The organism is Thermostichus sp. OS-CIW-31, assembly GCF_054060305.1.
This window is the reverse complement of the sequence record NZ_JBSSDA010000019.1, coordinates 1-55278: the sequence shown is the minus strand read 5'-3', so window position 1 is coordinate 55278 and position 55278 is coordinate 1. Positions and strand designations below refer to the sequence as shown.

Genomic DNA, 55278 nt, shown 5'->3' with positions numbered 1-55278 from the left:
GCCGACAGGTGAGGTTGACAGCATGGGTAGCCCCCAGGGAAAACCCGGCCACTACCAAAAACTCATTTTGCGCTTCCGCTTTGGCATAGGGGATCAGCTCTTCTACCCAGTGCTGCTCCAGCAACAGCCAACGATCCCGCCGTTGGGGCAAGTCCAGCTGGCGGTTGAAAAAGGTCTCCCAATCCAGGGTTTCCACGCAAAAAGCCTGCAAATAGCCCTGCTCCAGATGAGGGCTGAGGCTGGCGATAATGCCGCGATCTTCCACGTCAAAAAAACGCCCGTTGCTGGTGGGCAGACAGATCAGCGGGTAGCCGTGATGCCCAAAGTGGAGCATCTCCATTTCCCGGCCCAAGATCTGAGAGGGAAAGCGCAAGTAGCGGCGAGCGTAGGCCATGAAAAACGGGGAAGGGATCCTCAAGAAATACCCAACCTTTCCGGGGGAAGCATTCTGCTCTGCCTGGTCGAGAAAGGCAAAGGGCACTCTCTGGAAAGGTCCACAAGAGTCACCAGAACAGATGGGAGCAGACCTGACCAACTGACAGGAACCTCAGGAAATTTCCGTGAACAGATCCTTGAGGGCCGTGCGGGCGGCCAAGTGCTTGCGGGTGGACTCGAGAATTTCGGCTTCCCGGCGCAGCCGCCTTTCGGTACTGACCATTTCCAGCAGAGCTTGCTGCTCTTGGGGGGCCCCATGGAAGTGGCTAGCCACCCAGTAGGACAGTTCTATGGGGGTGGTGGGGAGCTGCTCCGGCAACTGTGCATCCCGCTCCATTAGCTTGCCCGAGAGACGCACCACATCTTGAAGGAGAGTGGTAACCTGGCGCACCCAGCTCTGCAGGTCATCGGAAGGGGTGGTCGGCTCATCCTCAATCCATTCCACCAGCCCCACCCGGAAGGGTTTTTCCCGCACGTAATCCAAGACGCGGAAGCGCTGCTGCCCCAAGGTCAAAATGTCCATGCGGTCATCCGGCAATCGCTGCACCTGCAACACCTCAGCACAACAGCCCACCCGCACCGGGGATCCCGTCTGGGGATTGAACATCAGCACCCCAAAGCGGCGATCCGTCTCCAGAATGGTGTTGATCATCATGCGGTAGCGGTACTCGAAAATGTGCAGCGGCAGAGGTCGGCCCGGAAACAGCACCACCTCCGGCAAGGGAAACAGCGGTAGCTCGCGAACATCCACGGAAGAAGAAGGCATAGGGCTTGTGCTTCTCGCTGTACTGAGTCTAGCCCATCTTTATTGGCCAATCTTTATCTCTGCTAAAGGTAGGGGATTGACAGGGAGGGGATCCCTCAAGAGAAGCGGTGGTGCCAGACTGTGATGGCAATCGCCAAGGCATCGGCGGCATCATCCGGGCGGGGCAAGCTGGGCAGGCTGAGTTCCCGGGCCACGGCAGCTTGTACAGCCTGCTTGTCGGCGCGTCCGTAGCCTGTCAAACTTTGCTTGACTTGGGCGGGCGTAAACTCCACCGGCAACAGATGATGCTGGGCCAAGGTGAGCAGGATCACGCCACGGGCTTGGGCGATGGCAATGGTATTGCCCATTTTGTAGAAAAAAAGTTTTTCCAGCCCCACCTGATGCGGGCGCAGTTGGCGCAGCAACTGGCTCAAATCCTCGTGCAGCGTTTGCAGCCGCTCCGGCATCGAGTGTTGGCTGGGGGTGCTGATCACCCCATAATCCACAGGTTTCAACCCCGCAGATCCCGCCAGAATGCAACCAAAACCCATGGTTCCCAGACCTGGATCTAGGCCGAGGATGCGCTGCTCAGGTGGGGTGTCTGATACATTTACGCTGAACACTGCTGAACATCACTGTTCAACTATGCAGCGATAGCATTCTGTTTGTTTCCAAACAGAATGGCGGTATCCCGCAAAGCTTTGAGTAGAATACCCAAAGCGCAGTTTCCGTGTCGTCTTACTACCAATTTTCTGCTTTGCTTTGGCTACCATGTTGGCAGACTCGAAAGTAAACAGAAAGATCAACTGGTAGTAATCCGTACTGAACATATTATACATTATTTTCAGTATAGTTGAGCTTATTATTGACTAGAGTCATGCTCCTCTGTCGGCGAGGGGCGGGGGGATCTGACAAGGGCTATGGCCTGCCGGGTGACTGCGCATGATGGGGATGATCGGTGTGCAGGTAGGTCAGGCCCGAGATCAGGGTGAGAACCACCGCCACCCAAAAACAAGGGATCCCTCCCGGCCACCCCAAAATCAGCAAAGCAATGGCCAGGATTTGGGTTACCGTCTTGGCTTTGCCCCAGAAATTGGCACCGCGGATTTGGCTTTGGTTGACCCGCCAGCCGGCGATGGCCAGCTCCCGCCCCATCAGCAAAAACACGCCCCAAGCGGGGATCCGCCCCAGTTCCAGCAGGCCCAGCAGCGGCGCCAACACCAGCAGCTTATCCACCAGAGGATCCAAAAACTTGCCCATATCGGTTACCAAGCCATAACGGCGGGCCAAATGGCCATCCAGCCAATCGGTTGCCGCCGCCAACAGGAACGCCCAGAGGGCCAACCTCTCCCCCAGTGGGGATCGCAGGCTCAGGCCCAGCAAAACAAAAGGGATCCCTCCCAACCGCAGCAGGGTGATGGCGGTGGGCAGGTTCACCCACTCCAGCTTGGCACGTTGGACGGCGCTGGGATTCTCCACCTCAGATCTGGCCTCAAGGATTAAGGATCAGAACTATCAAGGACTATCGGAATTATTGGTAACGGCCCAGGCGCTCGGTGAGCAGGTGGTAAAACCCCTGGGCATCCACCCCAAAAGCCACCTGGACATTGGCAGGGCGACCACTGGATCCCCAGCGATCCACCACCGTCCGGCCCAGGTTCAAGGGGCTAGCCGTTTCCACCTCGACGTAGCAGGGCTTGAGCTCGAACAACTGCGGCTGTAACAGATAGGCAATCACACAAGGGTCGTGCAATGGCCCTCCCGGTAGCCCGTAGCGTTCTACGTCGACCTTACCGTAAAAGGTGAGCATATTGGCCACCGTCTGCCCAACGCGGGTGCCCAGGGCGCGGATGCGCTCAATCCGCTCCGGCGTGCTGAGGACCTGTTGGGTGACGTGCAAGCCCAGCATCACCACCTCCGGGATCCCGGCGCTGAGCACGATCTGGGCGGCGTGGGGATCGGTGAGGATGTTGAACTCGGCTGCCGGGGTAACATTCCCCTCAAAGGCGGATCCCCCCATAAACACCAGCCGCTGGATGCGCTCCACAATCCGAGGCTGCTGCACCAGGGCCACTGCCAAGTTGGTCATCGGGCCCAGCAAAGCCAAGGTAACCGGCTCAGGGGCAGCCATCAGGGTTTCAATCAGATACTCCACCGCATGCTGGGATCCCAAAGGCATCTGGGGCTCCGGCAGATCCGCTCCATCGATCCCGGTTTTGCCATGCACCTGCTCGGCGGTTTCCAGAGGGCGCAAGAGAGGTCGGGGGCAGCCGGCATACACCCCCATCTGCGGCTGACCGGCCAATTCACAGATCTGTCGAGCATTGCGGCTGGTTTTGTCCAAGGAGACATTGCCAGCCACCGTGGTAATGCCCAGCAATTGCAGCTCTTCTGGCGACGCCATAGCCAGCAGCAGAGCCACCGCATCGTCTTGGCCAGGGTCACAGTCGATGATCAGGGGCACCATAGGGATCTCGGCAGCAGCTCACTCACCCCTAGTTTAGGTTTTTCTCCCGCTCTTTTCCTCTGGCCGGTGAGCGCGGATCCCGGTCAGATTTAGGATAGGAAATATATCTTCATCCTTTGTCTTGTTGCCTGACACCCATCCACTGCGCATCAACCTGTTGCTGGATTGGGAGCCGCCAGCAGGAGAGCCCCTAGCTTGCGAGGACTGGCTACCCCCTGAACGCTTTGTTGTCGAGTGTTTTCAGGATCAAGCTACCTTCCTAGAGGCTCTCAGGAGACAAGACGGCCATGTCGATTGCTTGGTGCTCCTGGTGGATCCCACTCGGCTGCAAGAGCTGCACGATCTGGGCAATCAGCTCTGCGCGTGGGGACTGCTGCTGCCGACGGTGTTGGCGATTGTGCTGGAAGAATCCCACCTGCAAAAGGAAACACCGGAGACGGAAGGAGAGATCCCTGCCACCTCATCTTTGGTGAAAGCATTGCTCAAGCGAGAGCAGTTTTTCTACCACAACGCCACCCTCGTCCGTCCCATTTCGCCACAGGAGCTGAAGGGGCAGGTGCGGGCCGACTGTACCGCTTCGGGATCCCCTTCCGTCTTGGAGCTGCTGGTGGATCGGGCCATCGCCTTGTTTCTGCAGATGTCTCCCACCTGCGGCCTCCCGCAGGGCCCAGTGCACCCCAGCGATCAGCCCTACCTGGCTTACAGCAACCAACAACAACGGCGGCTGGCGGAGAAATTGCGGGAACGGCTGGGCTACGCCGGAGTGTACTATCATCGTGACCCAGAGCTGTTTTACCGTCGCCTCCCGCCCCACGAGCAGCAAGCCCTCATGCGACGGCTGCGTAACCTTTACCAGGCAATCGTCTTGGACTATTTTCAATCTCCCGAGACCGTCAATGCCCGCATCGACGAGCTGGTGGCCTTGGCCTTTTTTGCCGATATCGGCGCTGCTCAACTGCTGGAGCTGCACATGAACTTGATGGAAGACTTTGCCAAACAATTGAAGCTGGAAGGCCGCAGCGAAGAGATCCTGCTGGATTACCGCCTTACCCTGATCGATGTGATGGCCCACCTGAGCGAAATGTACCGCCGCTCCATTCCCAAAACCGCTCCAAGGGATCCTTAGATATGTCCACTCGCAAAGCCTATGTTCTCAAGCTCTACGTGGCGGGCAACACCCCCAATTCTCTGCGTGCCCTCAGCACCTTGCAAGACATCTTGGAAAAGGAGTTCCGCGGCGTGTACAGCCTGAAGGTGATCGATGTCTTGAAAAATCCGCAACTGGCAGAGGAAGATAAGATCTTGGCAACGCCGACCTTGGCCAAAATCCTGCCGCCACCGGTGCGGAAGATTATTGGCGATCTGTCCAACCGCGAGAAAGTGCTCATCGGCCTGGATCTGCTCTACGAAGAATTGGACGAAGAGGCTTGAGACAGGCTGCAGGAGCAAGGAGAGTGGGATGAACCAGTCATTGGGGCCTTCTGAGCCAGAAAAGCCACAAGATAACACCGCAGAGGACTCCACCGAACCAACCCCAGACAACCACCGAGCGGATCTCTCAGAGCTGCGAGGGATCCCCAAAAAACAGACGGGCATCGAGGGCTTTGAAGACATCAGTCACGGTGGGCTACCCCTGGGACGCACCACCTTGGTCAGCGGCACCTCCGGCACCGGCAAAACCCTGTTTGCCATGCAGTTCCTTTACAACGGCATCGTGAAGTATCAAGAGCCGGGGATCTTCGTCACCTTCGAGGAAACCCCCGCCGATATCATTCGCAATGCCTCCAGCTTTGGCTGGGATCTGCAGGCCCTCATCGACAGGGGCCAACTGTTTATCCTGGATGCCTCCCCCGATCCCGAAGGCTATGAGGTGAGCGGCAACTTTGATTTGTCGGCCCTCATCGAGCGCATCCAGTACGCCATTCGCAAATACAAAGCCAAGCGGGTCTCCATCGACTCGGTGACGGCCATCTTTCAGCAATACGACCCTGCCGGTGTGGTGCGGCGGGAGCTGTTCCGCCTGACGGCCCGCCTCAAGCAGGCCAACGTCACCACCGTCATGACCACGGAGCGCACCGACGAGTACGGCCCCATCGCCCGCTACGGCGTAGAGGAATTCGTCTCCGATAACGTGGTGATCCTACGCAACATCCTGGAGGGAGAGAAACGGCGGCGCACCATTGAGATCTTGAAGCTGCGGGGCACCACCCACATGAAGGGGGAATATCCCTTCACCATCACCAACGACGGGATCAACATCTTCCCCTTGGGAGCCATGCAGCTGACGCAGCGCTCCTCCAACGTGCGGGTCTCCTCCGGCATCGAGAAGCTGGACGAAATGTGCGGCGGCGGTTTCTTCAAGGACTCGATTATTTTGGCCACCGGCGCCACCGGCACGGGCAAAACCTCGCTGGTGAGCAAATTCCTGGAGCGGGGCTGCCTGGATGGGGAACGCTGCATTCTCTTTGCCTACGAAGAATCGCGGGCGCAGCTGTCCCGCAACGCCTCCTCCTGGGGCATTGACCTGGAAGAGTTCGAGCGGCAGGGCCTCCTCAAGATCATCTGCGCCTACCCAGAATCTGCCGGCCTGGAAGACCATCTGCAGAAGATCAAAACCGAGATGATGGCCTTCAAGCCCTCCCGCATGGCCATCGACTCCCTGTCGGCGCTGGCGCGGGGGGTGAGCCAAAATGCCTTCCGCCAGTTTGTAATCGGGGTAACTGGCCTGGCCAAGCAGGAGGAGATCACCGGCTTTTTCACCAACACCACCGACCAATTCATGGGATCCCATTCCATCACCGAATCCCATATTTCCACCATCACCGACACGATCATCCTGCTGCAATACGTGGAGATCCGCGGAGAAATGGCCCGCGCCCTCAACGTCTTCAAAATGCGGGGATCCTGGCACGACAAAGGGATCCGCGAGTACCTGATCTCCAATGCGGGCATCCAAATCCGCGATTCCTTCCGGGGCTACGAGCGCATCATCAGCGGATCCCCGACCCGCATCAATGTGGATGAGAAAAACGAGCTCTCCCGGATTGTGCAAAACGTCCAGGCCCTTGAGGAAGAAGGGTTGTGAGCGGTTACAACAGTTCCGTGAGTGGGCGCGGCAACAGACCCGTTGAGTCAAGCGAATTTCCAACACCGCTCAACACCGCGCAAGCCCTGCACTTGCGGCTGGCAGGGAGGGATCGGCCCAGACAAGGATTTCCCCGCGGCCAATGGCGAACAGTGGTAACCCACCTACAAATTGGGTAGTATGCCTCTAGCAGTAGCGCAAAGGGCGGGGTTTCCCGGTGTGTTTAGCTTTTTCGGTGGCTCCAAAACCCGAACCATGCTTGGGGTGGACATCAACCCCGAGCGTATCGCCGTTGCCCAACTGAAAAAGCAGGGCAATGGTCGCTATCGTTTAGCCCACTACCACAGCGTGGACATGCCAGAAGGGGCGATGGTCGAAGGGCGCATCCTCGATCCGAGCACAGTTGGCTTGATCCTGATGAATTTGCTCAATGAAAACAAGGTACCCACCAACCTGCCGGCAGCCACAGCAGTGCCCGTAAGGGAGGCCATCGTTCGTCTCATTCGCCTGCCTGCCGACCTACCTGCCGATGAGCTGCGCCGGGTGGTTTTGGAGCAGGAGGCCGAACTTTACATTCCCTATCCGCGGGATCAGGCGGATGTCGATTACCAACCCTTGGGTCTCGATCTTTCCCAGGATGGCATTGAGCGCATCGAAGTCTTGCTGGTGGCCATCCCCAAAGAGGTGGTGGACAACTACCTGGAGGTGCTGCAGGTGGCCAATTTGCAGGTGCGCTGTGTGGAGCTGGCCAGCTTCTCCCTCATTCGCACCATCCGCGATCAGCTAATCCAGTACGGCCCCCAAGAGGCCGTGTTGCTCAGCTCCATCGGCTACGACAGCAGCGAGATCAGCATTTTGGTGAACGGGATCCCACAATTTACCCGCACCGTCAACATCGGCACCATCCACATGCGGCAGGTGCTGGCCCAGTCCCTGAATTTGCCGGTTAGCCGCACCGGCGACCTGTTGCGAACTCTGAGGCTACCCTTACTCAACCCCACCGATATTTTGGCCACGGGAGAACAGCCAGCGCCCAGCAATCCCGGTGTAGCAGCAGTAACGCGCGTTGTCTCCGATTTGGCGGATGAACTGAAGCGCTCCATCGACTTCTTTACGAGCACAGAAAGCAGCTCGCCTGTGGTGAAAGTACTGCTGGCCGGAACTGGGGCAAGCATCGGCCAAATCGACGGCTTCTTATCTCAGTCGTTGAGCGTGGCGGTGGAGTTGGCGGATCCCTTTGGCAACATTGTCGTGCCGGATTCAGTGGAACTGCCCCTGGAGGAACGCCCAGCAATGGGAGTGGCCCTGGGGTTGGCGCTGCGGGAAGACACCAAGTAGCGGCAGCAGGCAGCGCAAGCTCGCCCAACCGATGGAATAGCGCACAAGGCGGTTAAAGAGATGTACACACCGGAGATCAATTTCCTCAAAGAAAGGCCGGATGTCCTCACCACAGCTCGAACAGGTGGGGAAGCAGTAGTCGCAGCTGAGGCTGCAGAGGGATCCCAGAATTGGATCCCGGCCATTGGCCTGGGGGTTGCTGTTGCTGCTGTAGCGATGGGAGCTTTTTGGTATTTCCAAGACAGCTTTTCCCGCCAGAGAGAAACCTTGAGGGCGGAGCGGGCTCGCCTTGACAGTGAGCTCAGCACAGCCAATGCTGAGTTGTCCCAGCTGCAGAATGCCAATCAAGAGCTGCAAACCATTCGCGCCCAAACGGAAGGGTTCCGCTCCTTTCTGAGATCCGTCCAGCCTTGGTCGGCCATCTTGGAAGAGCTGCGGCGCAAGATCCCCGGCCAGGGGGTATGGATAACCAACATCAGCGCTTCCGGGGATACCGTCAATATCCAAGGAGGGGCGCTGGACTTTCCCCTGGTGAACGACTTTTTGCTCACCCTGCTGGATTCCAACTTTGTTACCAGCGCCGTCCTGAACAGCAGCTCCCGGGTGGACGGCACAAACCTAACCGAGCCCAGCGTCACCTACGGCATAACCGTAACCATCCGTACCCTGGGGGATCCCGACCCAGAATTTACCCGCGAGCTGGAGCAGCGGGGAGCGATAGGCTTGGTTGAAAAGATCCGCATTTTGCGTCGAGTGGAGGCGAACTGATGACTGGATCGGTTGAAGGTTTTCCCGACGAACAACTGGTGGTTCCCCCGGCAGGGCCGCCGGTACTGCTGGGCGTGGAGCTGACCCCCATTCGAATTGGTCTTTTAATCGGGATCACAGGGTTAGCCGCGGCGGGGTTTCTGGCCTTCACCCAACTTCGCCCCTTGATCGAGGAGGTACAGGCTTTGGAAAGGGAGGTAGCCAACAAAACCACCCAGTTGCAGGACATAAAGAGCCAGATTGCCAGTTTGCAAGATGTGCCCAATCAGGTCGAGAGAGCTCGCGTGGAGCGGGAACAGATCAGTGCCCTGCTCTCCACCCCCGAGAATGCCGACACGCAACTGCTGGATCTCAACCGGCTGGTGCAGGGGCAGCCCAACAGCGAGCTGCGCAGCTTTAGCCCTTCTCCACTGACTCCAGCGTCTTCGGCCAATCCGGAAGTGCCTGGGATCATCGCTCCCGCCATCCAAGTGCAGACCACCCGTGTCGCTCTGCGTGGCCCCTATACGGAGCTGATCAATCTGATGGGAGATATAGAACGTCTGCGCACGCTGTTCCGGGTGAGCAACATCAGCTTAAATCCTGTTCAAGACACAGGGGAACTGGACGCTGCTTTTGATTTGATTGCCTACATCTACAACAAAGACGTTCCGTTGGGCACTGCTCCTCCACCTGAAGGGCAAACGGCACCTGGTCAGTAGCCCAGCCATGCCTTGACTCAGGGGGGGATCCTGCCAGTGCGGGATCCCCTCTGGTTTTCAGAAGACGGGAACAACCGCCGGTTCAGCACGGATAGTGTTGCCGAATCGAAGATCTGGGAAAAATTTCTTCCGAAACGGCTACAGGTAGTGGCAAAGTCCGAGATTTCGGCTTTGATTAGGGAAGCACGGGGTGAACGAGGCCAAAGGCACCCGTGGCGAGGTGAAGCAAGAATACGACTGGGTGAAGGAGTGAGGTGTGAGGATGATGAACCGTCGAGTTGCTTATGGGTGTGCGTTGGGCTTGATCCTGTCCCTGCCCCCATTGGCCTTAGAAAGCCGGGTCAATGAGGCAGCCGCTCAACAGTTGACCTCCGCAAACCCGCAACGCCTCAGCCGCATCACAGATATCCGCCTGGTGCCCAACGGCAACCGCATGCAGTTGGAGATCAACACCGAAGGGGGCGCTCGCCCACAGGTGTTCTTTACCCAGCAGGGACAATCTTGGATCGGGGACATCACCAATGCTCAATTGAGCGGAAGCCAGGGCCGCTATCGCCAAGAGTCTCCCCTGCCGGGGGTGCGCTTCATTGAGGCCCGCCAGTTGAGCAACGACAGCGTGCGGATAGAAATAGCCGGTGTGGCCGCAGCTCCCCAAGGCTTGCTGGCTCGGCGCAGCCCGACGCAGTTGGTCTTCGACTTTGAGGGCCTACCCTCTGCTCCACCGGCCCCCCTAGCGGCGGTTCCCCCTCAACCCTCGTCCAACCCAGTAGCGCCCGGCCAACCGGCGTCACTAAACCGACCTCAGCCCGTGGCTCCTGCTCCTCAGCCCGCAGCTCCTGCCCCTGCCTCCCAACCGGTCGCTCAAAACCCTGCCCCTCCGCAGATGGCTCAAGCGGCTCCTCCTGCACCTGCTGTTCCTGCTGCACCCGTGATTTCTCAGGTCCCCCCTGCGGGCCAGCTCAACCAACCTCAATTGCCGCCGGGAAGTTTGCCCACCGAATCTCCTTTTCAGGGGAGAGCTGTGGCTCCTCCTGCTGGCGATATTGCCGTTGGCACAATCCTGCCTGATCCACCTACAGTGGATCTCGGATCCAATGCCAGGATTAGCTTGACCTTGAAAGATGCTCCTGTGGGCGATGTGCTGAGCTTGTTGGTGCGGCGAGCAGGGTTGAATGTGGTGCTCAACGACGTCCCACCCGATCTAACCATCTCTCTGGATGTGCAAGACTCGCCCTTACAGGAGACATTCAACTTTATCTTGCGGCTAAAACAGTTGCAGGCCCAGCGAAGGGGCCAAACCGTATTTGTTGGACAAAACCTGCCAGGAGTGACTGGGATCCTGGTGCGCAATTACCGCGTGAATCAGGCAGTCGCCACCGATTTGGCCAGTCGGCTGGAAGAAGTTTTGAACGCCGTTGCTCCCGGTGCCCAATTCGTTGTGGACGAGCGCACCAACTCCATTACGGTGATCGGCAACTCGCGGCAGCAGGACATCGCGGCTGCTCAGATTGCCCAATTGGATGTGCGTCGGCGACAGGTTTTGATTTCCCTGAGGGCAGTTGATATTCGGCTAAATAACAACGAGAGCCTTTCGATCAAACTAGGGGGAGCTTCTGGCAACTTTGCTGTCGGAACTTTAGGGGACGCCAACTTTGGTGGACGACCGCTCAATCAACCTGCGGGATCCTCGGTAAGCTCTATCGGCCCTGCAGGCCCATCAGGATCCATCACGGGAATATTTAACACTCTCAACCGGCTGCAGCAGTCTTTGGCTCTAAGAGTGGAGTCTGCAATACTAAATGGAACTGGAAAAATTCTAACTGACCCCAAAGTTGTGGTGGCAGATGGCGGATCCAGTCGAATTAGCATTGCAACCAGCGTGCCTGTTAACGTTGAAACCATCACCATACCCCAGGGCGAAAACCAGCCTCCAGTTGTTACTCAGCGTTTGCAGCGAGAGGATGCTGGGGTTATCCTTGACGTCTCAGAAGTTAGAATAGATGACAATGGGTTTGTTACCCTGACCATTCAGCCGGAAATTTCTATTCCTGTACCCATTCAAGTATTGGAAGGCGGAGACTTTGCAGGCATTCAACTTTTTAACATCGACAGAAGGCGGCTGGAAGCATCTCAGCTCAGGTTAAGAGATGGGCAAACCTTTATTATTGCTGGCCTCATTCAAGACAGAGACACTGTTGACGTTCAAAAAGTGCCTTTCCTAGGCGACTTGCCTCTTTTGGGTGCTTTGTTCCGCTCTCAGAGTGTGAATAACGAGCGCAATGAGGTGGTCTTCATGCTAACGCCCTACATTATGGATGATAATGTTGCTTTTGGTCTTCCTCCCAATCCGTAAAATTCCCAATCCGTAAAATAGAGTTATGCCGAACTGCCAAGTTTCGTGACATCCTCCCAACACTGATACTATAGGCACAGCGCAGGACCCATAGCTCCCCACACCCCTCATGAGTTAACTCTCGACAGTCCTGAGTTACTGGCTGCATTAGCTTCGGGATCCGTTGAGTTGCATTCAGCAGCTAATGGCTTCTTCAAGTGGCCTGGGATCCACCTCGGGCAACAAGCGCCAATTCCACCTGATTTTCTTGGGGCTGCCCCAGTTGCACCTCCACATCTCGGCCAAAGAAGCCTTGCATTTTTTTCTGGTAGCTTTCCTGCCATTGTTGGAAGGGAACCTTGGGGGAATCGAACAGAAGCACCAAGGTATACCGGCCATCTCGCAGCTCTTCTCTGTACCCTCTCACCTTGGGCAGATCTGCTTCCAGAGGGCCGCGCAGACCCAGAAACTCCAGGGCATCTTCCAGGTGGGCATTAGCCCCGTAGCTATATTTGGTGATATCGGCGCGGACTTGCTTTTGAATTTCCGTGGCCTGCTGGGCGCGGGCTTGGATCACCTCGAGAGAAGGGGCGGCCAGGGCAGGTACCGGCTTGAGTTCCACTACCTTCATGGTCACCCCTCCCAACAGCAAGGGGATCCCGGCAAACAGGCCGATGAGATTGAGGGTGGGATCGTTGTAGTGGGCAAAGCCCCAAGCCGTGGCGGCAGCCCCGGCCAGCAACACGAGAGTGCTCAGGGGGAAGGGCAGTTTTTCAAACATACAGGAGAGGAAGAAAGGCCACCTGAAAACCCAGGCTAGCAGGAAAAGCGCCAGCGGTGGACTTAGCCTCCATTGGGATGGATAATCACAAAATGCCCACCTGGTGTGTTGAGGAGTGGTCTGTGGTTCTGTCCAATCTGTCCAAAACCTCTCGTTGCTTGCGCTCGCTGGATCGCAAAGCCCAAGAGCGAGCACCTCTGTTTGAGGCCATCCGCCACTATTGCAGCTTGGATAAGGCTCCTTTTCACACGCCAGGCCACAAACAGGGACGTGGGATCCCTGCCGACTTGCGGACCTTTTTGGGAGAGAACGTCTTCCGGGCAGATCTGACCGAGTTGCCAGAGGTGGACAACCTCCACGACCCCGATGGGGTGATCCGGGAGGCCCAGGAGCTGGCGGCAGCAGCTTATGGAGCGGATCGCAGTTGGTTTTTGGTCAACGGTTCCACCTGTGGCGTGGAAACACTGGTGATGGCCGTGTGCGATCCGGGAGACAAGATCCTCTTGCCGCGCAACTGCCACAAATCCGCCATTGCCGGGGTGATCCTCTCTGGGGCGGTGCCGGCCTATATCGAGCCGGATTTTGACCCGGAGCTGGGCATTGCCCACGGGATTACCCCAGCCGGTTTGGAGGGGGCCTTGGCGGAGCATCCCGATGCCAAAGGCGTTTTGGTAGTCAGCCCCACCTACTACGGGGTCTGCTGCGATGTGCAGGCTTTGGCCTCCATCGCCCATGCCCATGGCCTACCGCTATTGGTGGACGAGGCCCACGGGCCCCATTTTGGGTTTCATTCGGAATTGCCCATTTCGGCCTTGGAAGCCGGAGCCGATCTGGTGGTGCAGTCCACCCACAAGGTGATCTCCGGCATGACGCAAGCCTCGCTGCTCCACCTGCAGGGATCCCGCATTGACCCCAACCGCGTGCGCAACATTCTGCAACTGCTGCAATCGACCAGTCCCAGCTATGTGCTGATGATGTCGCTGGATGTGGCACGGCGGCAGATGGCACTGGAGGGAGAAGCCCTGCTGGGCCAAGCCTTGGCTTTGGCAGATCAAGCCCGCGCCCGTCTCAACCGCATCCCCGGCTTGCGCTGTTTTGGCCCAGAGCGTATCGGCTCCACCCCTGGTTTTTTCGATTTCGACCGCACCCGTCTCACGGTAACGGTGACAGAGCTGGGGTTGTTCGGCTTCGACGCTCACGACTGGGTTAACGATCACTTCCACGTGCAGCCGGAGATGTCCACCCTGCACAATGTGGTCTTCATTGTCAGCATCGGCAATACCCAGCGAGACATTGACCGCCTGGTGGAAAGTTTCGCCGCCCTGTCGCAACATTTTCAGGGATCCCGCCCATCCAGAGCGGCAATGGAAAAAATGCAGCGGCTGGCACAACTGCCCCGTCCTTGCTTGCCACCACAACGGCTATCACCCCGGGAGGCTTTTTTTGCTCCCATTCAGCGGGTGCCTTTCCAAGAAGCAGTGGGCCATATCTGCGCCGAGATCATCTCCCCCTATCCACCTGGGATCCCGATTTTGGTGCCGGGAGAAGAGGTGACCCAAGAGGCGGTGAACTATCTGCTGTTGGTGCATGAGGCAGGCGGCTTTATCAACGGCCCAGAGGATGTGCGCCTGCAGACCCTGAAAGTGGTCAAGGCAAGGACCTAATGCTCTCGTAGCGGGCTTATGGACGGGCTTTTGCCGTTTGCGCCGGGGGGAGCAGCGGCAGGGAGTTTGCCGGAGTGCCGGGGCGGCGGGCTACCTTCACCCGATCCACCCGTGGCCCCTCCATGCGCACCACCTGAAACTCCATGTCTTGGTAGGTGAACTTTTCCCCAGCACGTGGGATCTTCTGCATGTGGTAGATCAAAAAGCCCCCCAGCGTTTGGTAATCCTCGTGCAGAGGCAGGTTGAGGCCACAGCGCTCGTTGATCTCTTCAATATCTAGCTGAGCCTGGATGAGCAAGGTATTTTCGTCAAGTTCTTGGATGTCCGGCTCCTTGGTGTTGGGATCCGGGCCATCGGAGAGCTTGCCGACAATCTCCTCCACCAAGTCTTGAATGGTGATCAGGCCCGCCGTGCCGCCAAACTCATCCACCACCACCACCATCGGCCAGTGGTGCTGCCTCATTTCGGGCAACAGTTCGGCAATCGGCTTGTTCTCCGGCTCAAAGTGGGCCTCGCGGATGAAGTTGGTGATGGGGCTGTGCAAATCTATGGATCCCTTGGCCAACTGGCCGATCAACTCCTTAACGTGGATCAGCCCGCGGATGTCATCCAAAGACTCGCCGTAGACCGGGTAACGGGAGTGTCCTGATTCGGCCACCTCGGCCAGCACCTCTTGCACCGTTGCAGTTTCTGGCACCGCGTCGATGCTGGTACGCGGGATCATCACCTCGCTGGCCACCGTCTCGCCAAACTCGAAGATGTTGCTCAACAGCTCTCGCTCTTCCGCCTCAATGTTGCCCGACTCCACCGAAGAGGCGATCAGCAGTTGCAACTCCTCCACCGTCATGGTGCTGTAAAAGGAAGTGGCCTCCGGAATCTGGACTCCCAAAAGCCGCAGCACACACCGAGAGGAAAAGCGGGGCAGCTCTACAAAAGGTCTTAGGATACGGCTGACCAAACGATTGAGCCAGGCCAGTTTGAGCGCAATCGGCTCGGAATAGAGGATGGCCAGAGTTTTGGGGATCAGCTCCCCTAGCACGATCTGAAAATAGGTGAGCAGCGAAAACACCAACACCACTGCCACCCCTCGAATAAGGGCCGGATCCAGGTTCTGAAGCCAAGCCAACTGCCTCAAGGCCAGAAACAGCGTCGGCGCCACTTGCGTAGCCCCGATCCAGCCCAACAACACACTGGCCAGGGTAATGCCCAACTGGGTGGTGGAGAGGGCATATTCCAGTTGCTCTTGGGCTTTTTGCACAATTGCCGCCTGGCGGTTTCCTTCGCTCGCCAACTGCACCATCCGGGAGCGCCGCGCCGATACAAAGGAAAACTCGACTGCGACAAAGAAAGCGTTGATGACCAGAAGACCGATGACCCAAAGGAGACTAAGCGACGCATCTCCCCACGAAAGCTCAGTGTTGGGGAAAGTAGCCGCCGAGGCTAAAGGGGGGTCGTCCATCAGGGGGAGCAGCAAGACGGATAGACAGCATTCTAGCTCAGCCTGACCCCACCACCTGTCCCTAGCCAGCTGTCGAACCGGCTTCAGCCATCAGGCAGCTACCGTGTAGACGCTTTCCCCATGCCCAAAAGGAAAGGGATCCCTGACCTTTGCACAACCCAGCTTTCGCAGTTCTCAAGGTCGCTACTTTTTCATCAAGCAGTAGCAGCTACAGCCTTTTCCGGCAACGCTCACCCCCGCCTATGCAGGGGGCATCTCCTGGGTGCTAGTCGTCGATATCGACAATGTCACCGGTAGTGGCATCGATCTTGACTTCAATATCGTTGGTAAATTTCACTTCCCAAACTAGGCGTCTATCTTCGCGCTCCAACTCAACTTCTTTGATCACAGCATTGGGAACAGCAGATCGAGCGATCCGAATAGCTTCCTTAATGGGGATAGGCGGAGCAGAAGATTGGGCAAAAGCAGTTTTCATGCTCCCACCTACCAGTAGCATCGGGCCGCCGAGGGGCAAAATGCCAAGCAAAAGTAAGGAAGCAATCGAAAGTTTTGCAGGCTTTATTTACAGCTGCTTGAGCAACCACCTCCTTACCCTACCACCCTGGAGTAAAAGAAGCCTTGCCACAAGGAGCACCGTTGCCTTCGCAAGGAGTTCATCCCCCTTGCGTCATAGGGTGTAGTTGCTCGGCCCCTCTTCAGCTACGAACTGTTTGCTTCTCCAATCCAGCCCTCTCAGAAATTAACTGGCTAAAAAACGCTGCTGCGAGGAGTCTACACCTACCCCGAGTGCTGCCGCCCCAGGCAGAGAAGCAATGTCGGCGTACTGTGCAGCTCCAAGGTTGGGGCTACCGGCACTGCACGAATCGGTGATAATATTCCTACCTCTCATTCCTACCCCGGTGGGTGCCGACCATGCCAGATTTTCTGCCCTACGCCTACTTTCAGGGCCAGATTGTCCCCTTTGCTGAGGCGAAGATCTCCATTGCCACCCATGCTCTGCACTACGGGACAGCGGCGTTCGGCGGCCTACGCGGGATCCCTGATCCGCAAAACCCGGATCAAGTTCTGGTGTTCCGTCTGGATCGCCATTGCCGACGACTGAGTCAAAGCGCCCGCCTGCTCTGTTTTGATCTCCCTGCTGAACGGATTGAGCAGGTGATCGTCGAGCTGATCCGAAAAAACCGTCCCTCCACGTCTTTCTACATCCGCCCCTTGGTGTACACCTCCGACCTAGGCATCTCGCCGCGGCTGCACAACATTGAGAAAGACTTTTTCGTGTACGGCTTGGAACTGGGGGACTACCTCTCGCCAGAGGGAGTCAGTTGCCGCATCAGCTCTTGGGCCCGGCAAGAGGATCGCAGCCTACCATTGCGGGGCAAGATCACCGGCGCCTACATCACTTCCTCTTTGGCCAAAACCGAGGCGGCGCAGGCTGGCTATGACGAGGCCATTTTGATGAACTCCCAGGGCAAAGTGAGCGAAGCCTCGGGCATGAACATCTTCATCGTGCGCAATGGCGTGCTGATTACCCCCAGCTTCGACCAAGATATCTTGGAAGGGATCACCCGCGACAGTGTCCTCACCCTGGCCCGTGATCTGGGGATCCCTACCCAAGAACGGCCCGTTGACAAATCGGAGCTATTGATTGCTGACGAGGCCTTTTTAACCGGCACTGCTGCCAAGATCACCCCCATTCGCCAGATCGAGCAGTATGTCCTGCCCCCCTCCCGCCCCATCACCGAGCAGTTGCGGCAGAAGCTGACGGCAATTACCGAAAATCGGGATCCCGTCTATGCCCATTGGGTGAAGGTGATCCCTCTGAAAGAAAGCTAGTCCCTAGTCGAGGGGAGAAGCGTCATTATTAAACTGAGCACTCTAGATGGGTAGAGGGGGATCCCTTGCACGAAATTTCCATTACCTGGGCCGACTACCACCGCAAAATCGAGGAGTTGGCCGTCAAAGTCTACGAAAGCGGGTGGGAATTCAACCAAATCGTCTGTATTGCCAAGGGGGGGCTGCGCATCGGCGATACCTTGGCCCGTCTTTTCGACCTGCCCCTGGCTATTCTCTCAGCCTCTTCCTACTCTGGGCCCGGTAACCGCCAGCGGGGGCAACTGACCTTCTCGCGGGATCTAGCCATGACCACCGCCAACCTGGGCAGCCACGTGCTGTTGGTGGACGATCTGGCAGACTCTGGCATGACCCTAAAGCGCTCTGTCCACTGGCTCAAGCACCACTACGGCTTCTACATCGAGGAGATCCGCACCGGCGTACTGTGGTACAAGGCCGCCTCCGTCTATCAACCCGACTACTATGTGGACTATTTGCCGGATAACCCTTGGATCCACCAGCCCTTTGAGCCCTACGAGCAGATGACGCCCCAGCAGTTGATGCAATTGCTACGCTCTTCCGGTTAACTTTTCTTTAATCACCTCAGGGCTCTAACCAGTAGGAAACTCGAAGCGGGGCAGCTTATCCAGGGCAGGCTGGATCCCTGCGGGGATTCGCTCGTGAGTAAGGGGGTAGTAGTAATCAACCCGAGCCAGTAGTTGCTTCCACTGCTCAGAGTTAAGAGTTTTAACCAAAGAAATAGACGGCTCAACGCTTAACTCGTGTCCCAAATCCATAAGCTCGATAGTAACGTTAGCTGCTGCGGCTTCCAGAACTGACTCCGCCATCCCGTAGTCTGGCTCTGCAGACATGATCAAAGCGTAATGCTGAGGATTGGAACTAAGCAGAATAGACTTTAGTAAAGGCTCCAAGCTTGCAGTAACTGATTCCCGAAGATTTGGATCCCAATCGGGAAAAAGAGCTAGATTAATCTGGCTTAGATAAATCCCTAAAGTAGTAAAACTCAGTTGCTCTGCGGAAGCAGGCGTCAAGCTTTGCTTCTGGTGTTCCAGCGAGGCATCGCTAAACTTTAAGCTCATTTCAATTTTCTCATCTTCAGTGGTCAATAGTACATGCCTTCCCTCTCTTTTACTATGGCTGGTTAGGTGTATGATAGAAATAGGAGTGTGAGGTAGGTAAGGCTCAACAAGTAGGTTTTGCCTTGGATCCCATTTTGGCAGTCCGTAGTGACAAGTCCAATTGCAATAGGCAGGTAGAAGTTCTGTTTCCTTAAGTAGCCCATCTAGATAGACCGCTACATTTAGAGCGAGTTGATCGGTTATGATAGAAGGTCTTCTAGCTAAAGCTTGAGAAAGCCGAAAGTCCCAAAGATCCCAGTGCTTGGCAGTATAGGACATTGCAAAAACACCAGCATTAAGGAGGGGGTACGTATGTAAGTCCTCGACACTCAGACTGGGAAAGTGGTATCTGTAAGCTTCACTAAGATCAATTAGGTAATCTTTTGGGCCATAGAGTAATCTATTCCCTCGGTCAATCTCCGGAACAATAGCTAGCCCTCGCTTTTTGCTTCCCTGGATGAGCAAGTCAATCCCGAACCAATCCTGAACCCAAGCATCTGCGTCAATCCAAATATAAACTTCATAGTCTGGAAAGTACCTACGTAGCCGGGGCCGAGCTAGTAATCCCCGCAGATAAGAAGGCACACTCTCAACTCCAGCAAAGTTATAGTTCCAATCCGGCTCAACAATGTAATTGACGTGTTTTGAAAGCCAGTCTACTTGCTCAGGGGTACAGCCCAAATCGAAGAAGCCTATCTCAACAGATTTACCCTGCTCCTTACCTCGGATGGAAAGAACAGTTCCCTGCACTAGATCGAAGAACTTGGAGTCGGCTGCAGTGATAATAACTACTGATTTCATACCAAAAGATAGTTAGGGAGGTAGGAATTGCCTAGAACCAGACAACTTTTTTTATTTTAATTTACTTGGTCGCAATTATGTTTAGACTAACAGGTTTACCGAAAACAACCATTTCACTACAGTCATTAAATAAGCCGAACCGATCTACCTTGCGGATAATCCGAAAGCCTGCCTGAGTCAGCAACATGAACAGATATTCCCACGAGAGACCAACTTTGTGATAGTCATACTCATCTGTCTGTTCACCAAACATCATGCGCATAATACTAAATCGCTGCTCGGCGGAAGCTCCTTCCTCCATATAAAGGTGACAAAGAGTAGGTAAGTCAGGAACACTAATCATTAACTGGCCACCGAAATGTAAAACTCGATGCCACTCTTTGAGAACAACAGGCAATTCTCGCACATAGTCGAAGTGCTCCAGAACGTGGGAGGCGTAGATGGCTTCTACGGAGTTGTCTTCAAATTGACTGAGATCCATAGCGTTGCCAACGTAATCCACGTACTCTCTTGGTTGGATGTCTAGGATCTTCCAGTCTGGATGGGGATCTTTTCCCCCGACATGAAGGCGGATACGCTGACTGACCTGGAGTCTAGGTTCACCCCCGTCTAGAGGAGGAACCTGGTCGATAATCTGATGTTTATGAGCCAGATCAAAATAGGTTTTTTCAATAGCCATAGCCAAACGTTTTGGATCCCAGATGATCGACTTACTGTAGGACTCTCGAATAGTCTGTTTGGCCTTGGCCAGTCGCTCTGGATTGTTAGCCAGCTGGATTCCTCGCTCAATAAATTCTTCAACTGACCAGGTAATACAGTCATCAAGACCTATATTCCTAAGTAAGCTATAGCTCATTCGACCAAAATAATGTCTGCCAACCAAGGTCAACACCGGCAAACCCATATACAAGGCCTCCATCGTGTGAGTGGCGCCTGTGTATGGAAATGTATCTAGCATTAGATCAAACAGCCCCAGCTGACCGCGGTGTAGACCCGTATACTCCGTTCTAGCTAGAAAGCGAACTCGATCCTCCACTCCTAGCGCTCTAGCTCTTTTCCGGTACATTTCAATCATTGATGGAGCTTCTCCCTTGCCTTTCACAACCAGTATCGAGTTAGGGGAGTTTAGCAAGACTTGTAGGTGAGCTTCCACACATTGATCATTGCGCTTGTATGCATGAGCAGCCGTAAAGAGAAGAACATTTTCAGAGGTAACACTCAGGGCTCTAGAAAATATCTGATGATCTTGAGGATCTACAGCAAAGTGATTGACAGCTGCATAAGCAGGCAATCGAACTAATTCCTCGCGATAATCATCTTGAGCTTCATCGGGAAGCAGGTATGGATCAACAAAGAAATAGTCTAGGGATTGCAGGCCAGAAGAATCTCCCCCTAGCCAACTGCACTGGATAGGCGCACAACGGTATGCCATAACGTAGTTACTAACTCGATCTGTCAACGAGTCAAGGTGAACAAGAATATCGAGATTATCACCCTTTATTATTTCCAGAATTTCTTTTATGCTCAGGTTTTTAGAAAGATGACGGAAGTGAGCTTTGTGAGATATAAAGCTTTGGTAAATAGGGTCAATAGAGAGAAGTTCTTCTGTTGCCAGGCCCATCAAGTAGTAATAGTAGACTTCTACTCTCTCAGGATCATGAGAAGCTAGCACCTGATGAGACATAACGCCCACTGAGTGGCTCATGAAACATATGCCCAGATAGCCTATCCTTAGCTTTCGGAAAGACGCTCCTCTGTGCTCAGTGGCCAGACTTCTGAGTTCGCTGTTGAGTTCGCTGTCTAAGTTATCCAAGCATAAATCTTTTCGATACGATAAGAGAATAAGTTGAAGTATATCTGCAGAGAGGTTGGTTAGCTTTCGTATAGCTTTCCTGTCATCACTGATGTAGTTGATAAAAAAGCATACAGAAAACATGAAAGCTCGGGCAAGATTCTGAATGTTATCATCCACCGGTTCTTGGTTGAGAAGCTTGTCCCTTATAGATTGCAGACTTTCCAATGGCCATAGGTTTAGAAACTTGTCAATCACAAGCCTTACTTTGTCTGTGAGAGCGGCTTTAGCAAACAGCGCCATAGCATTTTCTAGTAAGTAGATAAAGCTGGCAGATCTTTCATCTTCTTCCGAGGCAAGCGAAAGCAGCTTTTCAGCTACAACTGAGTAGCCTAGGCTTGTCGATTCTTCCATTAGCATGGAAATTAACTGGATCCCATAGCCAGTTAGCCAATCCTTTGGTGTAGAGAACTTCTTGTAAGATTCGGATCTTTCAGGAAGGTAAATTTCTGATAGCAGAGACAATGCTGCCATGATCGAGCGGTGCTGTGGCTGCGGAGTCTTTTGAGCAAAGGCTTCTAAGAGATCAAAAAAGATCTCAAGATATCCCTCATCTAGTAGGTTGCGAACAACATCTAGAAAGGGAATTTCTTGCGATAAGTCAGTAATTTCTAAACCAGAGCTTATGCTTTCAGCTACTGCGGAAGAGTAAGCAAGAATTGCTAGTTCGTCTTCTCGTTTAATTGCGTCATAGAGCAAAAGTAGGTTATTGGATTTTTGCAGGGGATCTAGCTCAAAAATAAGTTCTCTTATTTTTAGCGACTGGTCATAAGTGATCTTTGATTGGTAAACAGGCTGCTTGCCAGATAAGGAGGCAATTTCTTGCGCTACCTCGAGCATTAGTGAGATCAGCTCCTCTCGGCTGATTAAAGAAACATTCAATAAAGCCATGTAGAGGGAGTAGGCTTTTCTAGGCTCCACGTATAAAAGTCTACGAATTGCCATTTGTGTGGCTTCTTGGTGCGTTTCTAAAGTCTCTTCCCAGACAATGTTGGATTTGGGGTAGATAACTTTTGTTAGGGCTTGCCCCCATTCTGAAGGAGAGAGAGTGCCGACATAGACCCTAACCCAATCTCGGAAGTCTATTTCAGAGCAAGCAAGGGCAGCTCGTCCCTGAGCAGCAATCTCATCTACAACAGCGGAGTTAGAGGGTAACCTTGACATAGGCAGGCAGTAGGACTGGTTGGCCTGATTATGCCACGACTGTAGGAGTTGGGCTAAGCGGGTTTAGCTAGGCTGGTTATGGCCCTCCCTGGCTCTTTCAGGCCAGCTCTGTGGCTAACCTGACCCCCATGCTGCCCTGGGCTGCCCTGGAGATCAAACGCTGCAGGAGACGCACTTGGCAGGCAGTTGCCTAGGGCACAACCCCACCAGGCGAGCATGACTCTAGTCAATGATACGCTGGACTATACTGAAAATAATGTACAGTATGTTCAGTATGGCCGCTTGGTATGGCTAGGTATGTAAAACCGAGAGAAGCGGCGGATTATTTTGGGGTGTGTCTCCACACTTTGAGGCGATGGGAACAGAAAGGCTGGATCAATGCAATACGTACACCATCCGGTAGGGCGAGCATGTTTCTAACCTTCAAAATCCTGAACTTTGCTGAATTTACTGAGCTTTAGGCGGTTTGACAAAAGTCACTGAGAGGGATATGCTAGACTAAGCTTCCAATCCTTGAGTCAACCGCAACGGTTGCCGGGAAGTGAAGAGGAAGTGCTCTGGGGTATTCCTCAGGGCTTTGCGGGATACCGCCTTTCTGTTCGGACTCCGTCCCGCTAACGCGAACGGAAATGGACAGAATGCTATCGCTTCACCGCTGAGCAGTAATGCTCAGCAGTGTTTAGCGTAAATGTATCAGTCCTCCTCTGGAAGTGCTCGCAGAGATTTGTCTTTAGGATGTTATGAGCTCGGCTGACAGTGGGTAGGCTAGTACTGGCAAGTGAAGGCCAGCATAAATCTAGCAAGGAGAGGTACTGGATCATGAGTGCAAAGCTTCGTCAATCTCTGCTCCGTGCGAAAATCTCGCAGTTTCTGCTCTCTAGGGCTAAGGGCTTTACCCTGATCGAGCTATTAGTCGTCATTGTGATTGTGGGTGTCTTGAGTGCAGTCGCAATTCCACAGTTTCTCAACCAGATTCGTCGCTCTCGTGTGGCAGAGGCGCAGGCTGCCCTGACTGATGTCTCTCGCGGCTCAGAGGCCTATCGCCTGGACTGGACCAGCTACCCTACAGCGTATGAAGTGATTGCTCGGGGTTGTAATAGCAGTTGGTGCGGCCCAATCAAAGACAAGTACCAGAATGATCCCTGGTCTGCCCCCAACTACGGTGCTCCTGCTATGTTAGCCGATACTCCTGCCCAGCGCGGCCTGATCCTTGCGGTTCTGGGTAATACAGCGGTGAACCCTGCTTATGTAAACGCCGGTGGGAACCCCATTCTCTGCGAGCTTGGCCTTGGGAAGGGGGAGAAGGTTATAGCCACTGGCAGCCCCTACTACGTTGGAAAGTCTTGTAATGTCTTCGCTAGTAGCAGTTCAGGTGTAAATATAAACCCCACCGGCTTGGAGATGGATCCCTATGGTACAGGCAATATCAAGTATGCCCTGACTACGGCGACCGGTACAACGTCATTTAATTAGTGGTCTATCTCCAATTCCTAGGGCTCCAGAAAGGGGCCCTTTTCTGTTTCTAAAGTCATTGTCTCTCTAGTTTGCTCGGCTCTAGAATGAGACAGGGTGAGCTAGAAGTAAGACGGTTGGCTTAACAGTCCGGAGGGTTTGAAAACAGGGAGCGAAATGTTCTGTCTTGTGCATCTGCTGCGTCTGTTGAAGTAAGATAGCCAAAGAATTCATCCTTGGATGATAAAAGCTACAGATGATTTGGATGTAAACTACCCGACCCTGACTGCTTCACAGTACGGGACAGGCTTTTAGTAGCCCTGCAGTTGGCAAGCCAACCACGGACCTCTGAGGTGGTTTACTGCACCCCCAATCGACTGTTACCAGTGCCCTAAACAGCTGTTTCTGGTGTCCGCAGTATTAGTATAACACAAAGCAAATAAAGTTGTACATTCTCCCAACACTGACTTTATGAGTACAGCGCGGGGCTCCTGCGATTTCTAGCTGAAAGCGAAGCTCCACAGCCTCGAGTCCTTCTCAGCTGGCCAATTGCCCCCGACTATGTTCCACCTCCTGTTTTCTCTCGTCGGCAGGTGACTTTATGTCCGAAAGGAAAGCTCGGAAGGCGTGTGGGATTCTCCCCTGCTCCACAGGATTTAGTTAACTGCCCAGCGGAAGTTTCAAGTTTTCGCCTATCACTTGGATCCCAGAACCGACTTCATGACAGACCGGTATCGTCAATATGCCGATGTGTTTCGACACATTCCCACCGGACTTGAGGATGCAGCCCGACAAATCCTGCAGGATCAGCTAGATATTTTGGTGTATTTGGAGATTGGTCTTTCACCTCTTATTCTGCAACTGGCTTCCCTGCGACTGGCACCGATACAGTGCTCCACTTGGGCTCATCCTATAACTTCTGGACTTTCTACGATTGACTATTTCCTCTCCAGCGATTTAATGGAGCCAGAGGATGCTCAAGAACATTATAGTGAAACCCTGATTCGTTTACCTCATTTGGGCACTTGCTTTGAAAAGCCGGTTTTGCCGCAGCAAAAGCGCTATCGTGAGGATTTCGGCCTGCGTGAAGATGCAGTGGTTTACCTAACTTGTCAATACTTGGGTAAATATCTGCCCCAATACGACTATCTTTTTGCCGCTATTGCCCAACGAGTGCCCAACGCTCAGTTTGTCTTCTTGGCTCTGCCCAATGCTGCCATTGCTCGACAATTTCAGCAACGGCTCACCCGGGCTTTTTCCCTGTACGGTCTCAATGCAGAAGACCACTGTCTGGTTCTGCCTGGATTAGACCATCAAGACTACTTGGATCTCAACCGCTGTGCGGATCTCATGTTGGATTCCTACGGCTGGTCAGGTGGGATCACCACCCTAGAAGCCGTTGCGATTGGGTTACCTGTAATCACTTGCCCTGGAAAGCTGATGCGGGGCCGGCATACCTATGCCATTCTCAAAAGAATGGGGCTGGACAGTTTAATTGCCTCGGATCTGAAAAGCTACGAGGATTTGGCCGTAAAACTGGGATCCGATTCTGAGTTTCGCTACCACATGGCTGAGGAGGTTCGGCAGCGATGCCACCTACTCTTCGAAGATCGAGAATGTGTGGCAGCCCTGGCCCATTTCTTCCTCACCAGGAAGCCCGACGCCAGTAGTGGTTAGCCCACTGCGAAAAAGGGTTTTGCTCTGGATCCCTTCCTGAGGACAAAATTGGCTCAACGGCCCCACTACGCCCTTGAAGCTCCCTTCTCGAGGTCAACAGCGGAACAGCCCCCCCAGGCCGGTGCAAGCCTAAACGTGGGAAAATCCTGTCAGTGATCTGCATTTTGCTGAGAATTGCTCAGAGCATCGTAATCTAGAGGAACATTGACATCCGGTGTCCGGAGGAGTGCTTATGCCAGGGCCAGCATCGAATGCTTCTAGAGCTCCGCAGGGATCCCTGCAGAGGGTTTTCTTGGGCCTTTTGGCCTCAGCTGCGGTTTTGGCAGGCTGTGGAGGAAGTGGAGGGAGTACAATACCGCCTCTGGTGAACGTCTGCGAACAAGCCTTCAGTCCAGGCCTTTTTGCATCGATTGGTCTGCGCCGACAGGGGGATAGGCGCAGTGGAACCTTGGGGCCGAATAGCCTTTTGGAGTATTATTTTGATGAGAGGGGCAATATTCAAAATGCCCGGGAATTCCCACCCCCTCCCGGCACGTTTACCTTCTATTCAGATGCGTTTCTTTACTTTCCCTCTGCAGCCAACGTTACCGGGGTTACAATCCGGCTGACCAGCCCGGTTTTCGACCCGCTATTGGTCATCGGCAGCTATGACAGCAACCGGAGATTGGATCCTGACGTTTTTGTAAATGATGATGCTGCCCCTGGCAACTTTACCACCTCTGAGCTAACCATCCCCGTGCGGCAAAACCGCTGCTACTTGCTCCGGGTGGAAAGCTACTGGGCGCAAAATGCCTCTCCAGCCGCTGGGCCGGGCAGCCCTGGGCGAGGCCCTTACACCATCGAAGTTGTGAGCGAAAGCTTTGCTGCTCCTCCTCCACCGCCTCAACGGCAACAGAAACCGGACGATAGGGAAGACGGCGGCGGCGGAGACCGAGGGGGGGGTGTCGGCCTCTAGCTCTGGCGGGTGAGCTTGATGGCAAAGTCAGCGCTGCCACAGGTGGCTCTGCCGCGAATCACGCGCCCGTCAGGGCTGACCGTGCCACTCCAAGCAACGGTTGGGGTACCGCTACCCCCTATCCTGCCGCTAACAGAAAGTTGGTTGCCGATGAGCTGGCCGCTGCGCTCAGAAAAGCTGGGGGAGGAAACGCTGATCTGGTTGCCCTCCTGACGAATGGAGACGGTTTCCTGGACGCCAGCCGCAACATTGACCTTGCACAGGGATCCCTGCCAGATAAAAGATCCTCCCTCGTAAAGCCACTCGCCGCTGAGGGCCAGCTCTGCCGCAGGTGTTGGCGTTGCTGGGGCAGGTGTGGCAGTGGGAGTGGGGGATGGAGTCGGGGTGGGGGTAGGAGTACGAGGGACAAGCGGGGTGAATCGAGGGATAGGGGTAAGCGTCGGTGTCGGAGTGGGTGTTGGTGCTGGAGTCGGGGTGGGTGTCGGTGTCGGAGTGGGTGTTGGTGCTGGAGTCGGGGTGGGCGTCGGTCTCGGAGTGGGTGTTGGCGCTGGAGTCGGGGTGGGCGTCGGCGTCGGCGTCGGGGTGGGCGTCGGCACCGGAGTGGGTGTTGGTGCTGGAGTCGGGGTGGGTGTCGGCGCTGGAGTTACCTCAGGGGTAGGCGTGGGGGTTGCTTCGGGCGTAGGGGTAGGCGTAGAACCGGGAGTTGGGATCCCTAGGATTGGTTTTACGGGTATAGGCTCTATGCGTATGGGCTCTACCTTGGGTTCGGGAGTTGGGGTGCGATCCGGCTGTTCCTGGGTATCGCGAACCGCTGGACGTGGCCACAGCAAAAAGGCGGCCAGCAAAGCCATAACGCCCAGGGATCCCCCGGCCAAGACCCACTTCAGACTGCTGCCGGAAGGCTGTAGAACCGTTTGGGGGGCAGCTTGTGGCAGAGGGCGGGTGCGGGGAGTATTAGTTCGTGGTGGTGTAGCAGGGCGAGCGACAGGGGGATCCTGAATGGTCGGGAGAGCGTTGCTGGCTGGGATCACTGTGGAGGGCGTTTTGGGAGTTTCATCCTCACTTTGGGGGGAGGGATCCGGTGTTTCCGGCGAAGCTTCTGCTGAGGAGGGTTCCCGCTCGGTGATGTAATAGGGGATCCCTGCACCTGGAGGAGGGGGAGAGACCGGCTCATCTTCGATGAGATCCAGATCCTCATCGCGGATATCTTCAAAGGCTCCAGAAGCCGATCCTGTATTGCGGGTGGCTTGGATTGGTGGCTTGGGGTCAGAAGAGGGTGGAGCATCCTGTTGAGGCTTGGCACTGCCGGTGGGCAGGATCACAGTGCTGGCTTGGCCACTAGAGAGTTGGGTGGTTGCCGTCAGATCATAGGCTTGCAGCAGTCGTTCCCCCAGCTCCCGCATCGTTTGCGGTCGTTCGTCTGGGTTTTTTTTCAGGCAATCCATCACCACGGCTGCCAAGGGGGGTGGGATCGGCTGGGGAGCTGCCTTCGGGTTGATCTCGATTGGGCTTTCGTAGCAATGGGCGTGGATCCAGCTGTGCAGGGAGTCGGTTTCCAGCTGAAAGGGCATGGATCCCGTCAGCATCTCGTAGAGCACTACCCCAAAGGAGTAGATATCCGAGCGGGCATCCAAGGCTTTGCCCCGTATCTGTTCGGGAGAGGCGTAGCGAGCTGTGCCGATAAATCCTCCCCCTTTTTGGGTGCCCAGGCTGAGGGTGTGATCCGCCAGGGTTTTGGCCACGCCAAAGTCGAGGATTTTCAGTTGGGGGATAAGCTTGCCATTTTGAAAAACTTGCTCGATGAAGAGGTTGCTGGGTTTGATGTCGCGATGGATAACGCCTCGAATCTCGCGACCCTCTACCTTGGCCTGAAACGTGTGGGCAAAGTGCAGCCCCTCACAGGCCTGCAAGGCTAGTCGAACGGCTTGTCGAACCGGCAAAGCCCCTTTTTCTCGGATCAGCTTGCCCAGATCCTGCCCCTTGAGGTACTCCATCACCAGATAGGCTTGCTCCCCCTCTTGGCCGTGATCCAAAACCTTGACGATGCGAGGATGCTGCCCCAGAAGGGTGCTAACGCGGATCTCTTCGGCAAAGCGACGGCGCAAGTCTGTCTGGAAGTCGCCCCGGCTCAGCAGCATGGGGGCATAGAGGATCTTGACGGCTACCTCTTGGCCGTTGTTGTGTAAGTCCAAGGCGCGGAAGACGGATCCCATACCACCGCTACCAATTTCTTGAATCAGCTGGTAGCGGTTGCCCAAAATGCGGTTGGTGAGATCTGCGGTCATGGGTTTGCAGCTTGGAGAAGAGGAATTGCAGGGGGAATGTCCATACCATAAACCGAATTGCTGAGGTCTGCACCAGCCTACGCCGGTGGCTGAACTCAGGGATCCGGATTGGGGCCATCGGTTGGAAATGGCGGGGTTTTCGGTTGATTCTTCAAGGTGACTTCTCAGATTTACTTAACTGTTACTTAAAAGTTGTAGAAGAAAGCTCTGGCGGGGGCAGTGACGCTCAAGGGAGAGCTGCGGTGATCGGTTTCACCGTCCAAGAGAACATTTTCTGGTTAACTTTGGGGGGGATAGTCTGGATTATCCTGAGCAATCCCCAGTCTGAAGAAGGGGACAATCGACAGGGATCCCTTGATGAGGTTGACCATGGACTTGGGCTTGGTGGTGATTGCCTACAAAGAGGGGGATCGGGAGAGCAAAGCCGCCTGCCAGAGGTGTGCGGAGCAGTTGCGCCGGCGCGGTGTTACGGTGTTGACAGCTCCCACCGGCTTGCACCACAACCCCTACCCAGTCTTTTTGGAGGCCACCTCGGATCCCATCGATCTGGCAGTGGTGCTGGGGGGAGATGGCTCGGTGTTGGCGGCGGCACGATACCTAGCCTCCTATGGGATCCCGATTTTGCCAATCAAAGTGGGGGGTAGGCTGGGGTTTTTGGCCCAGTCGGAGCGGGTGCTGCAACAGGATCCCTGGGATCGCATTCAGGCAGGGGATTTTTTCTTGCAAGCCCGCATGATGTTGCAAGCCCAGATTTGGGAACAGCCGCAGTTGGGGCAAGGGGATCCCTTGGCCGCCCGTGGAGAGGGAAAGTCGCAAGGCCGTCCGGCCAGCGAAGTCTACTATGCCCTCAATGAGATCTGCCTGAAGCCAATCAACCGAGAACGGCTGCCTGCCGCAATCATGGAGATCGAGGTCAACGGAGAGATTTTGGATCAGTACCACGGGGATGGCGTGCTGGTGGCCACACCGACGGGATCCACCTCTTACACTCTGGCAGCCAATGGCCCCATCCTCGAGCCCACCCTCGACGCCATCATCATCACCCCTATTTGTCCCCTGAGTTTGTCTAGCCGTCCTATTGTCATCAGCGGCACAGCCAGGGTGGACATTTGGCCTCTTGCCGATCCCGAAGGGTTGACCCGCCTGTGGACAGATGGCGTGTTGGCTCAGTCGGTGAATCCCGGCCAGTGGGTTCACATTCAGCAAGCGCCTACACCGGCCAAGCTGATGATCCTGGAAAAAGAGCTCTCCTACTTTCGCACTCTGCGGGAAAAATTGCAGTGGGCGGGCAGCCGCATCTACATCCCCACCACCAACCACCGCCCCGAAGGGGGATAAGGAGAGCTAGAGTGGCGAAGTTCACCACCCATCCGCACATCTCCCATGAGCCTGAAACTTTACCTCCTCAGACACGGCGAAACCCCCTACAGCCGTTCCGGCGGCTTTTGCGGCGCTCTGGATCCCGACCTCACCCCCGAAGGCAAACAAATGGCAGAAGCCTTTGCCGCAGCCTATGCTGGGATCCCTTGGCAAGCTCTCTACGTCAGCCCAATGCGGCGCGCCTTGGCTACCCTAAGCCCCCTGGCCGAGAAAGTTGGCTTGCAGATGCAGATTCGAGAGGGCCTAAGAGAAATTCACTACGGCGAGTGGGAGGGCAAAACCCACGCTGAGGCGCAAGAAGCCTACCCAGAAGCCTATTGGCGCTGGATGACCGAGCCAGCCTGGAACGCCCCTCCGGGGGGCGAAACCGCCGTGCAAATTGCCAATCGGGCTATGCCGGCTGTGGCCGAGATCCAGGAAAAATGGACCCATGGCAACGTCTTGATCGTCTCCCACAAAGCCACCATTCGGGTCATTCTCTGCAGCCTGCTGGGCATTGACCTGGGTCGCTACCGGGATCGCATTGAGGTTTTGGCCGCCTCGGTCAGCGTGGTCAAGTTCGACCGCTATGGCCCCCTTCTGGAAATCTTAGGGGAACGCAGTTATCTGCCTTCCGATCTGCGGGAAAGGGCAGGTACCTAATTGTTAGAGGGAGCAAGGTTTAGGATTCTTGAGGTCTTTTGGGTCTCTTTTTGAGGGAGCAATCATGGGCAAGAAACTGGGATTAGCACTGGGCAGCGGCGGAGCCAGGGGATGGGCTCATATTGGCGTAATTCGGGCTCTAGAGCAGGCCGGGATCCCCATTGATTATATTGCCGGGACGAGCATTGGCGCTTTTGTGGGAGCCATTTATGCAGCAGGAGAACTGGATGAGCTGGAAGACTTTGTGCGAGATCTTAACTGGAAGATGATTTTGTCTTTGTTTGATGTGGTCTTTCCCACCTGTGGCCTTTTGGATGGCAACAAAATTTATGAGCTGCTGACAGAACATTTGCAAGAGCTGTGTATTGAAGAGGCCGGGATCCCCTTTTGTTGTGTGGCTACCGACTTGATCACAGGCCAGGAGGTGCTGTTGCGTTCGGGTAAAATGGCAGATGCCGTGCGGGCCAGCATCTCTATCCCAGGAATTTTCACTCCCTTTCACCACGAAGGGCGCTATCTCGGAGATGGAGGCATTGTCAATCCGGTGCCGGTGCGAGTGGTGCGGGAGATGGGGGCCGATGTTGTTGTTGCGGTCAATCTCAACCATGTGGATCCCGCGGATGTGGAGTCGCAACTGGAAGAAACAGAGGTGGAAGAAACCCTTCAACGGCGACAGCGCTTGAATGCTGAAGGAGAAGTGATCGAAGAAGAAACCAACTTCATCACCCGCATTCGCAAACGCTATCAATCCCTACAACAAGGGATCCAAGAAAAAATTAGCCAATGGTTTCCAGATGAGCCCTCTGGTCCCAATATTTTCGACGTTATTGGCAAGACGTTGAACGTGATGGAGCAAATCGTTACCCGCAGTGTTTTAGCCGAACATCCGCCGGATTTGCTCTTACAACCCAAGCTGAGCCAGTATGGGATCTTCGACTTTCATCAAGCAGATCCGATTATTCAGGAGGGCTATCGACAAATGCGGCGGGCCATTCCAGAATTGCGACAAAAGTTGGAGCAGTGAACCACCACTTCTCCAGCAGTTCAACCTAAAGCTTTGCAAGGATCTACGCCCAAGCTTTCCAAACAATCTCAGATGGATCCTGCTATCAAAATGGGCCTGAAGCTCACTCAATTGGGATAAATTGCAACAGCGATCCCGTGTGGATGAGATGGGCCGGGGCAGATTTTCCATCCTGGCCAGGATGGGCCAGCAGCACACAGCGATCTTGAGGGGTGAGGTCAAACTTGACAGAGGGATCAGGTTCTCTTTCCAGTGGAGGGCTGAGCTGGGGATCCCCGACAAAAGTAAGTCGTGCCAACACGGTCAGCAGGTGATCTTGATGAGCCAGGTCTGACTCAAAAGGAGTCCGCTCTTGTAACGTAACAAGTGCTACCGGGTAACCTTCTCGCATCAAGTAGAAGAGGATCCCGGCACAGCGCTCTACAGCTCGCTCCAACTTGTCTCGATGGATCTCGGGCCTCTCTTTCTGGGGCTGCCAGCGGTTTTCAAAACAGAGGGTGATGGCCTGGGCTCGTGGACGCTCCAACTCCCGCACGATCAGTTGATCCCGTTTGGCCGAGATCTTCCAGTGGACAGAACGCACATCGTCGTGGGGTCGGTAGGGCCGTAAGCTCAGGTAGTCTCCCTCTCGACCAGGCTGGGGGCGCAATTGGTTGCCGCTGCTGAGCTGATCCCACAGCGCCAATCCTTGAACCGGGGCGAGCCGCGGAAACACGATCACCGTTTGGGGATCCCTAATTTCCACCGCCCTGCGGAAGAGTTCAAATGGAAAACTGGTGGCAACTTCAAAACCCTGCAACTGCCAGGCTCCCCGCCTTGAAAAAGTATGCTGGTAAAAAGTGTCCACCTTGGCACCGGGATCCACCCGCAAAACATAGCTGGAAGGCCAATCTTGCCGCCTCAGCCCCTCAATGCGTTCGCTCACCTGCAACGAAAAGCTGGGCAGGCGCCGTTTGCGATTGACCAGCGTGAGACCCACTAAGACAGGCTGGCCGGCGAAAATGCGGCTAGGCAACTGCCGGCTGACCTCCAGATCTTTGAGGGTGAGATCAGAGAGGGTGCCACTGATGAGAATAAGGCTGAGCAGCATTCCCAGCAACAAATACAGGGGATTGTTGCCGGTGTTGAAAGCAGCAATACTTACCAACAGGGCGATCCCGACAAACCGCACCCCAATACGGGTAAAGCGGAAGCGGCGCAGAAAACGAACCTGGCGCCCTGATTTCTGCTCTGAGGAGAAGATCCCCAGGCTTCCCGTCCGTTGAAGCAGTAATGGAACTAGTTTTCGGCTTAGTTTCCACAACACCGCAGTCCCCTCATCACTCCTTCATCCCCGGCCCCTCTCCAAAGGAGAAAGAGGTCTGGAATCTACAAGCTGCTTCAGTGTAATTTGAAATCACCATAACCAGTGCTACGGGCAGGTTTTTTCTGAGAGGATTTCAGCAATGGCCGCAGCCACCCGCTCTTGTTGACAGGTGGTCAACTCAGGAAAACACGGCAAAGACAACACCTGAGCCGCACATAGCTCGGCATTGGGCAGATCCCCCCGCCTGTAGCCCAGCCCTCGGTACACCGGCTGCAACGGCAACGGCAGAGGATAGTAAACCCGACTGCCAATGCCCCGCTCCTTCAGACCCTGCTGCAAATAGTCCCGCCGCCGCCCATCCGTCGCCTCAGAACCCACCACCCGCACCGTGTACTGATGCCACACCGAGCTGCCCCCCACCCCCACCTGAGGCAGAATCAAACCCGGGATCCCTTGCAGCAAGCGGTGGTAACACTCCGCAATCCCCTGCCGCCGCCAGTTCCACTCCCGCAGATAAGGCAACTTCACCGAGAGAATCACCGCCTGCAGCGCATCCAAACGGCTGTTGAGACCCAAATGCTCGTGGTGGTACGGACGGGTCTGCCCATGCTCCCTGAGAGCCCGCACCCGCCTGGCCAGTTGGGGATCCCGCGTCACCACCGCCCCCCCATCCCCAGCCGCACCCAGATTCTTGCTGGGAAAAAAGCTGAAGCAGCCCACCTCTCCCCACGTGCCCACCGGCCTGCCCCCCCAACAGGCCCCCACCGCCTGGGCACAATCTTCCACCACCGCCAAGCCGTGCCGCCGGGCAATAGCCAGAATCTGGGTCATGTTGGCCGCCTGCCCAAACAAATGCACCACCACCACCGCCTTGGTGCGGCAGGAGATGCTCCTTTCCAGCAGCTGCGGATCCAGGTTAAAGGTGCACGGATCCACATCCACAAACACCGGACGCGCCCCCACCCGGCTGATGGCGGCAGCCGAGGCAAAAAAACTGAAGGCACTGGTGAGCACCTCATCCCCCGCCTGGATGCCCAAAGCCTGCAAAGCCAACACCAAGGCATCGGTACCGGAATTGCAGCCGACGGCCTCCAGGGGGCCACCCCCCAAAAACTGGGCAAACTGCTCCTCAAAGCGCTGCACCGCCGCCCCGCCGATGTACTGGCCAGAGGCCAGCAGCGCTTCCAGCTGCGGCTGCAACAGCCCGGCCAAAGCGCGGTACTGCCCCGTCAAATCCAACAGCGGAATCGGCTCCTCCGTCATGGTGCTGCCTTTGGAGAAGGTGGCGGCCACAGCCCATCATCGCGGATGAGAGCCTGGGTAGACAACGCTCTGGCCCAGAAGGGTTCTGGGGTTTGTCTTCCGCGGGTCGAGCTGGCCCTGAATCTATCCACCCAATCTGAGATAGAGTAAGCGCGGGATCCCCTAGGCTGGATACAGCTTTCTACAGGATGCTTTATGCAGGCGGTTTCTCCAGCAGCTAAAGCCCCTTTGGCACCTCGGATTCTGGCTCTGGTGCCGGGGGGGATTGGGGATCAGATTTTGTTTTTTCCCACCTTGGCCAGTTTGCGGCAGCGCTTCCCGGAGGCGGAGCTGGAGGTGCTGGTGGAGCCGCGGGCAGCAGGGGCTTATGAGGTTTGCCCTTCGGTGAGCCGGGTGCTGACTTTTCCTTTCAAGGAGCGGCTGTCGTTGGGGGATCTCAGCGACCTGCTGGGGCGCATTCGGGAGCGGCAGTATGACGGGGTGCTGAGCCTGGGCCGAAGCTTGGGGGTCAAGCTGTTGTTGTGGCTGACCGGCATTCCCAAGCGGGTGGGCTATGCGCCGCCGGGGCCGGGGCGACCTTGGCTGACCGACCCGGTGCCCCTGAAGCCAGCCCAGTATGCGGCCCAGATGTACCACGACCTGGTGCAGGGGTTTGGCATTGCTGCGCCGGCGGGGTTGCCCCAGATTCGTCTGAAAAAAGCAGACCTGGAGTGGGCAGAGCAGGAACGCAAGCGCCTTTTGGGGGATGCCGCTCAAGATTATGTGCTGTTGCATCCGGGGGCCAGCCAGCTGTCGCAGGAGAAGGGAATTCAGAAGATCTATCCCTCTGCCAACTGGGTCAAGGTCATCAAGGGTTTTCGGGAGCAGCGGCCGGAGCTGCCGTTGGTGCTGGTGGTGGGGCCAGAGGATGAGCAGCTGGCGGAGGGCTTTCTGGCGCAACTGCCGGAGCTGCCGGTGAGCCGTCCTGTCCGGCTGGGGCAGCTGGCGGCCTTGATTGGGGGGGCAACGCTGCTGTTGTGCGCCGATAGCGCTCCCATGCATTTGGCGGTGGCTACCCAGACGCCGCTGGTGGCGTTGTTTGGGCCCACCGACCCGCTGCGGTTGCTGCCTTCAGAGGGGCCGTTTCGGGCGGTCAAGGGGGCCGATGGGAAGGTGGAGTCGATTGCCCCCGAGCAAATTCTGCAGGTGATCTTTCCGGCCTAGAGCCAAGGTTTTCGTGGCAGCAACCCAGTCCAGTTTCTCTGCAGGCGGACCGAGAAGCCTTCTAGCCTGGGAGATGTGTCCCTGTCTGCTTTTAGCCGGCGGGAGAGCTTGCTTTGTCACCTTGGCTCTCCTAGGCTTGCTGGCGAGCGACCGTAAGGCAGTCAGCATTGCTGTTGACCGGGGGAACTTCTGCCCTCTTGGGGGAAAAGGGCTGGGGAAGTAGGGGATTCTCATGCGGACGAAGGGACTTGAACCCTTACGCCTTGCGGCACTAGATCCTAAGTCTAGCGCGTCTGCCGTTCCGCCACGTCCGCAAAACCTGCATGACCCAACTGGTTACCTGCGCCAGCATTCCAGTTGGAGCCCGCCCACCTATGCTAACCCAAGCCGGCTTTGGCTAACCCGGCAGCTGGGCAACAGCAACCTTCAGATCATCTGTGGCGTCCAGAACCACCCAACCTTGCCCCACCGCCCGCTTCCACAGCTCAAAGTGGAGGTGCGGCCCAGTTACCGCTCCGGTCGCCCCCACATAGCCGATGACGGATCCCCGCTCTACCACTTCCCCCGGTGTTACAGCAACTTCGGACATGTGGCCATAGCGAGTGCGCCGACCGCCGGCATGCTCCAGCACAACGGTGATCCCTAGACCCCCCAAGGATCCCGATGTAACCACCTTGCCGCTTAAAGAGGCCAAGATCGGCGTGCCCATGCTGGCCCCCAAATCCACTCCAGCATGAAACTCCGGCTCTCCGCGGATGGGGTGAATTCGCATGCCAAATCCAGAAGTAATCGGCACCGGGTGAGGTAAGGGATAGAGCAGTCGTTCTTCACCTACGGCCAGTTCAGGCAACGTCGGCGTCCCCGGTTCAGGAGCTTGGGGCTGGCTGGGATCCTCGATGCGAATCTCTTGGCCGGGGGCGAGAATGATGCGGCGACCGGAGCTGCGTTCCATCAGCACCACCGGCACCCCACCTTCAGGCTGAGCATGGGGAACCAGGTCATGGTTCTTCTGGGGCTCAATCACGATCTCGCGGCCTACTACCGTCTCTGGGCGGGTTTCTGCTTCAAGGGTCGCAGGGCTGCCCTCTCGTAAAGGAATGGCTCCATCCAGCAGCAGGGCTGCCGCCCCAGGCGTGTCCAGGGCCGGTTCCACCACAGGCGGCGGGGGCAAAGGGGTTGGTTGGGTTTGGGCCAGCAGAGCAGTGGGATAAAACCAGAGCAGAGCCAGCCCTATCTTCAGCCAAAAGCGCAGCCGCCGAGCTTGGGGGGAGAAAAGGCGCGCTGCCATAACCAAAAGCTTCATCACCGAGTTCAACACAGGCCACATAAAAAACACAAGAGAAATTACAGGCTATCGCCCGCCGGCATGTGATAGCTCAAGCGAACTTGGTCGGGTGTAAGCGTCAGAATGGATGGCTGCTGTTGCAGATGTCGCTCCCCTTGTGTTTGTACTCGCACCCTTCCATCCTCGGCAAGGCCCAAGATCGTGAGGCTAGTCCCCCTTTCGAGCCATTGGACTTGCGGCTTGACCATCCAGGCTTCGTACTCTGAGCGAACGGGGGCAAATCCCCCTTGCAACCAGACGTGGAATCCCTGCTCCATCCCCTGCAGAACCCAGCCGGCAATCTCAGTGCGATCGAGGGAGCGGTGCGGAGGGGATCCCAAAATCTGGGCTAAGGTGATTGCCCCAACGGGAACGGGGTTGTTGACATTCACCCCCACACCGGCCGCCAACCCCAGCAGTTGCCCGCTCCCCCCAAAGCGGCTTTGCACCAGGATCCCCCCCAGCTTGAGCAGAGAATCCGGGTGCTGCTCATCTACCACCACCAAATCGTTGGGCCATTTCAGCCGCAGCGGGATCCCAAGGTTTTGCCGTAAGCAGCCCGCAATGCCCCAGCCCAAGGCCAGGGTCAGTTCCAGCAGCGAGTAATGCAAAGGCGGGGATCCCAGCCAAACGGACAGGTACAGCCCCCCCGGCTGCGAGTGCCACACTCGCCCATGTTGACCTTGCCCGGCCCGCTGGCGGGTGCTGACCAAAACTGTGCCCACTGGCAGCGGCTGTGGGAAGCGACGCCCCCAGTCCAAGAGCAGCCGATTGGTGGAATCGGTCACCGCCACTTGCAGCAGATGGCGGCCCCACCGGCCCGCCTGGGATCCCAGCCGCGAGGGAGAAAGCATCTCTACCCGGGATTAGCTCAACACAATATCTTCCGCCGGACGCTGGGCCAGCCGCTTGAGGTTTTGGTAGCGCAACATGTCCAGCAGATCATTGCCCGAGCGCCCCTCCAGACGGGCCTCCACATGCAGCGCCTGCCCTAGGGCCTCCACCGCCTGCAGCCGCGGGATCCCGCGCAACACCAGGCGATCCACCGCATAGGCGTCAGCAGCCAGCAGACGACGGTCATTGGTTTGGTCGCGGCGCAACTGCCAGAGGGCCAAGCCACTCAAACCACCCGAAACGGTTGCTCCCACGGGATCCTGTTGTACGGCCTCGAAGATCAAGCTCAACCCCCCCAGAGCTGCTATGGCCAGGTAAAAGTCGATCTGCCGCGAAACCGCCCGACTGTAGTAGCCCACCTTGTGCAGGAACAGCCCCGCCCGCTGCAGGGGGGTAAATTGCCGCCACTCGTAGGGCTTGATGAACAGCCGCATCTGCCGTTCCCAGGGCATTTGCCGACGGCCTTTGATCACCACCGTTTGCCGTTCCGAGGCGGGCAAGATCTTCACACTCTCCCGCATACTGGCTGGCAGCAGATCCAACAGGCGCTCAATCTCCGCCTGATCCAGAACGTAGTTTTCGTAGCCGTAGTATTCCGAGTTCATGCCGGGCCTGCTCCTCAGCTTAGTCCCATCGCCTGACGCATCTCTCGCACCGCCCGATCCAGCCCCACCAGCACCGCTCGACTGATAATGCTGTGGCCGATGTTCAGCTCCTCCATGCCAGGGATCCGCGCCACTGGGCCGACATTCCAGTAGGTAAGACCATGTCCCGCATTCACCCGCAAGCCCAGTTGAAGGGCCTGTTGGCTGGCCTTTTCCAGGTGGTCAAGTTCCACCTGCCGCTGAGCTGCGGATGAGGCTTCTGCGTAGCGCCCCGTGTGCAACTCCACCCAGCGGGCTCCCACTTGGGCAGCAGCGGCAATTTGGGTCGGATCTGGGTCGATAAACAAGCTGACGGGAATGCCGGATCCCTGCAGTTGGCCGACCACATCCCTGAGGCGCGACACCTGCCCCGCCACATCCAACCCACCTTCGGTGGTGATCTCCTCCCGCCGCTCAGGAACCAAAGTGACGTAGTCGGGCTTGACCTCCAGGGCAATCGCCACCATCTCCTCGGTGGCTGCCATCTCCAGGTTGAGGTGGGTGCGCACAGTTTGCCGCAACAGCCGCACATCCCGATCTTGAATGTGACGGCGATCCTCGCGCAAGTGCACCGTAATGCCATCTGCCCCCGCCAGCTCGGCAATCACCGCTGCCGCTACCGGATCTGGCTCCACCGTGCGGCGTGCCTGTCGAAGGGTGGCAATGTGGTCGATGTTAACTCCAAGACTTAACAAGGCTTTACTGCTTTGGGTGTAGAGGAGAATACCCCTAGTATTACATTATTCAATTTACGCCGGTCAGATGAGCCAGGATGCCATGGGCCTCAGGCCGCGAGGGTGTAGGCTTTACTCTATGATCAGGTAGCGACGTCTCGCCTGTGCGGGATCCACTCCGGGATTGCCATGACTGATCCAGATGCCTCTCTGGCGGTGGGACAACACTCCATTGTTGACCGGGCGCGAGTGCCGGCTCTAATTGCCCAGTACTTGCCGGTGGAAATCTGCATTTACTACCAAGTCGTCCCCTTGGCCCTGGATACCGACAGCCTCATCTTGGGCATGGTGGATCCCCAGGATTTGGCGGCGTTGGACTATGTGAGCAAAATGCTGGCCTATTCCCAGATTTCCGTCCAGCCAATCCCTCTCACCGCTCAGCAGCAGCAGGATTTAATTGCCTACTACTTCAGCCATCCCCCCGACCCGGCAGAAGTGGAGCGGCTGCGCCTCCAGGCGCAAGCCAACCGGGTGACTCGGGAGGTTCCTGCTCCCGTGTCGGGGCCACCCACGCAGTTGAGGCCAACCCAGCCTCCGTCCGTCCCCGCCGACGAATCAGAAGAGACAGTGCAGCAGTTGCTCAACTCGATGCTGCGGCGGGCTTTGGATGAGAAAGCCGAGCAAATTTTCGTGGAGCCTCAAGAGGGGCCTTCTTGTCGAGTGCGCTACCGCCAGCAGGGGATTTTGCGGGATCTGTTCAAAGATCTCTCCGAGTCCATACGAGCGAAGTTGATCACCGCCATGAAGCGGATGATGGCGCTGGATCCGGAGTTGATCGGGGAGCCGCAGCAGGCAGAGGTGGAGCGGATGTACCGGGGGGAGCCACTGGTGTTGCAGTTGCGCATCATACCGCAGCGCTCCAAAAGTGGCCAGACTGCCGCCTCTAGAGAAGGGGCCATCTTGAGCATCCTGCGAGGGGAAGCTCTCCAGAAATATCAACAAGGCCAGAATAACCTCCGCGTCTCTGAGACCCTAGCTTTGGCCCAACAGACCTATCAACTGCTGCAACAATTGCAAAGTGCTCTCAGCAACACAGTTGACAAGCTTAAGCAGTACCCCAGTCCGCCGCGGAGCGACTGGCCCCTGATGACGGAGGTGTTGGCAGCTATTCAAGCCCAAGCCCAGATGATCGCCATCCACCAGCAGGACTGGGAAAAACTCAATTCCGGCAGTTGACCCCCCAAAACCAGCCCCGAGTAACATCCCTTCAACGGGATCCCTCCCGCAGCAGCACCAAAATCACTCCGGCAATGATGCTGATGGTGGCACCGGCAATCAGGCTGGTGGCTAGACGTTCCAGCCGTTCCCCGATGGTTTGTGAGGTGTCGAACTTAAAAGTGAGCTTTTCGACATCACCTGAGAGCTTTTCGACATCACCTGAGAGCTTTTCGACATCACCTGAGAGCTTTTCGACATCGCCCGAGAGCTTTTCGACATCGCCCGAGAGCTTTTCAACCCGCTCCGAGAGTTTTTCGCTATCCCCTGAGAGCCGATCGATCCGCCTCAAAACTTCCTCTTGTTGTTGGGTGAGACGAGCTATTGCTTGGCTATTGGCCTCGACCAGGCGCTCGACTCGCTCTAGGCGCTCTTCTGTTGAAATCGTCATAGGGGCTAACAGTCGCGAGTACGGTACACCAGAATACCCATCCTATGCTATTGCCGGCTATTCGTCTCTCCGGCAGGGGTTTAATGGGAGGGCATCCCATTCTGCTGCCCTGGATTGGGTGCGGTAATCTTGAGATCGTGAAGTCTTGTTCGTTAGCTTCCATGCCGTCAAAAGATCCAACTCCTCTGCCCAAGCCCCAGTCGCCATCAGGGGAAACCCCTGCCAGCTCGGGATCCCGCAGCTGGTGGCAGGCGCAACGGGAAAACCTTCTGACGGTGGTGCTGGCTCTGTTGCTGGCCTTCGGCATTCGCACCTTTGTGGCAGAGGCGCGTTGGATCCCCTCCGATTCGATGCTGCCCACTCTGGAAGAAGGGGATCGGCTGGTGGTGGAAAAGGTCAGCTACCGCTTTGGTTCGCCCAGACGAGGCGATATTATTGTTTTCAACCCTCCCGCCAAACTGAACTTCGACGGGGCCTACATCAAGCGGGTGATCGGCCTGCCGGGAGATCGCATTCGCATCGCCAACGGTGAGGTCATCATCAACGGGATCCCGCTGCGGGAAGACTACATCTATGCCCCCCCCGACTATTCTTGCCCTGGCGAGCGCTGTCCTGGAGTTCCCAATCAGGGATCCGAATTCGTGGTTCCTCCCCGCTCCTATTTTGTGATGGGGGATAACCGCAACGACAGCCAAGACTCCCATGTGTGGGGTTTCTTGCCGGAAGAAAACATCATCGGCAACACCATTTTTCGCTTTTGGCCCCCAAATCGCCTACACTTTTTCGCCCCGCCAGAATATCCTGAGCTTCTTCCAGAGGCCCAAGTGTTGGGCAACACAGCCCGGTAGAAAGCCAGCTTGACCCTGTCGGGACTGCTCAGTGCAGCCGCTCCAGCACATAGTCCACCATCTGAAACAAAGCACGACGCGCCGCAGAGTCCGGCAGGCTATACAGCGCTTCGGCAGCCCGCTGGGCGTAGTCGCGGGCCAACTGACGAGAGCGTGGGATCCCTTCGCTTTGATACACCCACTCCAGGGCCTGCTTCAGGTCTTGCGGGTTGGACAGCTCCCTGAGAATGAGCTCTCGCATCTGGGGAAATTCCTCTAGGGCAAACAGAACGGGTGCAGTGAGGTTGCCCTGGATGAGGTCGGATCCCACAGGCTTGCCAAGCGTCTCTGCCGAAGCGGTGAAATCCAGCAGATCGTCGACAATCTGAAAAGCAATGCCCAGATCCCGCCCAAAATCGAACAGGCGATCCGCCACTTCCTCGCTAACCCCGCTCAGCAGGCCAGCAGCCTTGGAACTGCCGGACATGAGGGAGGCCGTTTTGTAGAAGCTCTTGGCCAGGTAGTCTTCCATCGACACATCCGGGTCGAAGCGGGTGAGGCTCTGGCGCACCTCTCCCTCCGGCAAATCCATGATTACTTTGGAAAGGAGCTTCACTACCTCCAGGTTGTCCAGATTGGCCAAGTACCAAGCAGCTTGGCCGAAGAGGTAATCCCCCGCCAGCACGGCTATCCGATTGTCGAAGAGGGTATTCACCGTATCGATGCCCCGTCGCACATCGGCAGCGTCGATGACATCGTCGTGAACCAGGCTGGCCGTGTGGATCATCTCAGTAATCTCTGCCAAGCGCCAATGCCGTGGGGTAATCTCTCCATCTGGAGTGGTGGCGCGGGCGATGAGGAGCACAATGGCTGGCCGGATCCCTTTCCCCCCCGCCGAAAACAGATGTTCGGCAGCCATGGCCAGAATGGGGTGCTTGGCACTGACCAACCGCGTCAGGTTCTGGCGTAAACGCTCCAGATCCGCTTCTACAGGGCCAAAGGGGGAGAGCACAGAGGTCATGGAGCCAAAGTATGAGAGGTTTTACAAAATTTCACATCTTTTTCTATTGTAGAGTACCCCATCGTTCTCGGGGAAAACCAAGCGGTATCATGCAGGCAGTCCTTTGCCCTTTTTATGTCGGATCCCGTCCCCCCACTTCGATCTCATTCCGTTCCACCGCTCCCTTCAGAACCCGATTGGGAGGAGGAGTGGGAGCTGGCGCTGGAAAAGCCGCCGCTGTCTGGGCGGGCCCAGCCTCACCATCATGATCCCCAGTCTCGGCGCAAGTTGACCAACCGCTTGGCTCGCATCGAAGGGCATGTGCGTGGGATCCGCTCCATGATCGAGCAGGATCAGCCCTGTCCAGATGTGCTGCTGCAAATTGCCGCCGTCAAGGGAGCGCTGGATCGGGTGGCGCGGCTGATTTTGGACGATCACATTCGCCACTGCATCCGCCATGCCATCGAGACCGGCAATATCGAAGTGGAGCTGGAGGAGTTGCAGCGGGCTCTGGATCGCTTTATCAGCTAAGTCTCGATGGCCAGATTTAACTTGATGAAAGTCTCCCCTTGCTTGGCTCAGGGGAACGCCAAACTGGGCTGCCAATATCTGCAGCAGGGGCTGGCCGTTGTGATGCTATCTAGTACCCCAGGTCATTCAGAAGGTTGGGGGGAGGGCTGGGTATAGCGCTCCAGCAGAGATGCGCTTTTGAGTTGCCACTGCAGTCCCATGAAGGCCCAGTCGATAAACTCGTTGATCTCCTCAGCGCTGAACTGCATGGCTTTGCCGATCTGGAAAATAAGCTCCTCTTCCTTTTCCACCAACTGGCTGTTCACCACCGCCATCGCCGCCAGATCCCGCAGGATCAAGGCCCCCGCCGCGTTGCGCATGGGCGGGATCCCACTGATATCCAAAGGTGCACCTGCTTCATCGGCCAGATAGGTTTGGGCCAGTGGCGCTTCGATGCCTACCCCTTCTGCGATTTGCATGAAGAAAGAGGTTTCTTCTTCGTCCAACTGGCCATCTACTCGGGCCACCGCGATCAGGGCCTTGAGGTAGAGCTGGCGCTGCTCGTCTGTCAAATCGGCGTAGTTGATCATGGGAGTTGCTGCTGAGTGTAGGGTTTTCTCTTCAACTCTGCCATGAAGGTTGCCTTCCAAACCGGGGTCGGACATTTTCCAGTCAAGTTCCAGTCAAGCAGAAAATCGCTTAAAATAAAAAGCCTGTGTCTACCGGCCAAACGCCAAAGGCTCGGAGCGAGGCTCTGGAGCTTCAGCAGGCTTGGCGGGTCTAGGCGAACTCTTTTTTGGATTTTTTGGATCTTTACAGCTTGCGGAGCGTCCCCCAAGGAGTGGATACCCCATGGTCAAATTGCGGCTCAAGCGCTACGGAAAAAAGCGGCAACCCAGCTATCGCATCATCGCCATTGAAAGTAAAAGCCGCCGTGAAGCCCGTCCGCTAGAGGAACTGGGTTACTATAACCCGCGCACCAAGGAGACGGTTTTGCAAACGGCAGGCTTGCTGAAGTGGTTGCGTTGTGGCGCTCAGCCCACAGAGACCGTGGACAGTCTCCTCAAAAAGGCCGGCATCTACGAGATGTTGAAAGCAGGGGAAGGCGGAGTGGTTGCCTCGATTCGCATCCCGGCCATGGCCAAGCCTGAAGCTGGGATCCCTGAGGCGGCAGAAGAGGCCCCTGCAACAGAATCCGTGGCCGAGGCTGAGGTCGCCGATGTTCCCGAGTCTGAATTGAGCGAAGCTGCCACTGAGACAGCAGCGGCAGAATTAAGTCCTCCAGAAGCTGAAGTTGAAAAGCCTCAGGTTGAGGAAGCGGTTGAGGCCTAGGGTCGGCTAAGCTTGGCTTGGCCAGTTGTTCCCTCCTGTCGTCTAGCTCTCTATGCCAGACTACAAGGCTCTCGCCCATCTTTTGATCGAACCGCTGCTCAGCAGCGCCTCTCTTCAAATGGATGTGGAAACCACCTGTGGCGGGCGAAAGGTATGGCTGCGGCTGGCCTTTGACCCGAAGGATCGGGGGCGGGTATTCGGGCGGGGCGGGCGCACCCTGCAAGCGATTCGACAGGTGATGATGGCCGCAGCTCAGTTGGCAGGTCAATCTCTGTACATCGATATCTACGGAGAGGCGGGAGAGCGGAATCGGGAGGAGCGGGAATGAGCCAAATTCTCACCTTTCTGGGCAAGGGGGGCACAGGTCGGAGCACCTTGGCCGTGGCGGCAGCTCGGGCCGCAGCCCAGCAGGGGCGGCGGGTGCTGTTGGTGGGCCATCAGGCGGGGCCGGGGCTGGAAATGCTTTTGGGCGGGATCCCGCTTTCCGGCGAGCCGGTGACCATTGCTGCCAACTTGAGCGTGGTGCAGTTGCGGACAACCCAGCTGCTGGAGCAGTTCTGGACGGCGGCCAAAGAGCTGGAAGCCCGATACGTGCGCACCCCCTTTTTCCGGGAGATCTACGGCCAGGAACTGGGGGTGTTGCCGGGCATGGATCAGGCCCTGGCCCTGGAAGCTCTGCGCCGTTACGATGCCAGCGGCCAATACGACTGCATTCTCTACGATGGGCCAGGGGATCTGACCACCTTGCGAGCTTTTGGGATCCCGGAGGTGGCCAGTTGGTACTGGCGGCGAGCCTCCCAAGCTTTTTTGGGATCCGACTTGGCCAAAACCCTGCGACCCTTTGCCGAGCCCTTGTTGCGTTCGGTAAGCACCGTGGAATTTTCCTCCCTGGAGGATCTGCCAGAGCGGTTGGGGGGCATGACCAACCTTTTGGAGCAGGGACGACAGGCTATTGCCAATCCGCGCCGCGTGTTGGCCCACCTGGTGACCACCCCTGACCCGATGGCCGTGCAAACCGCCCGTTACCTTTGGGGGAGTGCTCAGATGGTGGGGCTGACGGTGGGTGGCCTCTGGGTTACCCCTCTGGCTCCGGGGGAGGTCTCGGCTGCCGATTTTTTCCCGCTGACACTACGAACACTCCCCCTGCGTCAGGGATCCGATTGGTCGGCTTTGGAAGCAGCGGTGGGGGGGATGTTCGCTGTGCCGGATGTGCCGCCGCCCGTGGCCATCGACGAGGGAGCCCGTACAGTCAAGCTGTTTATTCCCGGCTTCAGCAAGGCCCAAATCGAGCTGAGCCAGTCAGGCCCGGAGCTGACCATTACCGCCGGGGATCAGCGGCGCAATTTGTTCTTGCCCCCCAGCTTGGCAGGTCGGCAGGTGGCTGGGGCCAAGTTTCAAGAACCCTTCCTGGTCATCAGCTTCAGCTAAAACGATCCCCAGTTGTTCCCCTCTGTTCGCGTTAGCGGTATGGAGTCCTTGGGAGAGAGCGATGTTGGCCAAACGGATCATTCCCTGTCTGGATGTGGCGGCAGGGCGGGTGGTGAAAGGGATCCAGTTTGTGCAATTGCGGGATGCCGGGGATCCGGTAGAGCTGGCCCAGGCTTATGATCAGGCAGGAGCCGATGAGCTGGTCTTTTTGGACATCACCGCCACCCACGAAGAGCGGGAGATCTTGCTGGAGGTGGTGCGGCGCACCGCAGAGCAGGTGTTCATTCCCCTCACGGTGGGAGGGGGGATCCGCGATCTGGAGGGGATCCGGCAACTGCTGCGGGCCGGGGCAGACAAGGTCAGCCTCAACTCGGCAGCGGTTCGGGATCCTGATCTCGTGGCTCAGGCCAGCCGCTGGTTTGGATCCCAGTGCATTGTGGTGGCCATTGATGCTCGCGCCAAACCGCAGGGAGGGGGATGGGAAGTGTACGTGCGCGGGGGGAGGCAGCCGACGGGGCTAGACGCGGTGGAGTGGGCCAAAACCGTGGCCGAACGGGGGGCAGGGGAGATCTTGCTCACCAGCATGGACGCCGATGGCACTCAAGCAGGCTATGACCTGGAGCTAACCCGGCGGGTGGTGGATGCGGTGTCGGTGCCGGTGATCGCCTCTGGGGGTGCAGGAGCGTGTGCCCACATCCGCCAGGCTCTGCAGGAAGCGGGAGCAGAAGCAGCGCTGTTGGCTTCTCTGTTGCACTACGGCCAGTTAACGATTGCCCAAATCAAAGCCAACTTGGCCGCCCACGGCATTCCGGTGCGTTGCTAACTCTGCGAGGGATCCTATGCAAGCTCAGGATCTGGCCGCTCTCTTGCCCAAGGTAAGTCGGCTGGCGGAGGCGGCAGGACAGGCTATTTTGCCCATCTACAGACAGGAGCAGCTTCAGGTAAGGGCCAAGGCGGATGCCTCTCCCCTTACAGAGGCGGATCTGGCCTCCCACCACCTGATCCTGCAAGGCTTGCGAGACCTGACCCCAGGGATCCCGGTGCTCTCGGAAGAATCGGGCGGGATCCCTTACCCAGAGCGGCAACAGTGGGAGCGGTTTTGGCTGGTGGATCCCTTGGATGGCACGCGCGAGTTTATCGAAGGCAGCGGCCAGTTCACCGTCAACATTGCCCTTGTCGAGGCGGGGATCCCCATCTTGGGAGCTGTCCACGCCCCAGCTCTCGGCCTCACCTACAAAGCTGCCCAAAAGCTGGGGGCCTACAAAGGCGATGAGCGCATCTGGGCCCGCCCGCCCGCCCAGGCCCCTTGGCAGGTGGTGGCCAGCCGCTCCCACAGGGACTGGGAAACGGAGCAGTTTCTGGAACGGCTGCGGCGTCGCCACGGATCCCTTGAGGTTCAGCCGGTGGGCAGTGCCCTAAAGCTTTGCCTTGTGGCCGAAGGATCTGCCCATCTCTACCCTCGCTTCGGCCCCACCCTGGAGTGGGATACTGCCGCTGCCCAGTGCATTGTGGAGCAGGCGGGGGGAAGGGTTACCGATCTGGCAGGGGATCCCTTGCGCTACAACAAGCCCGACCTGCACAACCCGCCCTTTGTGGCGGCTGCCGAAGGCATGGCCCAACTGTGGCAGAACCTGATCCCCTGAGGGAAGCTCCGGCTACATGCCCATCTCCGTAGGGTTAAAGCCATCCGGGAACTTGGTGTACTCGTCGTAAAGGGCACCGCGGAAATGGGTGTTGGTGATGATGGCTCCGCGCAGATCGGCCCCAATCCGCAGATCGGCTCGGTTCAGCTCGGCTTCGCTGAGGTCGGCCCTGAGCAATTTGGCCCGGTAGAGGTTGGCCCCCCGCAAATCTGCCTTCACCAACTTAGCCCCAATCAGGTTCACCCGTCGCAGCTTGGCTCCGCGCAGGTCGGCTCCCGAGAGATCTGCTCCCGACAAATCCGCCTCGCGCAAATCGGCCCCACTCAAGTCGGCATCCCGTAGGATAATGCCCTTCAAATTCGCGCCACTCAACTGCGCTCCACTCAGGTTGGAGCCCGAAAAATCCCGTTGGCCAGACGCATAAGCCTGCAACAGTTGCTTGGCATCCAAGAGAGGCTTGATACTTGCTGTTGTCATCGCTGTTTGTTCTCTCACAAAACCGTAGGCAAACTAACCTCAGCCCTGCCGGAAGCAGGCTGTGACCCTTTCGCAGGTTGATTACCCTCTGGGGATCCCTGCCACTCGAGGTGGAACGCTTTACTGACAGACTTTGCCCTGCTGGTCGGCAGAAGGGCTGTCAGAGTTCTTGTTGGTTAGCTTACCACCCCCCGGCCCAAACTCAGCCCGGCAAGCCTTGAGAGTCGGAGGAGAGCGACATTCCGCCTGTTAGAGCTGGTCAATCTCCTTGCGCAAATTTTCCAACTCCAGATCGACCTCGCTCTCACTTGCGGTGGAAGGTTGGCCTGAGGACTTTGACCCTCCAGAGGGCAACTGACCCTGGATCGACGCCTTGAGCATCAGCAGCTCGTGATCTACATCCGAGCCACCCGCCTCCAAAGCGGCAAACTGGTTTTCCAAATTGTCTACCGCCAGCTCGGCTACTGCCGCCGACTGGGCCTCCAGGGAGTTCACCTTCTCCTCCATACGCTCAAAAGCAGCAAAGGCGCTTGTGGCGTCCACCCGCCCGATAACCTGATTGATTTGCTGGGAAGCCTTGGCGGCGCGGGCGCGAGCGATGAGCATGTCCTTTTTGGTCTTGGCCTCAGCGATCTTGCTCTCCAGCTTGGTCATGTTGGACTTCAGGATCTCCACCTGCTTAGTCTGCTCATCCAACTGCCGCTTCAGGCTTTGGGCAGTCTCGGCAAAGGTTTTCTTGCGCACCAGCGCTTCCCGAGCCAAAGCTTCGTTGTTGTTGCGCAGGGCCAACTCGGCGCGTCTTTGCCACTCATCAACACTCTGCTGTGCTTGCTCATACTGCCGCTCTATCCGCTTCTGGGCAGCAATGGCCTGGGCAACCGCTTGCCGCATCTGGTAGTGATCCTCAGACATGTCCTGAATGGTCTGGTTCAGGATTTTCTCCGGATCCTCGGCGCTGCTGACCAGCGCATTGATATTGGATCTAATGATTCGGCTGACCCGATCGAACAATCCCATCGGTTGCTTCCCCCTCTAGCGGTCTGACCTAATGCTACCCTTGCTGCTTTGATGCCTTCCAGTGCTTCTACTCCAGTATAGGGATCCATAGGGCTCCGCTGAAAAAAGCTGTAACGTTCTCTTGCCCCAATACCCTCCAGAGCCGATAATGCTTGCTTAACTTCGTTTGCTGACCGACAATCCCTGTTCTCTGATCGGGGCCATCCGCAGGTCGAAACGAAGTTGAGTTTGGCCGGTGTTGTTGGGAGTTCTCCGCCCCAGGTTCACGATTCAGGAGAGGGATCCGTGGCTCAGCGCCCGATTATTCTGGGTATTGTTGGCGATAGTGCTGCTGGGAAGACCACCCTTACCCGCGGCATTGCCCAAGTCTTGGGGGAAGAAAACGTCACTGTCATCTGCACCGACGACTACCACCGCTACGACCGCAAGCAACGCGCTGAACTGGGGATTACAGCCCTTCATCCCGACTGCAACTACCTGGATATCGTTCAGCAGCACCTGACGCTCCTGCGCACCGGCCAGCCGATCCTAAAGCCCGTCTATAACCACAGCACCGGCACCTTTGACCCGCCAGAGTATGTCAAGCCCAACAAATACGTGATTGTCGAAGGGCTGCTGGGCTACTTTACCCGTGGTATGCGGGATAGCTACGATGTCAAGGTTTATTTGGCTCCCCCAGAACATTTACGAGCCCTCTGGAAGATTAAGCGGGACACCCGCAAGCGCGGATACACAGAAGAGCAAGTGCGAGAAGAGCTCAAAAAGCGCGAACCCGATTCAGAAGCTTTTATTCGTCCACAGCGCCAATGGGCCGATGTGGTGGTCACCTTTTACCCGCCCCAAGAGGGATCCGACCAAGATGAGGTATTGCTGAATGCACGCTTGGTGCTGCGCCCCACCATTCCTCACCCAGATTTTTGGCAAATCCTCAATGCCCGCGACAATCACCTTAGCTCTGCCATTCGTTTGGATTTGGATCGGGATATGGGCAAGCCCGTCGATGTTTTGCAGATTGATGCCCATGCTACGGCCAGCCAAGTGATCGAATTGGAGCGGATGCTCTGCAACGAAATCCCTTACCTGGGCAAGTTCTGTAGCTTAGAGGGAAACCCCAATATCGGCCAATTGATCGGCACCACCGGCGAGCTGCTCCAGAGCTATCCCCTGGCTTTGACTCAGTTGCTGATCACCTACCACATGCTAAAAGCGGCCCATATCTACCAGTAGAATCCGTGGCGGCGAGGGATCCCCAGTTTCACAGGATCTGCAGGGGAGGGCTAGGCTCAGCACTGTAACCTGATCCTGGAGCAAACCTTTGTCAGCTTCTGCCAAAGACATGGGCTGTGCTGGAATTGAACCAGCGGCTCCCACCGTGTCAAGGTGGTACTCTACCACTGAGTTAACAGCCCCTATGAGCGATGCTGCCGCGCATCTACCTGAAGGTCGGAAATCGATAATATCACATTTTGAACCCGTCCCATTGGGATTAGCCTGGGTGGAGAGTGGACGGGTGCCCTATTTCAAATCAAAAAGGGGATCCGGTCAGCAACTGGTAGTGCAACACCTGGGGTGGGCGAGCAAAGTAGGGCCCGATGAGGGCACGCCAGCGGACAAAGTTTTCCGATTGGCGAAAGTTGACCAGATGGGCCTCTAGGGATCCCCACTGAACGAGCAGTAGGTATTGCTGAGGGTGCTCCAGACAGCGCTGCAGTTGGTGCCCTTGGTAGCCGTCGGTCTGCTGCAAATAGATGAAAGCTTGAGCGATGGCGGCTTCAAAGGCGGCTTCAGAGCCGGGGGTAATTTCAAACTGAGCCACCTCAAGGATGGAGGAAGCAGTCATGGGTTAGGTATGCAGGCCGCATTCGGTTTTGCTTGTGCCCTTCCAGCGTCCAGAGCGGGGATCCGCCCCTGGCTCAACAGGTGCAGTGCAGTGGATGCAGCCGATGCTGGGGTAGTGGCGATCGTGCAGGGGGTTGTAAGGGATCCCGTGGTCAAGGATGTATTTCCAAACTTGGCCATTTGTCCAGTCAGCCAGCGGGTTGAGTTTGAGGCGGTTGCGCTTGCCGTCCCACTGCACCTTGCCGATATCGGCGCGGGTGGGGGATTGTTCCCGACGCATCCCTGTAATCCAAGTGGTGCAACCGGCCAGAGCACGATTCAAGGGCTCCACCTTGCGGATGTTGCAGCAGAGGTCGGGGTTAGAGCGATACAGTTCTGGCCCGTATTGAGCTGCCTGCTCTTCCGGGGTAAGCAAGGGCTTGAAGATCTGCAGTTGCAAGTGGGGGTAGCGCGCCAACACCTGCTCCCGCAGTTGTAGGGTTTCCGGGAAGTGAAAATCGGTGTCCAGAAAAAAAGCGCGAACACGGGGGTTAATCGCCGCGAGCAGATCGATCAGCACTAGGTCTTCCGGGCCAAAGCTACAGGCCAGCACCAGCCCATCTCCAAATTCTTCAACCGCCCAGGTGAGCAGGTCGCTCGCCGACAAAGACTCAAACCGTTCGCTCAGGGACGCCACTTGAGGTTGATACTGCTCCCGCAGCGCTTGAGCCGCCAGCTCCCAGCGGCTAGAAGGAGAAAGGCTTGCTGTCATAGGGGGAAGACACCGAACTCGACGATCTTTGCATTCTAAATCTACACTAATTCGGTCAAGCTTTAGGAGTTTCTGATTACCAGGCGGCAGCGGGCAGAGGGAGAGAGCGGGATCCCTTGGCCCGGAGAGGGATTTGTCCCCAGCGATCCCGTCGGATCCCCATCACCAAGCCGTGCCAGAGGGGGCTGGGATCCAATGCCGGCAACTTAACCCAGTGGTAGCGCAACACCCCTCGCCGTGGGTTCACCTCCAGCTCAAACACCCGCAGAGCCGAAACCGGCCCCACCAGAGGAGGTGCTGTCAGGTAGGGGATCCCATCGCGGACATACACCTTCGGCACATGCAGGTGGCCACTCAGCACCGCCACCACCCGTCCGTGACGGGCCAAGAGAGCGTGTAGCGCCGAGGCTGGTTCACTGAGGAGCCGGTACTTGCGAAACAAAACCGCGTCCATTTGGGTGGGAGCAATGAAGGGCGGCTGATGGATCAGCAGGATCAGCCATTCTTCCGGCACCGTTTGCAGATGTTCGCCCAGCCAGTGCAGTTGGGAGGGGCGGAGCACGCCCTGAGGCAAAGGGAAGCGTCCCAGGCTGGCGTCGAGGGCAATCAAGCGGATCCCGGGCAGAGGGGAAAGGCTGTAATCGACGTAACCAGTGGGAGCCAGGGACAGGGGAAATTGGCTTTGGCACCAACGGATAAACTGATCTCGGTTAAAGCGTCCCTTTCTCCTCAGGGTGTCGATATCGTGGTTGCCCAGGCTGAGGTAATAGGGCACCCGCAGTTGGGCAACAATCTCCTGGAAAGATTGAAAGCTCTCCGGATCCGCTTGATCCACCAAATCCCCGGTAAACACCACGAAGTGCAGATCGGGCACCTGGTTGAGATGGGCAACGGCGGCTTCCAACTGGCGGCGGGGGGAATCGGACATCCACCAACAGCGGCACCCCGTCTCGGGCATCAGGTGGACATCTGAGACTTGAGCAAAGCAAATGCGTTGGGTTGCCATTGTTTAGGTACTTATTCACACCTCACGCCCGCATCATAGTCAATGAGGGGCCGGGGGGCTATGGGCTTCTCTTAACCTCAGCTGGGAGCCATCGGCAACTGGGGCACAGGTAGGGCTGTGAAAGGGGCGCGCAGACTGGTCAAATTGGTCTGAGAGGGTTTCCCAGGCTGTCACCCCCAACTTTTCTCCCAGCAGGATGGATTGAATGGATCGATGAGTAGCAAAGCGGTCTGTACCCTTTGCTCCATCCCATACTTCCCGGCTCTGGAAAACTGCCGGATACAGCGCTTCAACACCGACCACATCCCCTCAATCCGATTCAACTCTGGTGTATACACAGGCAAGGGAGATTGGGTTGCCAAAATCCGGTTTACCCCCTTGCCCATCAAGCCGTGGGATCCAACCGCATCAACACCTGCCCAAACTCCACCGATTGCCCATTGCTCACCAAAATCTCGGTCACCACGCCTGCCGCTTCGGCCTCGATCTCGTTCATCAGCTTCATGGCCTCGATGATGCACAGGGTTTGGCCCTTGTTCACCCGTTGGCCAACCCGCACAAAGTCAGGTTCACCTGGAGCTGGGGCGCTGTAGAAAGTGCCCACCATTGGTGACGTCACGTCTATCCAATGGCTGGGGGTGGATTTGGGAGCAGTGGGAGGAGGGGGCGCTTCTGCAGGAGCAGGAGGAGGCGCAGAGGAGACAATAACCGGACTGGCGGGGGTGGAGGAGAGCTTAGTCGGGATCCCTTTGCGCAAGGTGAGGCGAAAATCTTTGAACTCCAGAGTTAGCTCGGTAACATCGCTCTCTTGCAGAGCGGCCAGGAGAAGACGAATTTCCTGCCAATTGACAACATCCAAGGGAAGGTTCACTCCTGATGCATCACCTGTCCACAACAGAAATCCATAACCGAAAAGGAGAGGGAGAACTCACTCCCGGCCCAGATAGGTGTCGGTGCGGGTATCGACCCGAATCCGTTCTCCAACCTTGATGAACAAAGGCACCTGGATCTCAGCACCGGTCTCCAGCTTGGCCGGCTTGGTTCCCCCAGTGGCGGTATCTCCTTTCACCCCTGGATCTGTTTCCACCACTTCCAGAACAACGGTGTTGGGCAGCTCCACATCGATCACCTGCCCATTCCAGCGCAAGATTGACACTTGCATGTTTTCTTTCAGATATTTCACGGCGGAGCCAATTTGGGCGGCGGTAATTGGAGCCTGCTCATAGGTCTCCATGTCCATAAACACCAAGTTGTCCCCTTCCGCGTAGAGATACTGCATCTCGACTTTTTCGATGGTGGCTGCGGGCAGGGTTTCACCGGCGCGGAAAGTCTTCTCCACAACGTTGCCAGTCTGCATGTTTTTGAGCTTGGTGCGCACAAAGGCTGCTCCCTTGCCGGGCTTCACATGCAGGAACTCGATCACCTTGTAGGGAGCTCCGTCAATTTCTACAGAGACGCCAGGGCGCAAATCGTTGCTTGAGATCATGTCAGCAGAGGGATCCGTTGCTTAGACTTCCCAATCTTACCGTGACGATGGGGCACTCCGTTCGCGCTGGGGAGGCGGAGTCCGATTCAGCCCTCTGAGATCAATCGGGGGCTGGCGACCGTAAAGGGGCAACACCTCCTGCCACTGAGGGCGCAACCCAGCCCGAAAATCGGCGCGGGCCAATTCTGCCAACGCCACCACAGGTGCAGAATCCACAAAATCGTCGGCATCTACAGATAAAGCTTGCGGCCAATGGCGGAGAAGGGCCTGCCAAGCCTCTTCCTCCCAAAGCTGATCGGCCACTTCTGCAGCGATACGCTCTTCCACCACCCGATACACGCCGCCATACCGCTCTCCTCGTTTGGCGTCCATCTGCACCGCCACCGTCAAGGGCTGGGGCGGGGATCCCTGCTCCTGCCACACCTGGCGGGCGAGGACGGCCAAAGCCGAGTAGCCAAACACGGGAATGCCCAGTTGCTGGCCCAGCAGGCGGGCCACGCTCACCCCCAAACGGCTGCCCGTAAAGCTGCCCGGCCCCAAAGCTACAGCGATCCCGGCTATCTGCGACCAAGCCTGACCGGCTAAGAAGACTTTCAAGCAGGGGTGCAACTGCGCTGCCATCTCCCGATCCAGCCACCAGCTCTGACTGCGGGTTTCTCCCAACCCTGGCTCCAACGGCAGCAGGGCCAGGCCCAAAACGGGCGTGGTGGTGTGGATCCCTAAAATCCAGCGGGCAAGCGACATGGCCTCTCTCAGGATCAAAAAAGGTGGTTGACGAAACTTAACGGATGTTTTAAGTTTAGGTTGTCAATCTTCGCGCTTCCTTAGGGAAGTTTGTCCTCATGACTACTGTTATCCAACGTCGCTCAACCAGCAACGTGTGGGAGCAGTTCTGCGAGTGGGTCACCTCCACCGATAACCGCCTTTACATTGGCTGGTTTGGGGTGCTGATGATTCCCACCCTCCTGACTGCCACCACCTGCTTTATCATCGCCTTCATTGGGGCTCCGCC

54 protein-coding genes, 2 tRNA genes and 2 pseudogenes (1 of these 58 only partly in view) are annotated in these 55278 nt (G+C 56.8%); 28 read left to right on the top strand and 30 right to left on the bottom strand.

From position 1 onward, the window contains the following. The 5 genes from ACVWY9_RS11300 to ACVWY9_RS11280 form a co-directional block, all read right to left on the bottom strand. Positions 1 to 394 carry the 5' portion of an alpha/beta hydrolase-fold protein gene (locus ACVWY9_RS11300; protein ID WP_457388395.1) on the bottom strand. It extends 338 nt beyond the left edge of the window, so the window shows 394 of its 732 coding nt (coding positions 1–394); the start codon lies at positions 392 to 394; the stop codon falls past the left edge of the window. Positions 395 to 547: 153 nt separating this feature from the next. Then, positions 548 to 1201 carry an LON peptidase substrate-binding domain-containing protein gene (locus ACVWY9_RS11295; protein WP_011432147.1) on the bottom strand — a complete coding sequence of 218 codons (654 nt, stop codon included), beginning with the start codon at positions 1199 to 1201 and terminating at the stop codon, positions 548 to 550. Between the two features lie 95 nt (positions 1202 to 1296). Continuing rightward, a complete protein-coding gene (ruvC, locus tag ACVWY9_RS11290; RefSeq protein ID WP_457388393.1) occupies positions 1297 to 1803 on the bottom strand; it encodes a crossover junction endodeoxyribonuclease RuvC in 507 nt (168 codons plus the stop codon). 295 nt (positions 1804 to 2098) lie between these two features. Continuing rightward, positions 2099 to 2617 (bottom strand): CDP-diacylglycerol--glycerol-3-phosphate 3-phosphatidyltransferase, encoded by a 519-nt coding sequence (pgsA, locus tag ACVWY9_RS11285; RefSeq protein ID WP_457388406.1) that lies wholly within the window; start codon positions 2615 to 2617, stop codon positions 2099 to 2101. A 94-nt stretch (positions 2618 to 2711) separates the two neighbouring features. Beyond that, entirely contained in the window at positions 2712 to 3647 is a 936-nt protein-coding gene (locus ACVWY9_RS11280) for a nucleoside hydrolase (protein ID WP_457388391.1), read from the bottom strand. 121 nt (positions 3648 to 3768) lie between these two features. Here ACVWY9_RS11280 and ACVWY9_RS11275 point away from each other — a divergent pair, with 121 nt between their 5' ends. The 7 genes from ACVWY9_RS11275 to ACVWY9_RS11245 all read left to right on the top strand — a co-directional run bounded on the left by ACVWY9_RS11275 (position 3769) and on the right by ACVWY9_RS11245 (position 11892). Next, positions 3769 to 4773 carry a circadian clock protein KaiA gene (locus ACVWY9_RS11275; protein ID WP_457388389.1) on the top strand — a complete coding sequence of 335 codons (1005 nt, stop codon included), beginning with the start codon at positions 3769 to 3771 and terminating at the stop codon, positions 4771 to 4773. Between the two features lie 2 nt (positions 4774 to 4775). Next, entirely contained in the window at positions 4776 to 5078 is a 303-nt protein-coding gene (kaiB, locus tag ACVWY9_RS11270) for a circadian clock protein KaiB (protein WP_011430723.1), read from the top strand. A gap of 28 nt (positions 5079 to 5106) precedes the next feature. Next, on the top strand, positions 5107 to 6732 hold the full coding sequence (kaiC, locus tag ACVWY9_RS11265) for a circadian clock protein KaiC (protein ID WP_011432142.1): 1626 nt from the start codon (positions 5107 to 5109) through the stop codon (positions 6730 to 6732). 180 nt (positions 6733 to 6912) lie between these two features. Further along, the gene (pilM, locus tag ACVWY9_RS11260; protein ID WP_457388388.1) at positions 6913 to 8070 is read left to right on the top strand and encodes a type IV pilus biogenesis protein PilM; all 1158 of its coding nucleotides are present in this window, start codon (positions 6913 to 6915) and stop codon (positions 8068 to 8070) included. A 60-nt stretch (positions 8071 to 8130) separates the two neighbouring features. Further along, a complete protein-coding gene (locus ACVWY9_RS11255) occupies positions 8131 to 8838 on the top strand; it encodes a PilN domain-containing protein (protein ID WP_457388386.1) in 708 nt (235 codons plus the stop codon). Further along, the gene (locus ACVWY9_RS11250; protein ID WP_011432139.1) at positions 8838 to 9539 is read left to right on the top strand and encodes a hypothetical protein; all 702 of its coding nucleotides are present in this window, start codon (positions 8838 to 8840) and stop codon (positions 9537 to 9539) included. The genes ACVWY9_RS11255 and ACVWY9_RS11250 overlap by 1 nt, the downstream gene beginning before the upstream one ends. Before the next feature lie 262 nt (positions 9540 to 9801). Beyond that, the gene (locus ACVWY9_RS11245) at positions 9802 to 11892 is read left to right on the top strand and encodes an AMIN domain-containing protein (RefSeq protein ID WP_457388384.1); all 2091 of its coding nucleotides are present in this window, start codon (positions 9802 to 9804) and stop codon (positions 11890 to 11892) included. A 193-nt stretch (positions 11893 to 12085) separates the two neighbouring features. Here ACVWY9_RS11245 and ACVWY9_RS11240 read toward each other — a convergent pair whose 3' ends face one another. Then, positions 12086 to 12652 carry a DUF2854 domain-containing protein gene (locus tag ACVWY9_RS11240; protein ID WP_414522531.1) on the bottom strand — a complete coding sequence of 189 codons (567 nt, stop codon included), beginning with the start codon at positions 12650 to 12652 and terminating at the stop codon, positions 12086 to 12088. A 122-nt stretch (positions 12653 to 12774) separates the two neighbouring features. Between ACVWY9_RS11240 and ACVWY9_RS11235 the strand changes: the two genes are divergently transcribed. Continuing rightward, the gene (locus tag ACVWY9_RS11235) at positions 12775 to 14316 is read left to right on the top strand and encodes an aminotransferase class I/II-fold pyridoxal phosphate-dependent enzyme (protein WP_457388382.1); all 1542 of its coding nucleotides are present in this window, start codon (positions 12775 to 12777) and stop codon (positions 14314 to 14316) included. Positions 14317 to 14332: 16 nt separating this feature from the next. Here the strand turns inward: ACVWY9_RS11235 and ACVWY9_RS11230 are convergent, their stop codons facing one another. Together ACVWY9_RS11230 and ACVWY9_RS11225 are read right to left on the bottom strand one after the other, a co-directional pair. Beyond that, positions 14333 to 15775 (bottom strand): hemolysin family protein, encoded by a 1443-nt coding sequence (locus ACVWY9_RS11230; protein WP_457388380.1) that lies wholly within the window; start codon positions 15773 to 15775, stop codon positions 14333 to 14335. A gap of 265 nt (positions 15776 to 16040) precedes the next feature. Beyond that, entirely contained in the window at positions 16041 to 16250 is a 210-nt protein-coding gene (locus tag ACVWY9_RS11225; RefSeq protein WP_414388724.1) for a PepSY domain-containing protein, read from the bottom strand. Positions 16251 to 16687: 437 nt separating this feature from the next. On the opposite strand from ACVWY9_RS11225, the gene ACVWY9_RS11220 reads away from it, so the two are divergent. Together ACVWY9_RS11220 and ACVWY9_RS11215 are read left to right on the top strand one after the other, a co-directional pair. Further along, entirely contained in the window at positions 16688 to 17608 is a 921-nt protein-coding gene (locus tag ACVWY9_RS11220) for a branched-chain amino acid transaminase (RefSeq protein ID WP_011432133.1), read from the top strand. Between the two features lie 65 nt (positions 17609 to 17673). Then, entirely contained in the window at positions 17674 to 18192 is a 519-nt protein-coding gene (locus tag ACVWY9_RS11215; protein ID WP_414329088.1) for a phosphoribosyltransferase, read from the top strand. 24 nt (positions 18193 to 18216) lie between these two features. Here the strand turns inward: ACVWY9_RS11215 and ACVWY9_RS11210 are convergent, their stop codons facing one another. Both ACVWY9_RS11210 and ACVWY9_RS11205 read right to left on the bottom strand, forming a co-directional pair. Then, positions 18217 to 19545: a hypothetical protein gene (locus tag ACVWY9_RS11210; RefSeq protein ID WP_457388378.1), complete on the bottom strand. Its 1329-nt coding sequence runs from the start codon at positions 19543 to 19545 to the stop codon at positions 18217 to 18219. A gap of 61 nt (positions 19546 to 19606) precedes the next feature. Further along, the gene (locus ACVWY9_RS11205; RefSeq protein ID WP_457388376.1) at positions 19607 to 22561 is read right to left on the bottom strand and encodes an O-linked N-acetylglucosamine transferase family protein; all 2955 of its coding nucleotides are present in this window, start codon (positions 22559 to 22561) and stop codon (positions 19607 to 19609) included. A gap of 287 nt (positions 22562 to 22848) precedes the next feature. Between ACVWY9_RS11205 and ACVWY9_RS11200 the strand changes: the two are divergent. The 4 genes and pseudogenes from ACVWY9_RS11200 to ACVWY9_RS11185 form a co-directional block, all read left to right on the top strand. Further along, a pseudogene (locus ACVWY9_RS11200) lies at positions 22849 to 22977 on the top strand (MerR family DNA-binding transcriptional regulator); the annotation flags it as partial. Between the two features lie 403 nt (positions 22978 to 23380). After that, a complete protein-coding gene (locus tag ACVWY9_RS11195) occupies positions 23381 to 24034 on the top strand; it encodes a type IV pilin protein (RefSeq protein ID WP_457388374.1) in 654 nt (217 codons plus the stop codon). A 699-nt stretch (positions 24035 to 24733) separates the two neighbouring features. After that, positions 24734 to 25690 (top strand): O-linked N-acetylglucosamine transferase, SPINDLY family protein, encoded by a 957-nt coding sequence (locus ACVWY9_RS11190; protein ID WP_457388372.1) that lies wholly within the window; start codon positions 24734 to 24736, stop codon positions 25688 to 25690. A 364-nt stretch (positions 25691 to 26054) separates the two neighbouring features. After that, positions 26055 to 26645: a hypothetical protein gene (locus tag ACVWY9_RS11185; RefSeq protein WP_457388370.1), complete on the top strand. Its 591-nt coding sequence runs from the start codon at positions 26055 to 26057 to the stop codon at positions 26643 to 26645. Here ACVWY9_RS11185 and ACVWY9_RS11180 read toward each other — a convergent pair. After that, the gene (locus ACVWY9_RS11180; RefSeq protein ID WP_457388369.1) at positions 26642 to 28930 is read right to left on the bottom strand and encodes a serine/threonine protein kinase; all 2289 of its coding nucleotides are present in this window, start codon (positions 28928 to 28930) and stop codon (positions 26642 to 26644) included. The two genes, ACVWY9_RS11185 and ACVWY9_RS11180, sit on opposite strands and share 4 nt — an antisense overlap. Before the next feature lie 369 nt (positions 28931 to 29299). Between ACVWY9_RS11180 and ACVWY9_RS11175 the strand changes: the two genes are divergently transcribed. From ACVWY9_RS11175 to ACVWY9_RS11165, 3 genes are all read left to right on the top strand, one after another. Beyond that, positions 29300 to 30268 (top strand): NAD(+) kinase, encoded by a 969-nt coding sequence (locus ACVWY9_RS11175; protein ID WP_414351512.1) that lies wholly within the window; start codon positions 29300 to 29302, stop codon positions 30266 to 30268. Positions 30269 to 30313: 45 nt separating this feature from the next. After that, complete coding sequence (locus tag ACVWY9_RS11170) at positions 30314 to 30952, top strand: histidine phosphatase family protein (RefSeq protein ID WP_457388368.1); 639 nt, start codon at positions 30314 to 30316, stop codon at positions 30950 to 30952. 64 nt (positions 30953 to 31016) lie between these two features. Further along, positions 31017 to 31976, top strand: coding sequence for a patatin family protein (locus tag ACVWY9_RS11165; protein WP_414407523.1), 960 nt, complete (start codon positions 31017 to 31019; stop codon positions 31974 to 31976). 103 nt (positions 31977 to 32079) lie between these two features. On the opposite strand, the gene ACVWY9_RS11160 is transcribed toward ACVWY9_RS11165, so the two are convergent. Together ACVWY9_RS11160 and ACVWY9_RS11155 are read right to left on the bottom strand one after the other, a co-directional pair. Continuing rightward, the gene (locus ACVWY9_RS11160) at positions 32080 to 33123 is read right to left on the bottom strand and encodes a DUF58 domain-containing protein (RefSeq protein ID WP_457388367.1); all 1044 of its coding nucleotides are present in this window, start codon (positions 33121 to 33123) and stop codon (positions 32080 to 32082) included. A gap of 264 nt (positions 33124 to 33387) precedes the next feature. Beyond that, positions 33388 to 34545 (bottom strand): DegT/DnrJ/EryC1/StrS family aminotransferase, encoded by a 1158-nt coding sequence (locus tag ACVWY9_RS11155; protein WP_457388404.1) that lies wholly within the window; start codon positions 34543 to 34545, stop codon positions 33388 to 33390. A gap of 195 nt (positions 34546 to 34740) precedes the next feature. Here ACVWY9_RS11155 and ACVWY9_RS11150 point away from each other — a divergent pair, with 195 nt between their 5' ends. Then, positions 34741 to 35748 carry a glycosyltransferase family 9 protein gene (locus ACVWY9_RS11150; RefSeq protein WP_457388366.1) on the top strand — a complete coding sequence of 336 codons (1008 nt, stop codon included), beginning with the start codon at positions 34741 to 34743 and terminating at the stop codon, positions 35746 to 35748. A gap of 233 nt (positions 35749 to 35981) precedes the next feature. Here the strand turns inward: ACVWY9_RS11150 and ACVWY9_RS11145 are convergent. The 5 genes from ACVWY9_RS11145 to ACVWY9_RS11125 form a co-directional block, all read right to left on the bottom strand. After that, a tRNA-Leu gene (locus ACVWY9_RS11145) sits at positions 35982 to 36062 on the bottom strand. An 83-nt stretch (positions 36063 to 36145) separates the two neighbouring features. Next, positions 36146 to 37036 (bottom strand): M23 family metallopeptidase, encoded by an 891-nt coding sequence (locus tag ACVWY9_RS11140; protein WP_457388365.1) that lies wholly within the window; start codon positions 37034 to 37036, stop codon positions 36146 to 36148. 56 nt (positions 37037 to 37092) lie between these two features. After that, positions 37093 to 37926: a biotin--[acetyl-CoA-carboxylase] ligase gene (locus ACVWY9_RS11135; RefSeq protein ID WP_457388364.1), complete on the bottom strand. Its 834-nt coding sequence runs from the start codon at positions 37924 to 37926 to the stop codon at positions 37093 to 37095. A 12-nt stretch (positions 37927 to 37938) separates the two neighbouring features. After that, entirely contained in the window at positions 37939 to 38571 is a 633-nt protein-coding gene (locus tag ACVWY9_RS11130) for a DUF3318 domain-containing protein (protein ID WP_011432111.1), read from the bottom strand. A gap of 14 nt (positions 38572 to 38585) precedes the next feature. Next, a complete protein-coding gene (locus tag ACVWY9_RS11125) occupies positions 38586 to 39305 on the bottom strand; it encodes a pyridoxine 5'-phosphate synthase (protein ID WP_011432110.1) in 720 nt (239 codons plus the stop codon). A 168-nt stretch (positions 39306 to 39473) separates the two neighbouring features. Here ACVWY9_RS11125 and ACVWY9_RS11120 point away from each other — a divergent pair, with 168 nt between their 5' ends. Next, entirely contained in the window at positions 39474 to 40520 is a 1047-nt protein-coding gene (locus ACVWY9_RS11120) for an ATPase, T2SS/T4P/T4SS family (RefSeq protein WP_414332177.1), read from the top strand. Positions 40521 to 40551: 31 nt separating this feature from the next. Here ACVWY9_RS11120 and ACVWY9_RS11115 read toward each other — a convergent pair whose 3' ends face one another. Next, positions 40552 to 40950, bottom strand: coding sequence for a hypothetical protein (locus ACVWY9_RS11115; protein WP_457388363.1), 399 nt, complete (start codon positions 40948 to 40950; stop codon positions 40552 to 40554). A gap of 161 nt (positions 40951 to 41111) precedes the next feature. Between ACVWY9_RS11115 and lepB the strand changes: the two genes are divergently transcribed. After that, positions 41112 to 41798, top strand: a complete 687-nt coding sequence (lepB, locus tag ACVWY9_RS11110; protein WP_041436160.1) for a signal peptidase I — start codon at positions 41112 to 41114, stop codon at positions 41796 to 41798. 28 nt (positions 41799 to 41826) lie between these two features. On the opposite strand, the gene sds is transcribed toward lepB, so the two are convergent. Continuing rightward, the gene (sds, locus tag ACVWY9_RS11105; RefSeq protein ID WP_041436149.1) at positions 41827 to 42798 is read right to left on the bottom strand and encodes a solanesyl diphosphate synthase; all 972 of its coding nucleotides are present in this window, start codon (positions 42796 to 42798) and stop codon (positions 41827 to 41829) included. A 114-nt stretch (positions 42799 to 42912) separates the two neighbouring features. Here sds and ACVWY9_RS11100 point away from each other — a divergent pair, with 114 nt between their 5' ends. Continuing rightward, positions 42913 to 43308, top strand: coding sequence for a metal-sensing transcriptional repressor (locus ACVWY9_RS11100; protein ID WP_011432105.1), 396 nt, complete (start codon positions 42913 to 42915; stop codon positions 43306 to 43308). Between the two features lie 122 nt (positions 43309 to 43430). Here the strand turns inward: ACVWY9_RS11100 and ACVWY9_RS11095 are convergent, their stop codons facing one another. Next, on the bottom strand, positions 43431 to 43877 hold the full coding sequence (locus ACVWY9_RS11095) for a TerB family tellurite resistance protein (protein ID WP_457388362.1): 447 nt from the start codon (positions 43875 to 43877) through the stop codon (positions 43431 to 43433). Positions 43878 to 44139: 262 nt separating this feature from the next. Here ACVWY9_RS11095 and rpsP point away from each other — a divergent pair, with 262 nt between their 5' ends. The 5 genes from rpsP (at position 44140) to cysQ (ending at position 47690) form a co-directional block, all read left to right on the top strand. Beyond that, positions 44140 to 44619, top strand: a complete 480-nt coding sequence (gene rpsP / locus ACVWY9_RS11090; protein ID WP_011432103.1) for a 30S ribosomal protein S16 — start codon at positions 44140 to 44142, stop codon at positions 44617 to 44619. A gap of 52 nt (positions 44620 to 44671) precedes the next feature. Then, entirely contained in the window at positions 44672 to 44947 is a 276-nt protein-coding gene (locus tag ACVWY9_RS11085) for a KH domain-containing protein (RefSeq protein WP_011432102.1), read from the top strand. Beyond that, positions 44944 to 46047: a Get3/ArsA fold putative tail anchor-mediating ATPase NosAFP gene (locus ACVWY9_RS11080; protein WP_457388361.1), complete on the top strand. Its 1104-nt coding sequence runs from the start codon at positions 44944 to 44946 to the stop codon at positions 46045 to 46047. The genes ACVWY9_RS11085 and ACVWY9_RS11080 overlap by 4 nt, the downstream gene beginning before the upstream one ends. 61 nt (positions 46048 to 46108) lie before the next feature. Then, positions 46109 to 46870 carry an imidazole glycerol phosphate synthase subunit HisF gene (gene hisF, locus ACVWY9_RS11075; protein ID WP_457388360.1) on the top strand — a complete coding sequence of 254 codons (762 nt, stop codon included), beginning with the start codon at positions 46109 to 46111 and terminating at the stop codon, positions 46868 to 46870. Positions 46871 to 46886: 16 nt separating this feature from the next. Next, positions 46887 to 47690: a 3'(2'),5'-bisphosphate nucleotidase CysQ gene (gene cysQ / locus ACVWY9_RS11070; RefSeq protein WP_457388359.1), complete on the top strand. Its 804-nt coding sequence runs from the start codon at positions 46887 to 46889 to the stop codon at positions 47688 to 47690. Positions 47691 to 47702: 12 nt separating this feature from the next. Here the strand turns inward: cysQ and ACVWY9_RS11065 are convergent, their stop codons facing one another. Both ACVWY9_RS11065 and ACVWY9_RS11060 read right to left on the bottom strand, forming a co-directional pair. Beyond that, positions 47703 to 48167, bottom strand: coding sequence for a pentapeptide repeat-containing protein (locus tag ACVWY9_RS11065; RefSeq protein WP_011432098.1), 465 nt, complete (start codon positions 48165 to 48167; stop codon positions 47703 to 47705). Between the two features lie 249 nt (positions 48168 to 48416). Continuing rightward, positions 48417 to 49184, bottom strand: coding sequence for a PspA/IM30 family protein (locus ACVWY9_RS11060; protein ID WP_011432097.1), 768 nt, complete (start codon positions 49182 to 49184; stop codon positions 48417 to 48419). Between the two features lie 285 nt (positions 49185 to 49469). On the opposite strand from ACVWY9_RS11060, the gene ACVWY9_RS11055 reads away from it, so the two are divergent. Continuing rightward, positions 49470 to 50411, top strand: a complete 942-nt coding sequence (locus ACVWY9_RS11055; protein WP_011432096.1) for a phosphoribulokinase — start codon at positions 49470 to 49472, stop codon at positions 50409 to 50411. A 110-nt stretch (positions 50412 to 50521) separates the two neighbouring features. Here ACVWY9_RS11055 and ACVWY9_RS11050 read toward each other — a convergent pair. The 7 genes from ACVWY9_RS11050 to tsaB all read right to left on the bottom strand — a co-directional run bounded on the left by ACVWY9_RS11050 (position 50522) and on the right by tsaB (position 55010). After that, a tRNA-Val gene (locus tag ACVWY9_RS11050) sits at positions 50522 to 50593 on the bottom strand. Between the two features lie 116 nt (positions 50594 to 50709). Beyond that, positions 50710 to 51024: an antibiotic biosynthesis monooxygenase family protein gene (locus ACVWY9_RS11045; protein ID WP_414344235.1), complete on the bottom strand. Its 315-nt coding sequence runs from the start codon at positions 51022 to 51024 to the stop codon at positions 50710 to 50712. Between the two features lie 3 nt (positions 51025 to 51027). Next, positions 51028 to 51774, bottom strand: a complete 747-nt coding sequence (locus ACVWY9_RS11040) for a phosphoadenylyl-sulfate reductase (protein WP_457388358.1) — start codon at positions 51772 to 51774, stop codon at positions 51028 to 51030. Positions 51775 to 51850: 76 nt separating this feature from the next. After that, complete coding sequence (locus tag ACVWY9_RS11035; RefSeq protein ID WP_011432093.1) at positions 51851 to 52780, bottom strand: metallophosphoesterase family protein; 930 nt, start codon at positions 52778 to 52780, stop codon at positions 51851 to 51853. 385 nt (positions 52781 to 53165) lie between these two features. Then, positions 53166 to 53639, bottom strand: coding sequence for an acetyl-CoA carboxylase biotin carboxyl carrier protein (gene accB, locus ACVWY9_RS11030; RefSeq protein WP_457388357.1), 474 nt, complete (start codon positions 53637 to 53639; stop codon positions 53166 to 53168). Positions 53640 to 53708: 69 nt separating this feature from the next. Continuing rightward, the gene (gene efp, locus ACVWY9_RS11025; protein ID WP_414335241.1) at positions 53709 to 54266 is read right to left on the bottom strand and encodes an elongation factor P; all 558 of its coding nucleotides are present in this window, start codon (positions 54264 to 54266) and stop codon (positions 53709 to 53711) included. 36 nt (positions 54267 to 54302) lie between these two features. Beyond that, positions 54303 to 55010 (bottom strand): tRNA (adenosine(37)-N6)-threonylcarbamoyltransferase complex dimerization subunit type 1 TsaB, encoded by a 708-nt coding sequence (gene tsaB, locus ACVWY9_RS11020; RefSeq protein ID WP_457388356.1) that lies wholly within the window; start codon positions 55008 to 55010, stop codon positions 54303 to 54305. A 98-nt stretch (positions 55011 to 55108) separates the two neighbouring features. On the opposite strand from tsaB, the pseudogene ACVWY9_RS11015 reads away from it, so the two are divergent. After that, positions 55109 to 55278, top strand: a pseudogene (locus ACVWY9_RS11015) (photosystem II q(b) protein); the annotation flags it as partial.

Coding starts and splice junctions, on each gene's coding strand:
- ACVWY9_RS11295 (WP_011432147.1), bottom strand. CDS start 1,201: ATGCCTTCTTCTTCCGTGGATGTTCGCGAGCTACCGCTGTTTCCCTTG.
- ACVWY9_RS11280 (WP_457388391.1), bottom strand. CDS start 3,647: ATGGTGCCCCTGATCATCGACTGTGACCCTGGCCAAGACGATGCGGTG.
- kaiB (WP_011430723.1), top strand. CDS start 4,776: ATGTCCACTCGCAAAGCCTATGTTCTCAAGCTCTACGTGGCGGGCAAC.
- kaiC (WP_011432142.1), top strand. CDS start 5,107: ATGAACCAGTCATTGGGGCCTTCTGAGCCAGAAAAGCCACAAGATAAC.
- pilM (WP_457388388.1), top strand. CDS start 6,913: ATGCCTCTAGCAGTAGCGCAAAGGGCGGGGTTTCCCGGTGTGTTTAGC.
- ACVWY9_RS11255 (WP_457388386.1), top strand. CDS start 8,131: ATGTACACACCGGAGATCAATTTCCTCAAAGAAAGGCCGGATGTCCTC.
- ACVWY9_RS11250 (WP_011432139.1), top strand. CDS start 8,838: ATGACTGGATCGGTTGAAGGTTTTCCCGACGAACAACTGGTGGTTCCC.
- ACVWY9_RS11245 (WP_457388384.1), top strand. CDS start 9,802: ATGATGAACCGTCGAGTTGCTTATGGGTGTGCGTTGGGCTTGATCCTG.
- ACVWY9_RS11240 (WP_414522531.1), bottom strand. CDS start 12,652: ATGTTTGAAAAACTGCCCTTCCCCCTGAGCACTCTCGTGTTGCTGGCC.
- ACVWY9_RS11230 (WP_457388380.1), bottom strand. CDS start 15,775: ATGGACGACCCCCCTTTAGCCTCGGCGGCTACTTTCCCCAACACTGAG.
- ACVWY9_RS11225 (WP_414388724.1), bottom strand. CDS start 16,250: ATGAAAACTGCTTTTGCCCAATCTTCTGCTCCGCCTATCCCCATTAAG.
- ACVWY9_RS11220 (WP_011432133.1), top strand. CDS start 16,688: ATGCCAGATTTTCTGCCCTACGCCTACTTTCAGGGCCAGATTGTCCCC.
- ACVWY9_RS11210 (WP_457388378.1), bottom strand. CDS start 19,545: ATGAAATCAGTAGTTATTATCACTGCAGCCGACTCCAAGTTCTTCGAT.
- ACVWY9_RS11205 (WP_457388376.1), bottom strand. CDS start 22,561: ATGTCAAGGTTACCCTCTAACTCCGCTGTTGTAGATGAGATTGCTGCT.
- ACVWY9_RS11195 (WP_457388374.1), top strand. CDS start 23,381: ATGAGTGCAAAGCTTCGTCAATCTCTGCTCCGTGCGAAAATCTCGCAG.
- ACVWY9_RS11190 (WP_457388372.1), top strand. CDS start 24,734: ATGACAGACCGGTATCGTCAATATGCCGATGTGTTTCGACACATTCCC.
- ACVWY9_RS11180 (WP_457388369.1), bottom strand. CDS start 28,930: ATGACCGCAGATCTCACCAACCGCATTTTGGGCAACCGCTACCAGCTG.
- ACVWY9_RS11175 (WP_414351512.1), top strand. CDS start 29,300: ATGGACTTGGGCTTGGTGGTGATTGCCTACAAAGAGGGGGATCGGGAG.
- ACVWY9_RS11170 (WP_457388368.1), top strand. CDS start 30,314: ATGAGCCTGAAACTTTACCTCCTCAGACACGGCGAAACCCCCTACAGC.
- ACVWY9_RS11165 (WP_414407523.1), top strand. CDS start 31,017: ATGGGCAAGAAACTGGGATTAGCACTGGGCAGCGGCGGAGCCAGGGGA.
- ACVWY9_RS11155 (WP_457388404.1), bottom strand. CDS start 34,545: ATGACGGAGGAGCCGATTCCGCTGTTGGATTTGACGGGGCAGTACCGC.
- ACVWY9_RS11150 (WP_457388366.1), top strand. CDS start 34,741: ATGCAGGCGGTTTCTCCAGCAGCTAAAGCCCCTTTGGCACCTCGGATT.
- ACVWY9_RS11140 (WP_457388365.1), bottom strand. CDS start 37,036: ATGGCAGCGCGCCTTTTCTCCCCCCAAGCTCGGCGGCTGCGCTTTTGG.
- ACVWY9_RS11135 (WP_457388364.1), bottom strand. CDS start 37,926: ATGCTTTCTCCCTCGCGGCTGGGATCCCAGGCGGGCCGGTGGGGCCGC.
- ACVWY9_RS11130 (WP_011432111.1), bottom strand. CDS start 38,571: ATGAACTCGGAATACTACGGCTACGAAAACTACGTTCTGGATCAGGCG.
- ACVWY9_RS11120 (WP_414332177.1), top strand. CDS start 39,474: ATGACTGATCCAGATGCCTCTCTGGCGGTGGGACAACACTCCATTGTT.
- ACVWY9_RS11115 (WP_457388363.1), bottom strand. CDS start 40,950: ATGACGATTTCAACAGAAGAGCGCCTAGAGCGAGTCGAGCGCCTGGTC.
- lepB (WP_041436160.1), top strand. CDS start 41,112: ATGCCGTCAAAAGATCCAACTCCTCTGCCCAAGCCCCAGTCGCCATCA.
- sds (WP_041436149.1), bottom strand. CDS start 42,798: ATGACCTCTGTGCTCTCCCCCTTTGGCCCTGTAGAAGCGGATCTGGAG.
- ACVWY9_RS11100 (WP_011432105.1), top strand. CDS start 42,913: ATGTCGGATCCCGTCCCCCCACTTCGATCTCATTCCGTTCCACCGCTC.
- ACVWY9_RS11095 (WP_457388362.1), bottom strand. CDS start 43,877: ATGATCAACTACGCCGATTTGACAGACGAGCAGCGCCAGCTCTACCTC.
- rpsP (WP_011432103.1), top strand. CDS start 44,140: ATGGTCAAATTGCGGCTCAAGCGCTACGGAAAAAAGCGGCAACCCAGC.
- ACVWY9_RS11085 (WP_011432102.1), top strand. CDS start 44,672: ATGCCAGACTACAAGGCTCTCGCCCATCTTTTGATCGAACCGCTGCTC.
- ACVWY9_RS11080 (WP_457388361.1), top strand. CDS start 44,944: ATGAGCCAAATTCTCACCTTTCTGGGCAAGGGGGGCACAGGTCGGAGC.
- hisF (WP_457388360.1), top strand. CDS start 46,109: ATGTTGGCCAAACGGATCATTCCCTGTCTGGATGTGGCGGCAGGGCGG.
- cysQ (WP_457388359.1), top strand. CDS start 46,887: ATGCAAGCTCAGGATCTGGCCGCTCTCTTGCCCAAGGTAAGTCGGCTG.
- ACVWY9_RS11065 (WP_011432098.1), bottom strand. CDS start 48,167: ATGACAACAGCAAGTATCAAGCCTCTCTTGGATGCCAAGCAACTGTTG.
- ACVWY9_RS11060 (WP_011432097.1), bottom strand. CDS start 49,184: ATGGGATTGTTCGATCGGGTCAGCCGAATCATTAGATCCAATATCAAT.
- ACVWY9_RS11045 (WP_414344235.1), bottom strand. CDS start 51,024: ATGACTGCTTCCTCCATCCTTGAGGTGGCTCAGTTTGAAATTACCCCC.
- ACVWY9_RS11040 (WP_457388358.1), bottom strand. CDS start 51,774: ATGACAGCAAGCCTTTCTCCTTCTAGCCGCTGGGAGCTGGCGGCTCAA.
- ACVWY9_RS11035 (WP_011432093.1), bottom strand. CDS start 52,780: ATGGCAACCCAACGCATTTGCTTTGCTCAAGTCTCAGATGTCCACCTG.
- efp (WP_414335241.1), bottom strand. CDS start 54,266: ATGATCTCAAGCAACGATTTGCGCCCTGGCGTCTCTGTAGAAATTGAC.
- tsaB (WP_457388356.1), bottom strand. CDS start 55,010: ATGTCGCTTGCCCGCTGGATTTTAGGGATCCACACCACCACGCCCGTT.